This window comes from Streptomyces sp. NPDC012935, assembly GCF_042900345.1.
GTDB lineage: Bacteria > Actinomycetota > Actinomycetes > Streptomycetales > Streptomycetaceae > Streptomyces.
Window position 1 is genome coordinate 1 of the sequence record NZ_JBIBBC010000013.1, and the last position, 56479, is coordinate 56479.

A 56479-nucleotide genomic window follows, 5' to 3' on the forward strand; every position below is an offset into this window, starting at 1 on the left:
ACGCCCGGTTACATTCCGAACCCGGAAGCTAAGCCTTACAGCGCCGATGGTACTGCAGGGGGGACCCTGTGGGAGAGTAGGACGCCGCCGAACAATCTTTGGGAAGGACCCCTGGTCACCAGCGTTCAGCTGGGACCAGGGGTCCTTTCGTTTTTACAATGCTTGCGGTACCGAAGACAGGAGTCACCGATGTCCACCAACTCTCCCGACGACCGACCGGAGCGCGAACCGCGGCGACGGGACAGTGGTGACCGCGGCGACCGGGGTGATCGAGGCGGTTACCGGGGCGGCGACCGTAGCGGTCCCCGTCGCGACAACGACCGTGGTGGCTACGGGCGTCGTGACGATCGCCGTAGTGACGACCGGGGTGGCGACCGCGGTGGCTTCCGCCGCGATGACCGGCGTGACGACCGACGTGGCGATGACCGTCGTGACGACCGACGTGGCGATGACCGTGGTGGCTTCCGCCGGGACGACAACCGTGGCGGTGGCGGTTACGGCCGGCGCGATGACCGTGGCGGCGACCGGCGTGAGGGCGATCGGGGTCCCCGTCCGCCGTTCCGGAGGGACGACCGTTCCGGTGGGCCGCGTCGGGACGACCGTGACCGTGGCTTCCGTCGCGAGGGCGATCGTCCGTCGTTCCGTCGTGACGACCGGGGGGAGCGTCGCGACGACGAGCGAGGCGGGTTCGGCCGGCGCGATGACCGTCGTGGCGATGACCGTGGTGGCTTCCGCCGGGACGACAACCGGAGCGGTGGCGGTTACGGCCGTGGCGGCGACCGTCGTAGCGATGACCGTCGTGATGGTGACCGCGGCGGCTTCCGGCGCGATGACCGTGGCGGCGACCGTCGTGGCGATGACCGTCGTGATGGTGACCGCGGCGGCTTCCGGCGCGATGACAGGGACCGCGGGTTCCGTGGCGACGACCGGGACCGTGGCTTCCGGCGTGACGATCGCCGTGACGACCGTCGGGGTGACGACCGCGGTGGCGACCGACGCGATTTCAGGCGCGATGACCGCCGTGACGACCGACGTGGCGACGACCGCGGTGGGTTCCGCCGCGATGACCGCCGGGATGACCGGCGGGACGATCGTCGCGATGACCGGCGTGACGACCGTCGTGGTGATGATCGTGGCGGCTTCCGGCGGGACGACAGCCGGGGCGACCGTGGTGGGTTCCGTGGGCGTGACGACCGTGGCGGTCGTGGGCCCCGTCGGGACGACCGTGGTGGGCGTCCCGGAGGGTTCCGTGGGCGCGACGACCGGCGGGATGACAGGCGTGACGACCGGCGTGGCGGTGGCCGGTTCCGTGATGAGCGGGACCGGGACCGCGAGCCGATCAAGCGGCTGCCGATCCCGGAGGACGTCACGGGCGACGAGATCGACAAGGACGTACGGCAGGAGTTGCAGAGCCTGCCGAAGACGCTCGCGGAAGACGTCGCCAAGAACCTGGTGATGGTCGCGCGGCTCATCGACGAGGACCCCGAGGGCGCGTACGGCTACTCCAGGGTGGCCCTTCGGCTGGCGTCGCGGGTCGCGGCCGTGCGAGAGGCGGCCGGGTTCGCGGCGTACGCGAACCAGAAGTACGCCGAGGCGCTTGCCGAGTTCAGGGCTGCGCGGCGGATGACCGGTGGCGTGGAGCTGTGGCCGCTGATGGCCGACTGTGAGCGTGGGCTCGGGCGGCCGGAGAAGGCGCTGGACATGGCCGGGGCGTCCGAGGTGCACAAGCTGGACAAGGCCGGGCAGGTCGAGATGCGGCTCGTCGCGGCCGGCGCTCGGCGTGACATGGGGCAGCTGGACGCGGCCATCGTGACGCTGCAGAGCCCCGAGCTGGCCTCCAACGCCGTGCAGCCGTGGACCGCGCGGCTGCGGTACGCCTACGCGGACGCGCTGCTGGCGGCCGGGCGGCAGGGTGAGGCGCGTGAGTGGTTCGCCAAGGCCCTCGAGGCCGACAAGGAGGGCAGCACGGACGCCTCCGACCGGCTCGCCGAGTTGGACGGTGTCGAGTTCGTCGACGCCTTCGACGAGAGCGAGAGCGAGAGCGACGACAGTCGTGATGGGCAGGCTCAGGCCGATCCCGAAGAGGGCGGCAAGGAGTGAGCTGGGTGTGATGTGAAGGGCGGGATCCCGGGCTGGGGTCCCGCCCTTTTTGCGTTCACCCTTCCAGGGTGCGCAGCACCAGGCCCGATGCCGGCTTCGGGCCGAACGACGTGGACTTGCGGGGCATCGTGACGCCCTGGCGGGCCAGGTCGCGTACGACGTCCTCGCGGACCGGGTGCATCAGGACGGCCGTACCGCCGTCGCGTTCCGCCTTTTTGACGGTGGCGGTTGTGTCGTGGATGTAGGCGATGCGAGTGGGGTCGTCCTCCGGGATGTGCCAGACATGGGCGAGGAGTGTGGCGTGCAGGACGGTGGCGTCCAGGGTGCGCCAGGCTGCGGGGCGGTCGGTGGGGACCGTGCTGTCGAGGAGGGCCGGGTCCGGGTCGTCGACGAGGTGGAAGGCGCCGTCTCCGGCCAGGAGGTAGGCGTTGCCCGCGCAAGCCGCGTCGGCCAGTGCTTCGAGGGCCTCGGCAAGCGGGACTTCGAGGCGGCGTACGCGGAAGCGGCCGTCGAGGGCGGCCAGGGCGTCCGGCACCGGCAGGTCGTGCAGGAGGCGGTGGATGGCGCGGACGCGGAGGGGGTAGCGGGCCGTGTCGACGAGGAGGACCAGGCCGTAGTCCCAGGGGCTGGGCGAGCCGTGCTCCGCGCGTAGACGTCGATAGGTCGCCCAGCGGTGATGGCCGTCGGCGATCAGGGCCTGGCGGAGGGTCAGGTCGGACTGGACGCGGTTCAGGTCGGCCGGGTCGGTGATCGACCACAGGCGGTGGCTGAAGCCGTCCTCCGTGGTAGTCGCGAAGAGCGGCGGGCGTTCGACCGTACGCTCGATGACGGCGGTCGTGTCGGTCGCCGTGCCGTTGCCGCGGTAGGTCAGCAGCAGCGGTTCGAGGTTCGCGGAGGTGGCGCGCATCAGAGCCGCTCTGTCGGCTACCACGTGCGGCATGACGTCCTCGTGCGGCAGGACGAGGCCCTCCGAGGGTTCCGTCACGCGCAGGGCGCCGATGACGCCACGCTGCAGCATGCCCTCGCCGTCACGCTGTTCGTAGACGTAGAGGCCTGGCTCGGGGTCGGTGGTCAGTACGCCTTCGGACAACCAGCGGTGCAGGGTCGTCGCGGCCTGGTTGTTACGGGCGTCCGCGGTGTCGGCCTGAGGGAGGATCAGCCGCACGATGTTGTACGGGTCCGCGTCCTGGAGCTGGTGCAGGCCGTCGGGGCGGACGACGACGTCGTACGGAGGCGATGTCACGGCGGCCAGGCTGCCGACCCGGTCGGGGTCGTAGCGAAGCCCTCGGAACGGGGTGAGTTCGAGGCCTCGGCGCGCCGTTGCTTCCTGGTGACCTGCTGTGTTCATCCCGGCATCGTACGGGTGTCAGTGGCATGGGGGATGATCGGAGGAAAGCCGTCGAACGAGGAGCGATGTGGAATGAGCCAGAGCGTCAGGAGGAGGCCGGAGGGCAGTGGCCAGGCCCTGAGCGAGGCGTACGACACCGCGCTGCTCGACCTCGACGGTGTGGTGTACGCCGGGGGCAACGCGATCGTGCATGCCGTGGAGTCGCTGGCCACGGCCCGTGCGGGCGGGATGCATCTCGCGTACGTCACGAACAACGCTTTGCGGACTCCGGACGTGGTGGCCGCGCATCTGACCGCGCTGGGGACGCCCGCGGGGGCTGACGACGTCATCACCTCGGCGCAGGCGGTCGCGCGGCTGATCAGTGAGCAGGTGCCGGCGGGCGCCCGCGTGCTGGTGATCGGCGGGGAGGGGCTGAGGGTCGCGCTGCGCGAGCGCGGGCTGGAGCCGGTGGAGTCGGCGGACGACGATCCGGCGGCGGTCGTGCAGGGGTACGGCGGGCCGGAGCTGGCGTGGGGGCGGTTCGCGGAGGCGTGCTACGCCATCGCGCGCGGGGTGCCGTGGTTCGCGTCCAACACCGACCTGACGATTCCGAGCGCGCGCGGGATCGCGCCGGGCAACGGCGCGGCGGTGGAGGTCGTGCGCATAGCCACCGGCGCCGAGCCGCAGGTGGCGGGCAAGCCGTTGCCCCCCATGCACCGGGAGACGATCCTGCGCACCGGCGCCGAGCGGCCGCTGGTCGTCGGAGACCGGCTGGACACGGACATCGAGGGAGCGTTCTACGGGGACGTCGACTCGCTGCTCGTGCTGACCGGGGTGACCGATGGCGCACAGCTGCTTGCCGCGCCGCCGCAGCATCGGCCGACTTATGTCGACGCCGATCTGCGCGGGTTGCTCACCGGGCAGCCGGAGGTCGCCGAGGACGGAGACGGCTTCCGGTGCGGTGGCTGGACGGCGACCGCCCGGGTGGACCGGCTGGAACTCGTCGGTGACGGTGAGGCCTTGGACGGGTTGCGGGCGCTGTGTGCGGCGGCCTGGACCGCGGCCGGGGACGGCTCGTGCGCGCTGGACGCGGGCAAGGAGCTGGCGCGGCTGGGGTTGTGACCTCGTCGGGACAGCGTGGCCCGGATGTGATGCCGCTGGGAGGGATTGAGGCCGGGGTGGTGACGCCCGTACGGCGTCATCGTGACCTTGTACGGCGGGATCGTGGCCGAATGGGAGGGTAGGCTAACCTAACTGCGTGTTGGTCGACAGTCCTCCTGAACAGCGCGCGGAGTCCCAGTCCGCGCCCCCAACCCGACGGGCGATACGTGCCGTTGGGTTGCTCGTCTCTGTCCTGATTCTGGTGGTCGTCGTTCTGGCGAGCATCGCCATCGGGGCGAAACAGCTGTCCCTGGGGGAGGTCTGGCACGGACTGTTCGAGAGTTCCGGGACCTACGGCGACGTCGTGGTCGACGACCGGATCTCGCGCACCGTCCTCGGACTGCTGGCCGGCGCCGCGCTCGGTCTCGCCGGGGCGGTGCTGCAGGCCCTCACCCGCAATCCGCTCGCCGATCCCGGGCTGCTCGGAATCAACGCGGGCGCGTCCGCCGCTGTCGTCACCGCCATCACGTTCTTCGGTGTCACCAGCCTCAGTGGCTACGTCTGGTTCGCCTTCCTCGGCGCGGCCGCGGTCGGGGCGATGGTGTGGTTCCTCGGCGGCAGCCGGGGCGCCACCCCGGTACGGCTCGCGCTCGCCGGTACGGCGATCAGTGCCGCGCTCTACGGCTATCTCCAGGCCGTGATGATCACGGACGACGCGGCGCTGAACAAGATGCGCTTCTGGACGGTCGGTTCGCTCAGCTCGGCGACGGACTCGACCATCAGGCAGGTGCTGCCGTTCCTCGTCGTCGGTGTGGTCCTCGCGCTCGCCCTCGCCCGGCCGCTCAACGCCATGGAGATGGGCGACGACACCGCCAAGGCGCTCGGCGCCAACCTGAACCGGACCCGGGTGCTGTCGATGCTCGCCGCGACCGTGCTGTGCGGCGCCGCGACCGCGGCCTGCGGGCCGATCGTGTTCGTCGGCCTGATGGTGCCGCATGTCGTGCGGTCCTTCACCGGCCCCGACCTGCGCTGGATCCTGCCGTATGCGGCCGTCCTGTCGCCCGTGCTGCTGCTCGGCGCCGATGTGCTCGGCCGGACCGTCACCCGGCCCGCCGAGCTCCAGGTCGGTATCGTCACCGCGATCCTCGGCGGACCGGTCTTCATCTTTCTCGTACGACGGCGGAGGACGGCCCAGCTGTGAGGACCGCAGTGAAGAACGAAGCCAAGACCGCGGCGCCGGTGGCGAACACCCGCGCCACCCGCGCCACCCGGGCCGTGCGGACGCCGGGCGGGATCTCCGTCCGGCTGGACGTCCGGGCGCTGACCGCCGTCCTGCTGCTGCTGCTCGCCGCGCTCGCCGCGAGCGTCCTGCTGATCGGCACTGGCGACTTCCCGATCTCGGCGGGCGACGTGCTCAAGACGCTGGCCGGCAACGGCAACGCGGGTCAGGAGTTCATCGTCAACGATCTGCGGCTGCCGCGGGTCCTGGTCGCCCTACTGGTCGGTGCCGCGCTCGGTCTCGGCGGGGCGCTGTTCCAGGCGCTGTCCCGCAACCCGCTGGGCAGCCCGGACATCCTCGGTCTCGGGCAGGGGGCCACGGCCGGGGCGCTCGTGGTGATCGTGCTGTTCTCCGGGGACTCCACCCAGGTGACCGTCGGAGCGCTCGTGGGCGGACTCGCCACCGGGCTCGCCATCTATCTCCTCGCCTGGAAGCGGGGCGTGCACGGTTACCGACTTGTCCTGGTCGGTATCGGCATGTCCGCGATCATGACGGCGGTCAACGGCTATCTGCTGACCAAGGCCGACCTGGTCGACGCGACCCGCGCGGTCGTGTGGATGACCGGCTCCCTCAGCGGCCGTGACTGGGCCCAGGTCTGGCCGCTGCTCGCGCTGTGTGTCGCCCTCGTGCCGCTCGTCCTCGGCAACGCGCGCGGGCTGCGGATGATGGAGATGGGCGACGACGTCTCGTACGCCCTCGGAGTGCGTGTCGAACGCGTACGGCTGCTGCTGATGCTGTCCGCCGTGCTGCTCACCGCGGCTGCCACCGCCGCCGCGGGCCCCGTCAGCTTCGTGGCCCTGACCGCGCCGCAGCTCGCCCGGCGCCTGACCCGCTCGCCCGGGCCGAACCTGCTGCCCTCGCTGTGTATGGGTGCCGCCCTCCTCGTCACCGCCGACTGGACCTCCCAGCGGGTCTTCGGCGCCGACCAGATGCCCGTGGGCGTGGTCACGGGCGTACTCGGCGGCGTATACCTGCTCTGGCTGCTCGTCACCGAGCGCAAGGCGGGCCGGATATGAGCGCCGGCAGCAATGGCAACGAGAGCCTCGGCCACGAGAGCCTCGGCCACGAGAGCCTCAGCCACGAGAGCCTGAGCGACGACAGCCTCAGCAGCGGGTCGAACAACGGGCTGAACAACCGAAGGAGCACTGTGAACCGCCTGTCCGCCGACAACGTCACCCTCGCCTACGACCAGCGGGTCATCGCCGAGCAGCTGTCGGTGGAGATACCCGACAACTCCTTCACCGTGATCGTCGGCCCCAACGCGTGCGGCAAGTCCACGCTGCTGCGGGCGCTCTCGCGGATGCTCAAGCCCAGCCAGGGCCGGGTCCTGCTGGACGGGTCGGTCATCCAGTCGATGCCGGCGAAGAAGGTCGCGCGCACGCTGGGGCTGCTGCCGCAGTCGTCGATCGCACCGGACGGGATCACCGTCGCCGACCTGGTGGGCCGCGGCCGGTACCCGCACCAGGGCATCCTGCGCCAGTGGTCGACCGAGGACGAGCGGGTCGTGCAGGAGTCGATGGAGCAGACCGGGGTCGCCGAGCTCGCGGATCGCTATGTCGACGAACTGTCCGGCGGCCAGCGTCAGCGCGTGTGGATCGCCATGGCGCTCGCCCAGCAGACGCCGCTGCTGCTGCTCGACGAGCCGACGACCTACCTCGACATCCAGCACCAGATCGACGTCCTCGACCTGTGCGCCCAGCTGCACGAGGAGCAGGGGCGGACGCTGGTCGCCGTGCTGCACGACCTCAACCACGCCGCCCGGTACGCCACGCACCTCATCGCGCTGCGCGGCGGGGAGATCATCGCTCAGGGCGCGCCGAACGACATCGTGACGGCCGAACTGGTCGAGGACGTCTTCGGGCTGCGCTGCCAGGTCATCGACGACCCCGAGACGGGCACGCCGCTCGTGGTTCCGGCGGCGCGCAAGGCGCGGGCCGGGGGCAAGGCGGACGTCACGAAGGTGGCCGCCGCGGAAGCCTCCTGAGGTGCCCCGGAGAAGCCTCCTGAGGTGACGTAGACCTGAGGGGTTTCAAAGAAGCTTCCTGAGCAGCAGCAGGTCGCGCAGGCCCGCGTGCAGCTTCACGCGGCCCGAGCCCCACGCCTTGGCGAAGTGCAGGTCGCCGTCGACCATCGCGACCAGGTCGTCGCCGGTCATGCTCAGTCTGATCTGGGCCTTCTCGCGGGGCGGGCCCTGGAGGGTGTCGTGGACCTGGATGCGGCCGCCCGCCATGCGGCCGGCGAAGGTGACGTCCAGGTCGGTGATGTGGCAGCTCACCGAGCGGTCCAGGGCGGCGGCCGAGCGGACGTCCCCTTCGGCGCGCTGCATGTTGTCCGAGAGCTTTTCGAGTGCGGCGCGGCACTCCTCAGTCGTGGCCATCGCGATCGACCGTACCCCAGCGGTTCGGGGTAGCGTCTGGGCATGAGCGACACAGTTCCGCGGACGGAGGTCCCGGAGGCGACCGAGGCGGAGGCCGGGCAGGTGACCGACCCCGGGCCCGCGGCCGAACCCGAGTACGACCCCGCCGCCCCCGCCCCGCTGAACGTCCCCCGCACCCCCACCGGCCACGCCGACGTCGACGCGCAGCTGGAGCGGCTCGGCGATGCCGACCACCTCGCCACGGACGGGCACCTCGAGGTGTACGAGGATGTACACCGGGGGCTGCGCGACGCGCTCACCGCGCTCGACGCCCGCCCGGGACCTCCGGCGCCCCCGTCGACGTATGGGACTAGGAGCTGAACCGAACGTGGCAGGAGTCGCACGCCGCCGTCTTGACGCGGAGCTGGTCCGCCGGAAGCTCGCGCGCTCGCGCGAGCACGCCAGCCAGCTGATCGCCGCAGGGCGGGTCACCGTCGGCAAGACCGTCGCGACCAAGCCGGCCACGCAGGTGGAGACCGCGGCGGCGATCGTCGTCGTCGCCGACGGCAGCGATCCCGAGTACGTGTCCCGGGGAGGGCACAAGCTCGCGGGCGCTCTGGAGGTCTTCGTACCTCAGGGGCTGGCGGTCGAAGGGCGGCGGGCGCTCGATGCCGGGGCGTCCACCGGCGGGTTCACCGATGTGCTGCTGCGGGCCGGAGCCGCCCGTGTGGTCGCGGTCGACGTCGGGTACGGACAACTCGCCTGGACTCTCCGGAGTGATGAACGCGTGACCGTCAAAGACCGTACGAACGTACGCGAGTTGACGCTCGAAGCGATCGATGGGGAACCAGTGGATCTTGTCGTGGGGGATCTGTCCTTCATCCCGCTCGGACTGGTGCTGCCCGCCCTGGTGCGGTGCGTGAAGCCGGACGCCGATCTGGTGATGATGGTCAAGCCACAGTTCGAGGTGGGGAAGGAGCGGCTGGGCAGCGGCGGGGTCGTCCGCAGTCCCCAGCTGCGGGCCGAGGCCGTGCGCGGCGTGGCCGAGAAGGCGTGGGAACTCGGGCTCGGGGTGAAGGGGGTCACGGCGAGTCCGTTGCCCGGACCCTCCGGGAATGTCGAGTACTTTCTGTGGCTGCGTACCGGGGCGCCCGCCCTGGACCCGGCCGACGTTGACCGTGCAGTTGCGGAGGGGCCGCGTTGACACAGAACCGAGCTCGTACTGTTTTCCTGCTCGCCCACACGGGGCGTCCCGCGGCCATTCGCAGCGCCGAGCTGGTGGTCAAGGGGCTGTTGCGGGAGGGCATCGGGGTGCGCGTCCTGGAGTACGAGGCCGCCGACCTGCCGTTGCCGGACGAGGTGGAGCTCGTCAAGGAGGCGACTGCGCAGTGCCTCGACGGGTGCGAGCTGCTGATAGTGCTGGGCGGCGACGGGACGCTGCTGCGGGGCGCCGAGTTCGCCCGGGCGTCCGGGGTGCCGATGCTGGGTGTGAACCTCGGGCGGGTCGGGTTCCTCGCGGAGGCCGAGCGCGACGACCTCGACAAGGTCGTCGACCGGGTCGTGACCAAGGCGTACGAGGTCGAGGAGCGGATGACCGTCGACGTCGTCGTGCATCAGAACGGCGACATCGTGCACACGGACTGGGCGCTGAACGAGGCGGCCGTGCAGAAGGCCGGCGCCGAGAAGCTGCTCGAGGTCGTGCTGGAGATCGACGGGCGGCCGGTCACGGGGTTCGGGTGCGACGGGATCGTGCTGTCCACGCCGACCGGGTCCACGGCGTACGCCTTCTCGGCGGGCGGGCCTGTGGTGTGGCCCGAGGTCGAGGCGTTGCTGATGGTGCCGATCAGTGCGCATGCGTTGTTCGCGAAGCCATTGGTCACTTCGCCGGATTCCGTGTTGGCGGTGGAGGTTCTGCCTCATATTCCGCCCGGGGTGTTGTGGTGTGACGGGCGGCGGACTGTTGAGTTGCCGCCGGGGGCCAGGGTCGAGGTGCGGCGGGGGGCTGTGCCGGTGCGGTTGGCTCGGCTGCATCACGCGTCGTTCACGGATCGGCTTGTGGCGAAGTTCGCGTTGCCGGTTTCTGGATGGCGAGGGGCACCTCACTAGCGCTTTGCAGGGGGTGGTGGGGGACTCGTGGCGGCTGCGGGTTGTTCGTGGTTGCCCGCGCAGTTCCCCGCGCCCCTGGGCGGCGTTGCACTCGGCCGGGTGACTTGTGCGGTCGATGCACATTCGTCACCTGCACCTTCACATCATCGGGCCGGGGGCCGTCGCACTTCCCCGTGCTGACCTCGTAAGGTCGTGTCCGTGTTGGAGGAGATGCGGATACGGTCGCTCGGAGTCATCGACGACGCTGTCGTCGAGCTGTCGCCGGGGTTCACAGCCGTCACCGGTGAGACGGGTGCGGGCAAGACCATGGTGGTCACCAGCCTCGGGCTGCTGCTGGGTGGGCGTGCCGACCCGGCGCTCGTGCGGATCGGGGCCGACAAGGCGGTCGTGGAGGGGCGGATCACCGTCGCCGCGGGTGCGTCGGCCTTCGTACGGGCCGAGGAGGCCGGGGCCGAGCTCGACGACGGGGCTCTGCTGATCAGCCGTACCGTTTCCGCCGAGGGGCGGTCACGGGCGCATGTGGGCGGGCGCAGCGTGCCCGTGGGGCTGCTCGCCGACCTCGCCGACGACCTGGTGGCGGTGCACGGGCAGACGGACCAGCAGGGGTTGCTGAAGCTGACCCGGCAGCGGCAGGCGCTCGACCGCTACGCCGGTGATGCCGTCGCGGTGCCGCTCGCCAAGTACGGCGAGGCGTACCGGCGGCTGCGCGCGGTCTCCGTCGAGCTCGACGAGATCACCACGCGCGCGCGTGAGCGGGCCCAGGAAGCCGACATGCTGCGGTTCGGGCTCGACGAGATCGCCGGTGTCGAGCCGCGCGCCGGGGAGGACGTGGAGCTCGCGGAGGAGGCGGAGCGGCTCGGGCACGCGGAGGCGCTGTCGTCGGCCGCCACGGCCGGGCACGCCGCGCTCGCCGGCAACCCGGAGGACCCCGAGGGCATCGACGCCGCGACGCTCGTCGCGGGCGCGCAGCGGGCCCTGGACGCAGTGCGGTCGCACGATCCGGCGCTGGCCGCACTGGCCGACCGGATCGGCGAGATCGGGATCCTGCTGGGCGATGTCGCCGGGGAGTTGGCGGGGTACGCCGACGACCTGGACGCCGATCCCCTGAGGCTCGCGGCCGTCGAGGAACGGCGGGCCGCGCTGACCGCGCTCACGCGGAAGTACGGCGAGGACGTCGCCGCCGTGCTCACCTGGGCCGAGGAGAGCAGCCGGCGGCTCACCGAACTGGACAGCGACGACGAGCGCATCGACGAGCTGACGGCCGAGCGGGACGCGCTGCGGAGCGAGCTGGGCGGGCTGGCGCAGGCGTTGACAGATGCGCGGGCGGAGGCAGCCGAGCGGTTCGCCGCCGCCGTGACGGCGGAGCTGGCCTCGCTCGCGATGCCGCACGCGCGCGTGTCCTTCGACATCCGGCAGACCGACGATCCGCAGGGCGTGGAGGTCGGTGGACGCCCGGTCGCCTACGGGCCCTCGGGTGTGGATGAGGTCGAGCTGCTGCTCGCCCCGCACCCGGGAGCGCCGCCCCGGCCGATCGCCAAGGGCGCGTCCGGTGGTGAGTTGTCGCGCGTGATGCTCGCCGTCGAGGTCGTCTTCGCGGGGACCGATCCCGTGCCGACGTACCTGTTCGACGAGGTCGACGCCGGCGTCGGCGGCAAGGCGGCCGTGGAGATCGGCCGCCGGCTGGCCCGGCTGGCCAAGACCGCGCAGGTGGTCGTGGTGACCCACCTGCCGCAGGTCGCCGCCTTCGCCGACCGGCAGCTGCTCGTCGAGAAGACCAACGACGGGTCGGTCACCCGTTCCGGCGTGAAGGTCCTGGAGGGCGAGGAGCGCATCCGTGAACTGTCCCGGATGCTCGCCGGGCAGGAGGACTCGGAGACGGCTCGCGCGCACGCGGAGGAGCTGCTGGAGACGGCTCGGGCGGACGGGTAGCCGGACGGCGGCCCGTAGGGTGGCCGGATGATCAAGCAAGCCGTCTCCCTCGGCCTCTCCGCCGCCCTCACGCGCGCCGCCGTCGCCGCCCTGCGCGCCAAGGCCCCCGGCGGCCGTGAGCGCTGGGAGCGGAAGAACTACGCGGGCCGGACCGTGGAGTTGTACGCCGGGCCCGCCGTCGCCCTGGCGGCTGCGGTGGCCGTCGGGCGGGTGGCGCCGGCCGCCGGGGTCGCTGTGGCGGCTGCCGGAGCCTGCGGGGCGTATGACGACGTCGCGGGGGCCGGGGACCCCCGGCGTGGGTTCCGGGCGCATCTCTTCGCGCTCCGGGACGGCGAAGTGACCAGCGGGGCCGTGAAGTTGTTCGGCGTCTCCGCCGCCGGGCTCGTCGCGGGGGCGGTCCTCAAGGAGCGGCCCCTGGACAAGATGCTCGCGGGTGTCGTGATCGCCGGCGCCGCGCACTTCGTCAACCTCGTGGACGTGCGGCCGGGTCGAGCCGCTGCCGCGGTGCTCGCGCTCGGTGCGCCTGGGCTGCTGCGCCCGGGGCCCGGCGCGGAGTCGGCCGCCGGTGCCATGGGAGCCGCGGCGGCCGTACTGCCCGACGACCTCGGGGAGCGGGCGATGATCGGTGACACCGGAGCGCATGCGCTCGGCGCGGCCCTCGGCGCGGCGGTCGTGGCCGGGAACGGGCGCGCCGGGCTGATTGCCCACGCCGCCGCGGTCGTCGCCGCCGCGGTGTACGGCGACAAGGTGAGTGAGGTTGCCCGTAGGGCGGTCGGGTGACGCGTCGCAGGTCGTCGGGCCTGCCCAGCGCGCGCATGTTCGGCCACAACCTCCACCCCGCCTCACTCGTGCAGGTGACTCGGCGCGGCGCGTTGCCCCGCAGCTGAGCCGTCCACGCCCTGTCGCCGTTCCCGGAACGGCCGTACGTCCTGGCATCCTTGGCGTAAACACGTCGTACGCGTAGGGATTCTCGCGGTACACCCCCTCCGCCCGATCCTTCTGTACGTTCTTCGTGACCGCCCGACCCGAAGCAGGAGCCCCGGCCACGTGACCCCCGTGAGCAGCCACTCACCGCACGGCCAGTCGTCGCTGCGCACCGTGCAGGTGCTGGGCGGCGGCAACGCCGGCAGTAGCGCGCATGTGCGATCGCTGGCCTCGGGGCTGGTCGCACGGGGCGTGCGGGTCACCGTGTGCGCCCCTGTCGAGGCCGATCACCTCTACGACTTCACGGGGGCCGGCGCCCAACATGTGCATGTGCCGCGCAGCAGCGATCCGGCTTCCGTGGCCACGCTCAGGGCCGCCTGCGTGGACGCCGACCTGGTGCACGCGCACGGGCTGCACGCGTCCTTCCGTGCCGTGCTCGCGCTGAGCGGGCGGCGCACTCCGCTCGTCGTCACCTGGCACGACCGTGCGCACGCCGAGGGCGCCCGCGCCCACCTCCTGCGGCTGTTGGAGCGGCGGGTCGTCAAGGCCGCCTCCGTCGTCCTCGGGACCACCTCGGCGCTGGTGGACCGGGCCCGCCGGACCGGCGCCCGCGACGCGCGCCTCGCGGCCGTCGCGCTGCCCGCGCCGAGCCGCGCCGTCGAGCACGACGACCCCGACCGGCTGCGGCCCAAGGTCCGGGCCGAACTCGGCGCCACCGGACGCCCGTTGCTGATCGCCGTCGGCTCGCTGGAGCGGCATCGCGGCTACGACGTGCTGCTGGACGCCTCGCGCGCGTGGCTGCGGCTCGATGCCGTGCCGTTGGTCGTGATCGCGGGGGAGGGGGCGCTGCGGGCCGATCTGCAGCGCCGGATCGAGGACGAGGGGCTGCCCGTGCGGCTCATCGGGCGGCGTGACGACGTCTCCGAGCTGCTCGCGGCGGCCGACGTGGCGCTTCTGCCGAGCAGTTGGGAGTCACGGTCGGTCCTCGCCCAGGAGGCCCTCCACGCGCGCGTGCCGCTCGTCGCCACCGACGTCGGCGGTGTGCCGGAACTCGTCGGCGACGCGGCCGAACTCGTCCCGTACGGCGACCCGGAGGCCCTCGCCGACGCCGTCGTACGGCTGCTCGGCGATCCCGAGCGGCAGGAGTTCCTCAGGGAGCGGGGAGCACGGCAGGCGGCCACCTGGCCGACCGAGGACGAGACAGTCGCCCAAGTGCTCAGCGTGTACGACGAGTTGACGCAGCCTCGGCCCATGATCTAGACGCCGGAACGTCCGTGGCGCACGTGCCGTTCTATCCCGCATGCCTGCGTGCCCGAAGCGCCAGGCTCAACGCCAGCACCGTCTGCGGGTCGTCGAGGTCCGTGCCGAGCAACTCGCCGATACGGGCGAGGCGGTTGTAGAGCGTCTGCCGGTTGAGGTGCAGCTCGCGGGCCGTCTCCGCCTTGCGGCCCGCGTGCGCCAAGTACGTCTCCAGGGTGGGCAGCAGGGGCGGCTTGGAGCGGTTGTCGTGGTCGCGGAGCGGGCCGATCGCGCGGTCCACGAAGGCCGCGAGGTCCGGGTGGTCGCGCAGTCGCCACAGCAGCAGGTCGATGTCCAGGCGCCGGGCGTCGTACCAGGGGCGGTCGGACAGGCCCTGCGCCGCCGTCGCCGTCTCCGCCGCGTGCCTGAGGCCCGCCGAGGCCGCCGCCCAGCCGCCGGCCACGCCGACCACCACGACCGGTGGCGGCGCCCCGGGGCGCTGGACCCCGGCCCGCTCCACGCCCGCCCGCAGCGCCACCGCGACCCGGTCCGCGACGGCCGACCGCTCCGATTCCGAACGCAGGCCCAGCAGAAGCGGCACCCGCCCCTCCACGGGCCGTACGCCCAAGAGCACCGGCGCCCCCACCGAGGCCAGCTCCTCGCCGACCGCGCGCGCCAGCACCGCCCAGCCCCCGCCCGGCGACAACGCGTCGCCCAGTCGCATCACGACCGGCAGCAGCGGGCCGTCACCCGGCTTGAAGCCCAGCACGCGCGCCTGTGCCGGGGCGTCCTCGGCGGCGATACGGCCCTCCGCGAGGTCGGTCAGGAAGTCGCCGCGCCCGCGCGCCGCCAGCTCCTCCTCCTGGCGCGCCTGCATCAGCACCACGGCCAGGCTGCCCGCGGCCCGCTCGGCGGCGATGCGGTGCACGGGCGCGAGCGGGCCCCGTACGGGGAGCAGCACGAGGCGGGCCCGGACGGAGCCCGTCCCCGGGCCGCCACCCGGCACATCGACCAGCACCGACCCACCCGGCGGCGGCGCGTCCTTGTGCTGGCCCCGCAGTCCCTCCCACACCTGCAACGGATCCGCACCCTCGGGGCCCGCCCCTGCGGCGTACAGCAGTTGGCCGTCCGTCGTCTCCAGGAACACCGGGTTGCCGCTGAAGTCGGCCAGGATGCCCAGCACTTGGGGCACACCGCCGCCGCCGAGCAGCGCGTCCGTGCACCGCCGGTGCACCTCCTCGGCCCGTTGCAGCAGCGCGTAGTGGCCATTGACGATCTCGGTGTGGATCTCCTCGGTGACCGTCACGAAGGCCACCTCACGGTGCAGCTGGACGAGCGGCAGACCGGCCGTACGCGCCGTGTCGACGAGCGCGGCGGGCAGCCGCGTGAAGCGCGGGCCCAGCTCGACGACCAGGGCCGCGATGCCCCGCTCCGCCAGGGTGCGCACGAACGCGCGCTGGTCGGCCGGGCGGGTGCCGAGGCCGTAGCCCGTGGTCAGCAGCAGTTCCCCGCCCTTCAGCAGCGAGGCGATGTTGGGTACCTCGCCGGCGTGCACCCAGCGCACGGTCCGTCCCAGCCGGTCGCCGCCCGCGAGGACCTCCGGCAGACCACTGCGCAGCCCGGGCAGCTCCAGCGCCCGCCGCACGGTGATCCCGGCGCTGTGGGTCCCGTAGCCGCTGTCCGTACCGCCCGTGCCGCTGTCCATGTGCCGGACGCTACCCGTGCGCGGGCTCCCCTGACATCTCCGGAGCCGATCATGCGTTGCGGTGCGTGAGCGGGGTAGCCGCGTCGGCATGGACTTCAGCGTGGTTGCCGTGGCCCGGGAGGACGAGAGTCCGGTCGAGGAGCCGCTGCGGGTGGCCGTGGCCGCCGACCGGCTCGGGTACCGCGAGGTGTGGGCGGGGGAGGGGCCGACCTGGGACTCCTTCGTCCTCGCCACGGCCATCGGGCGGGCCACCGAGCGGGTCGCGCTGACGGCCGGTCCCGTGGCGGTGTCGGTGCGCGAGCCGTTCGGGATCGCGCGGGGCGCCGCCTCGGTCGCCGCCGTCACCGGGCGGCCGGTCGGGGTGGCCCTGGGGACGTCCAGCAAGCGGGTGGTCGAGGGCGTGCACGGGGTGCCGCGGGTACGGCCCGCCGCCGCGATGGAGGCCTCGGCGGCGGCCCTGCGCGTCTTCCTGCACGGCAGGCCCGGGGAACCGGTCGTCCCCGGCAGCGCCTTCCCGCGACGCCTCCAGCCGCCCGGCGGCCCGCTCACCGTGGCGGCGTTCGGGGACCGCGCGATCGCCACGGCGGCGGTGCACGCCGACCGGATGCTGCTCGACCTCGTCTCGCCCGAACAGGTGCGGACGCTGCGGGGGAAGCTGGAAGCGGCAGCCACGCGCGCGGGCCGTACGTCGCCGCCCACCCTGGCCGCCTGGCTGCCCGCCGCCGTAGAGCCGGACCCGGACTCCCTCGCGCAGGTCCTGCGGAGCATCGCCGGGTATCTGACGGTGCCGGGCTACAGCGACACGTTCGAGGCGGCCGGCTTCGGTGAGGCGGTCGAGCTGGCCCGTACCGGTGCCGATCCCGGCACGCTGGTCCAAGCGCTGCCTGCCGCGGCGGCGGGCATGGTCGGCCTGGTGGGTGACCTGGACGCCGTACGCGCGCGCGTCGAGGCGTACGCCGAGGCCGGACTGGACGAGATCGCCCTCGTGCCGGCGACGGCGGGCGACCCGGGCGGGGAGCGGACGCTGACGGCGTTCAAGCAAGTCGGCTGACGGCGTCCGAGCAACTCGGCTGACGGCGTTCAATCAAGCCGACCCTTCCGGCGCTCGGGCGGACCGTGCCCGGGTCGGCTCACCGCTCAGGCCGGCCTGATGTTGTGGTTGAACCGGAAGACGTTGTCCGGGTCGTAGCGCCGCTTCAGCTCGGCCAGCCGCCGCGTGTTCTCGGGGCCCACTCCGGCCACGACCCGCTCGGCACCCTCGTCCCCGATGAAGTTGAGGTAGACCGCGCCGGTGCTCCACGGCCGCGCGTCGGCGCGGACGTCCCGGACCCACTGGACGCACCGCTCGTCGTCCGCGGGGTCCTCCCAGATCGCGAAGGGGTGGACGGCCCAGGGCGCGTCACGGTAGGGCACTGGATACTCGGGCGGGCCCGCGGCGATCGCCCCGCCCAGCGGGAACAGCACATGGATGGTCCCGGTCGCGGGCATGGCCTCGCCCCGGGCGCAGAAGGCGTCGAGGTAGGTGTCGGGCGCACTCGCCAGGTACTCCGCCGACCAGTAATTCCGCATCCCCGGCGGATCGTCGAGCATGCACTGGACATCGGCGTACGGCATCGCCCCGACGATCTCCGACTCGTGCGGCAGCGCCAGCAGGGGTTCGGCCAGCTTGCGCATGTCCTCCTCGGGCCCCGCGTACGTCAGCAGCGCACCGCACAGGATCTTGCCGACCAGGTGCGGCGGTACGAACCCCTCGGGCGGGCCGGTGAGATACAGCACACCGCCGCTCGCCTCGTCCGGGGCCAGGGTGATCAGCTCGCGGTAGGTGCGGACGACCTCGGGGCCCGACTCCGGCAGGTACAGGACCAGCGCGATGGAGAACTCGGGCAGCTCATGGAGCCCCAGGGTGAGCGCGGTCGCGACTCCGAAGTTGCCGCCACCGCCGTGCAGGCCCCAGAACAGCTCGGGGTTCTCGTCGGCGTTCGCGTGGACCCGTTCGCCGTCCGCGGTGACGAGCTCGACACCGAGCAGATTGTCGACGGCCAGTCCGCACCAGCGGTCCAGCCAGCCGGAGCCGCCGCCGAGGACGAAACCGCCGACACCGGTCGTGGAGGCCCGGCCACCGGTCGTGGCGAGCCCGTGCGGCTGGCAGGCGCGGTCCAGGTCGCTCATCGTCGCCCCGCCCGCGATCCGTACCGCCTCGGCCGCCGGGTCGACGGTGACCCCACGCATATGGCGCAGGTCGATCACCAGGCCGTTGTCGTTGACCGCCATGCCCGCGACGCTGTGCCCGCCGCCGCGCACCGCGATGTTGAGGTCCAGGTCCCGTGCGAACCGCACGGCCCGCACGACGTCGTCCTCGTCCACGCACTGCGCGATCACCGCGGGCCGCCGGTCGATCATGGCGTTGAAGACGACCCGCGCGTCGTCGTAACCGAAGTCCCCCGGCGCGAACACATCACCGGCGAGATCCTCGCGCAGCGCGGTGAGGGCCGCGCCCGCCTTCGAGAGGGAAGCCATGGCTGCCCCCTTCCGTTGCCGGGGCAGTCGCTGCTTCCCAGCCTAGGCGGGCGCGTTGCGGCAGTCCTGTTCAGCCGCCGTACGCTCCGGACGCCGTCAGCCGCAGCGCCGTGTCGATCAGCGGGACGTGGCTGAAGGCCTGCGGGAAGTTGCCGACCTGACGCTGCAGGTGCGGGTCCCACTCCTCGGCCAGCAGACCGAGGTCGTTGCGCAGCGACAGCAGCTTCTCGAACAGCTTGCGAGCCTCGTCGACGCGGCCGATCATCGCCAGGTCGTCCGCCATCCAGAACGAGCAGGCGAGGAAGGCGCCCTCGTCACCGGGGAGGCCGTCGACGCCCTCGTGCTTGCCCTGCGTCGGGTAGCGCAGGATGAAGCCGTCCGACGTGGACAGCTCGCGCTGGATCGCCTCGATGGTGCCGATGACGCGCTTGTCGTCCGGCGGCAGGAAGCCCATCTGCGGGATCAGCAGCAGGGAGGCGTCCAGCTCCTTGGATCCGTACGACTGCGTGAAGGTGTTGCGTTCCTTGTCGTAACCCTTCTCACAGACGTCCCGGTGGATGTCGTCGCGCAGCTCGCGCCAGCGCTCCAGCGGGCCGTCGGCGTCGCCGGACTCGATGAGCTTGATGGTGCGGTCGACGGCGACCCAGGCCATCACCTTGGAGTGCACGAAGTGGCGCCGCGGACCGCGCACCTCCCAGATGCCCTCGTCCGGCTCGTCCCAGTGGTCCTCCAGGTAGCGGATCAGCTTCAGCTGGAGCAGCGAGGCGTAGTCGTTGCGGGCCAGGCCCGTCATGTGGGCCAGGTGCAGGGCCTCTGTGACCTCGCCGTACACGTCCAGCTGGAGCTGGTGCGCGGCGCCGTTGCCGACCCGGACCGGCGCGGAGTGCTCGTAGCCGGGCAGCCAGTCCAGCTCGGCCTCGCCGAGCTCGCGCTCGCCGGCGATGCCGTACATGATCTGCAGGTTCTCCGGGTCGCCCGCGACCGCCCGCAGCAGCCACTCCCGCCAGGCGCGGGCCTCCTCGCGGTAGCCGGTGCGCAGCAGCGAGGACAGGGTGATCGCCGCGTCGCGCAGCCAGGTGTAGCGGTAGTCCCAGTTGCGGACGCCGCCGATGTCCTCGGGCAGGGAGGTCGTCGGGGCGGCGACGATGCCGCCTGTCGGGGCGTAGGTCAGCGCCTTCAGCGTGATCAGCGAACGGACCACCGCCTCGCGGTACGGGCCGTGGTACGTGCAGTGCTCGACCCACTCCCGCCAGAAGTCCTCGGTCGCCTCCAGCGCCTGCTCGGGCTCCGGCAGGGCCGGCGGCTGCTTGTGCGAGGGCTCCCAGGAGATGGTGAACGCGATCCGCTCACCCGGGGCGACCGTGAAGTCCGAGTACGTCGTCAGCGACTTGCCGTACGTCTCGGCCTCCGTGTCGAACCACACAGAGTCCGGGCCGGCGACGGCCACCGTACGGCCCTCGTGCTTGTGCACCCAGGGCACGACCCGGCCGTACGAGAAACGCATCCGCAGCGCCGAGCGCATCGGCACCCGGCCCGAGACGCCCTCCACGATCCGGATCAGCTGGGGCGCCCCGTCACGCGGGGGCATGAAATCGATCACCCTGACCGTGCCGCGTGGCGTGTCCCACTCGGACTCCAGGATCAGCGAGTCGCCGCGGTAGCTGCGCCGGGCCGCGGTGGGCGGCTCGGCGTCGGACGCGTGTGCCGGACCGAGCCGCCAGAAACCGTGTTCCTCGGTGCCCAGCAGGCCGGCGAAGATGGCATGCGAGTCGAAGCGGGGCAGGCACAGCCAGTCGACTGTGCCGTCCCGGCAGACCAGTGCCGCGGTCTGCATGTCTCCGATGAGTGCGTAGTCTTCGATGCGCCCGGCCACGTGCAACTCCAGTCGAACGGCCACGTCACCCCCTTCTCTGCCAAGGGGGCTTTCGCTTAGTGCGGTCAAGGGGTGGTTGTAATGCGTCGAGCGGTGAAGCAAAGCAGTCGTCTCCGCCGTGAGGCAAAACGACGTTCGCTTCTCGACAATCTCTGCTCAACGAACTGACGAGCTCTCGTTGTTCCGGTGGTTACGGGCGAGGGGTGGTGCCGTATTGCCGGCCGGGCTCGGCAGCGAATGTCCGAGCAGGATACGACGCACGTAGATGATCTGCGTGCCGCTCCGGGCAACCCGGGTCGGCCGAACGGGTGACCAACGGGTGAGAAACCGCGATACCTGTGCAGGTTCGTGGTGGCTCGTGTGCGGAGCGTGGCCGGAAGCCTTCGGTCTCGGTCGCTGATACCCTGGTAGCCCGTGGACCGGTGGGCGTCAGAGACCCCCGAACCGCACTTCAAGATCGCGACCACGGGAGCCCCCTCTTGGCCATGCCGCCCGCTGCTTTTCGACACCACGCAGCCACGACGACCAAGCACATCTTCGTCACCGGGGGTGTCGCCTCCTCGCTCGGCAAGGGCCTGACGGCCTCCAGCCTCGGCATGCTGCTCAAGGCACGGGGCCTGCGGGTGGTCATGCAGAAGCTGGACCCGTACCTCAATGTCGACCCTGGCACGATGAACCCCTTCCAGCACGGCGAGGTGTTCGTCACCAACGACGGCGCCGAGACCGACCTGGACATCGGCCACTACGAGCGGTTCCTCGACCGTGACCTGGACGGTTCCGCGAACGTCACCACCGGCCAGGTGTACTCGACCGTGATCGCCAAGGAGCGGCGCGGCGAGTACCTCGGCGACACCGTGCAGGTCATCCCGCACATCACCAACGAGATCAAGCACCGCATCCGCCGCATGGCGACGGACGAGGTCGACGTCGTGATCACGGAGGTCGGCGGCACGGTCGGCGACATCGAGTCGCTGCCGTTCCTGGAGACCGTCCGCCAGGTCCGTCACGAGGTCGGTCGTGACAACGTCTTCGTCGTCCACATCTCGCTCCTGCCGTACATCGGCCCCTCGGGAGAGCTGAAGACGAAGCCGACCCAGCACTCGGTTGCGGCTCTGCGGAACATCGGTATTCAGCCGGATGCGATCGTGTTGCGCTGCGACCGTGAGGTGCCGACCGCGATCAAGCGCAAGATCTCGCTGATGTGCGACGTCGACGAGGCGGCCGTGGTCGCCTGCCCCGACGCCCGCTCCATCTACGACATCCCCAAGACCGTGCACGGCGAGGGCCTGGACGCCTATGTCGTCCGAAAGCTGGACCTGCCGTTCCGTGACGTGGACTGGACGACCTGGGACGACCTGCTCGACCGCGTGCACAACCCCGACCACGAGATCACCCTCGCGCTGGTCGGCAAGTACATCGACCTGCCCGACGCCTACCTGTCGGTGACCGAGGCGCTGCGGGCCGGCGGCTTCGCCAACAAGGCCCGCGTGAAGATCAAGTGGGTCACTTCCGACGACTGCAAGACCCCGGCCGGCGCCAAGCAGCAGCTCGCCGACGTCGACGGCATCTGCATCCCCGGCGGCTTCGGCGACCGCGGTGTGCTCGGCAAGGTCGGCGCGATCAAGTACGCCCGCGAGAACAAGATCCCGCTGCTCGGCCTGTGCCTGGGTCTGCAGTGCATCGTGGTCGAGGCGGCCCGCAACCTCGCCGACATCGGCGACGCCAACTCCACCGAGTTCGACCCGGCCACCTCCCACCCCGTCATCTCGACGATGGCCGAGCAGCTCGACATCGTCGCCGGTGAGGGTGACATGGGCGGCACCATGCGCCTCGGCATGTACCCGGCGAAGCTGGCCGAGGGCTCGATCGTGCGCGAGGTGTACGACGGCAAGGAGTACGTCGAGGAGCGCCACCGTCACCGGTACGAGGTGAACAACGCCTACCGGGCGGAGCTGGAGAAGAAGGCGGGCATCCTGTTCTCCGGCACGTCGCCGGACGGCAAGCTCGTCGAGTACGTGGAGTACCCGCGCGAGGTCCACCCCTACCTGGTGGCCACGCAGGCCCACCCGGAGCTGCGCTCGCGCCCGACGCGACCGCACCCGCTGTTCGCCGGGCTCGTCAAGGCCGCTGTCGAGCGTAAGAATTCGAAGTAACACGAGAGTTGTACGGTGGCCGGGGTGCAAACCTTCAAAGGTGGGCACCCCGGTTTTCTTTGCCGGGTTCTTTTTTGAAGCGTGTGGAAGGTCAGGGCATGACGATCAAGGACACCCCGCAGGAGTGGGAGATCCGGGCGACGGACACCCCCTTCGTGGGCAACAAGACCTCCGTCCGCACGGACGACGTGGTCATGCCCGACGGCTCGGTCGTCCGCCGCGACTACCAGGTCCACCCGGGCTCCGTGGCCGTGCTCGCCCTGGACCCCGAGGACCGTGTCCTGCTCATCAAGCAGTACCGCCACCCGGTACGGCAGAAGCTGTGGGAGATCCCGGCCGGCCTGCTCGACATCCCCGGTGAGAACCCGCTGCACGCCGCCCAGCGCGAGCTGTACGAGGAGGCCCACGTCAAGGCCGGGGACTGGCGGGTGCTGACCGACGTCTACACCACCCCCGGCGGCTGCGACGAGGCCGTACGCATCTTCCTCGCCCGTGATCTGTCCGAGGCCGACGGCGATCGCTTCGAGGTGGAGGACGAGGAGGCCGACATGGAGCACGCGCGCGTGCCGGTCGACGAACTGGTCCGGGGTGTGCTCGCGGGCTACGTGCACAACAACTGCCTCGTCGTGGGTGTGCTGTCGCTGGTCGCCGCGCGCAACGGCGACGGGCTCGACGCGCTGCGCACGGCGGAGGCGCCCTGGCCGGCGCGACCCTTCGAGGCCTGAACGAAGACCGCGCGTCCCGAACGAAACCGACCCGCCTTCGGTGTGAAGATCGGCTGATCCGATCGAGGGACGTCCTCGCCGTGCCCGCCACGCTCCGCCCGGAACGTAGCAGAGCGTGAACTAGGCTCTGATTACGCCCGAACCGGAGTCCCGGCGGGCTTGCGTGTGCGTGGGACGGGAGTGTGGCCCGTGACGGATCAGGTCGTGGACACAGGCGGCGTGCAGGCGTCGCGGCAGGCCCCCGCAGGGCGCCAATTCCTGGGCCGTACACGCGAGTTGAAGGAACTCCTCGCCGACATCGAGCGTGCGGGCCTGGACACCCTCTCCGGCCGCAAGGCGCCACGCGCGCGCGTACTGCTCATCGCGGGCCGCCCCGGCTCGGGGCGCACGGCGCTCGCCGGGGAACTCGTACGGCAGGTGGCGGACCGTTACGGCGACGGAGTCCTGCGGGCCCGCCTCAGCGACCCCGACGGCACTCCCGTCCCCGTCGAGCGCACCGCCCGCGAGCTGCTCACCGCCCTGGACCGGCCGGCACCGGCCGGCGCCGCCGCGGACGACCTCACGGCGGTGCTCCGCGAGACCCTGGCCGACCGCCGGGTCCTGCTTCTGCTCGACGACGCGGCCCGCGCCGAGCAGGTCGACGCGCTGCTGCCGGACACTCCGGAGTGCCTGGCCGTCGCCGTCTCCAGCGGCCCGCTCACCGGGATCTCGGACGTGCGGCCCTGCACGCTCGGCGGCCTCGACACCAAGTCGGCCGTGGAGCTGCTGTCCCGGCACGCCGGCTCGGTGCGTATCACCGTCGACCCACGGGCCGCCGAGGACCTCGTGGAGGTGTGCCAGGGCCAGCCGGCCGCGCTGATGCTGGCCGGCGGCTGGCTCGCGGCCCGGCCCAAGGCGGCCGTCGCCGACCTCGCCAAGCAGCTGCACGCCGAGGGCGAGGACGGCACACCGCTCGGCAGGGTCTTCCGACTCGCCTACGCGGGCCTGCCGACCCCGGCCGCCCGGATGCTGCGGCTGCTCTCGCTGGCCCCCGGCGGCCTCGTCGACCCGCACACCGCCTCAGCGCTCGCCGGCTCCTCGGTGGACGGGGCCCACGCCATCCTGGACGACCTCGTCGCCCTCGGCCTGCTGCAGGTCGTCGACTCGCCGCTGCCGCAGTACGAGGTGCCGGCCTGTCTGCACCGGCTTCTGAGGGCCCTCACCGAGACCCAGGACCGGCCCGCCGAGCTTCAGCTCGCCCGCGCCCGGATGCTGGAGCGGACCGTACGGCTGCTGCAGTCCTGCCGCGCGATCACCGAGACCGACAACCCCGAGACCCGGCAGAAGCTCCTCGGCACGCCCCGCGCCCTGCGCTTCCCCAACCCCCGGGCAGCCGCCGAGTGGCTCAGTATCCGCAGGCCCGCCCTGCTGGCCTCGGCACGGGCCGCGGTCGCCGACGGGGAGCTGGACACGCTCGCCAGGCGCCTGATGTCCCAGCTGGTCAGGGCGATGGCCGCGCACTTCGGCACCCAGGCGGCCGCCGGTGACCTGTACGACATCCACGGACTGGTCCTCGACGTGGCCGAGCGCCGGCAGCTGCCCCGCGAGAAGGCCGCGGCCCTGCTGAACCTCGGCGATCTCGACGCCCGGACGGGACGTACCCGCAAGGCGCTGGTGCGGTTCCGGGCCGCGCTGGACGCCGGGTGGGAAGCAAATGACCCGTATGCGACCGGCCGCGCGATGGAATCCGTAGGCGGCGCCCACCTGGAGCTCGGGGACTACGACAGGGCCGCCGACTGGTTCGGCCGCGCGCTGGCCGAGCGGCTGGCCCGGGGCGAGCGGGCCGACGCCGCCCGGCTGTACGGCCGCATCGCCGAGGCGCACACCTATGCGGGCCGGTACGGCGACGCGCTGCGCAACTGGCGGTCCGCGGTCACCGGGCACCGCAAGAACGGCGATGTCGCCGGTCACGCCCGGGCGTTGAGCGAGCTGGCGCGGGTGCAGGAGTACGCCGGCCGTCCCGAGGAATCACTGCGCACCTGCCAGGAGGCGGTGGAGTGGGCGCGGCGCGCCGAGGACGTACGGCTGCAGGGTGCGCTGCACCTGCGGCTCGCCGACACGCTGGAGCACCTCGGCGATCCCACGGCGGCGCAGCTGCACCGAGGCGCCGCCGAGCGGATGCTGGGAGAGCAGCCCGAGGACTGCGATGCGGCCGAGTCTGAGCCCGGACAAGAGGGTTTCGAGCCGGAACAGGACACCAATGCCTGCGAAATCCGTAGTGCATCCGCAGAAGATTGATGCAATGAAAGGCTAGACAGGGAGAACGCCTTCATTAGACTGGCTCTGCCGCGCCTTCGCTGCGGTGTCTCCCGGTGTGCCCCCGCATGCCTGGGTATGTCTTGTAATGCCCCACACCCTCTGAGCCAAGGACCGTGATCGACGTGAAGGTCGGCATCCCCCGCGAGGTCAAGAACAACGAGTTCCGGGTGGCCATCACCCCCGCAGGCGTGCACGAGCTGGTGCGCCACGGCCACCAGGTCGTCATCGAGCAGGGCGCCGGTGTCGGCTCGTCGATCCCGGACAGCGAGTACGTCTCCGCAGGCGCCCAGATCCTTCCGACCGCCGACGAGGTGTGGGCCGCCGCCGACCTGCTGCTGAAGGTCAAGGAGCCCATCGCCGAGGAGTACCACCGCCTCCGCAAGGACCAGACGCTCTTCACCTACCTGCACCTGGCCGCCTCCAAGGAGTGCACGGACGCGCTCATCGAGTCCGGCACCACCGCGATCGCCTACGAGACGGTCGAGCTGCCCACCCGGGCCCTGCCGCTGCTCGCGCCCATGTCCGAGGTCGCGGGCCGCCTCGCCCCGCAGGTCGGCGCCTACCACCTGATGGCCGCGAACGGCGGCCGGGGTGTTCTGCCCGGCGGTGTCCCCGGCGTGCTGGCCGGCAAGGCCGTCGTCATCGGCGGCGGTGTCTCCGGCTGGAACGCCGCGCAGATCGCCATCGGCATGGGCTTCCACGTGACCCTGCTCGACAGGGACATCAACAAGCTCAAGGAGGCGGACAAGGTCTTCGGTACGAAGATCCAGACCGTCGTCTCCAACGCCTTCGAGCTGGAGAAGGCCTGCCTCGAGGCCGACCTCGTCATCGGTGCCGTCCTCATCCCGGGCGCCAAGGCCCCGAAGCTGGTCACAAATGAGCTGGTCTCCCGGATGAAGCCGGGAAGTGTTCTTGTCGACATCGCGATCGACCAGGGCGGCTGCTTCGAGGACTCGCGTCCCACCACGCACGCCGAGCCGACCTTCCCGGTCCACAACTCGGTCTTCTACTGCGTCGCCAACATGCCCGGCGCGGTGCCCAACACGTCCACCTACGCGCTGACCAACGCCACGCTGCCGTACATCATCGAACTGGCCAACCACGGCTGGGTCGAGGCGCTGCGCCGTGACCCCGCGCTGGCCAGGGGCCTCAACACGCATGACGGCAAGGTGGTTTACCGGCAGGTCGCGGAGGCGCACGGCCTGGAGCACGTGGAGCTCGCCTCGCTGCTCGGCTGAGCCGATCGGCTAAGTCACTTTCTGGTAAAGGCGATACGTCAACATCTGTCGTCAACCGCACGCACCCGGCCGGACCTTGCCCGAAAAGGTCCGGCCGGATGTGTGTATGGTCACTTTGCGACTCTCGGTCAACTCGCCTCGAACGCAACCCTTCGACCGATTCGCACACCGGTGAAACCTGCTGTGCGACGGCCGTACGCCCTTGACAGCGAGATGTTTCATTGTCGACACATCTGCTCGGTACGGCGGATTGTGTTGCTGCGGACCACCGACACGCCATAGAGTCGCCGACTGTCAGCATGGTGCAACGCTGACCTGTCTAGAAGTTTCCTGGTCACCAAGGAGGTAAGACGACTTGTGAATGAGTCGACATTTTCTCCCGGGGGTGGTCAACCAGGAATGCCGGTACGGGGCCAGGGTCCCGCGGGATTCGAGGCTGTCGGCTCCGTTGCGGTGCGCACCTTCGCAGCCCATCAGGGTCACCGGAGCACAGGGGTGACTCAGACAGCACACCAGAGCATGGATGGCCATCACGTGAACGCCATGGCCGGCGACGGAAGTGGCGCGCCCCACAACCAACTCGCCGCCTACGACGAACTGCCCGACGGGCACTTCTACGACCCCGACGCGGAGTACGAGCCCGACCCCGAGTACGCGGCCACGCTCGCGCCCGACGCTGCCCGCCAGCGCCGTGAGCGCGTCGGCCCGACCGGGCGTCCGCTGCCGTACTTCCCGATCCCGGGTCCGCTGACCGACCACGGCCCCGCGAAGATCATCGCGATGTGCAACCAGAAGGGCGGCGTCGGCAAGACGACGTCGACCATCAACCTGGGTGCCGCGCTCGCGGAATACGGACGCCGGGTCCTGCTCGTCGACTTCGACCCTCAGGGCGCGCTCTCGGTCGGCCTCGGCGTCAATCCGATGGAGCTCGACCTCACGGTCTACAACCTGCTCATGGAGCGGGGGATGTCGGCCGACGAGGTGCTCCTGAAGACAGCGGTCCCGAACATGGACCTGCTCCCGAGCAACATCGACCTGTCGGCCGCCGAGGTCCAGCTGGTGAGCGAGGTCGCGCGCGAGTCGACACTGCAGCGCGCCCTGAAGCCACTGCTGCCGGACTACGACTTCATCGTGATCGACTGCCAGCCCTCGCTGGGCCTGCTCACGGTGAACGCGCTGACGGCCGCTCACAAGGTGATCGTGCCCCTGGAGTGCGAGTTCTTCGCCCTGCGCGGTGTCGCACTGCTGACGGAGACCATCGAGAAGGTCCAGGAGCGGCTCAACCCCGAGCTGGAGCTCGACGGGATCCTCGCCACGATGTACGACTCGCGCACGGTGCACAGCCGCGAGGTCCTGGCCCGAGTGGTCGAGGCGTTCGACGATCACGTCTACCACACGGTCATCGGGCGCACGGTCCGCTTCCCGGAGACCACGGTCGCCGGTGAACCGATCACCACGTACGCCTCCAACTCCGTCGGCGCCGCCGCCTATCGTCAGCTCGCCAGGGAGGTGCTCGCCCGGTGTCACGCCGAGTGAGTCTGCCGGGGGCCGACGAACTGTTCCGCACGACAGGGGGTATGGCGCTCCAGCCGTCCACTCCCCGGCGCCCGGCCAACGGCGAGGCCCGGGTGCCGGCCCCCGCGGGGGAGAGCGACAACGCCGCCGCCGAGGACGCGCCGCAGTCGGTGCCCGCGCAGGGCGGAGACGGTGACGGCGCGGAGCATGTGGCGGCCGATGCCGAGTCCGTCGACGCCGGTGAGTCGCGCAGCCGGGCCGCCGCCGCGGAGCGCTCGGCTCGGCAGCAGGGGGCGCAGGAAGGTTCTGCCGGGGCGTCCGCGAATGCCGGCGGCGGTACTGCCCCGTCCGGTGCGGCTGCTTCTGCCGCCGCCTCCGCCGCGCCGCGCAAGCGCGGACGGCAGGCCTCGCGCCGGCCCAGTGGTCGCGAGCGGCACGACGAGAAGATCACCGTGTACGTCTCCGCCGAGGAGCTCATGGACCTGGAGCACGCGCGTCTGGTGCTCCGCGGTGAGCACGGGCTGGCCGTGGACCGCGGGCGGATCGTCCGCGAGGCGGTGGCCGTGGTGCTCGCGGATCTGGAGAGCCGGGGAGACGCCAGCATCCTGGTACGACGGCTTCGCGGGCGGTAGCGGTAGCCTGCGAGGGCTATGACCTCGAACGACGTTCCCGCCGCCAGTGCCGGTGCATCCGGTGGTCGTCGTCGTGCGCTGGGGCGGGGGCCGGGCGCTCCGCGGGTCGAGCCGGTCCTGTCGCCTCCTGCGGAGGCGGTGCCTGCTCCGCCTGCGGCGGAGAGCGAGTCTTCGGCTGAGGCCGAGTCCTGGGCTCCGGCCGGTGGGCACAACGGGGGCGGTGACGGCGGCGCGCCGCCTGCTACCGAACCCGCGGAAGCAGCCCCCGAGCGCCCGGAGCCCGAGCGCCCGGAGCCCGAGCGCCCGGAGCCCGAGCGCCAAGAGCCCGAGCGCCAAGAACCCGACCGCCAAGAACCCGACGACGGCGTCTTCAAGGTCCGTCTCTCCAACTTCGAGGGCCCGTTCGACCTCCTCCTCCAGCTGATCTCCAAGCACAAGCTCGATGTCACCGAAGTGGCGCTGTCCAAGGTGACCGACGAGTTCATGGGGCACATCAAGGCGATGGGGCCGGACTGGGACCTCGACGAGACGACCGAGTTCCTTGTCGTCGCGGCGACTTTGCTCGACCTCAAGGCCGCGCGGCTGCTGCCCGCCGCCGAGGTGGAGGACGAGGCCGATCTCGCGTTGCTGGAGGCGAGGGATCTGCTGTTCGCGCGGCTGCTGCAGTACCGGGCGTACAAGCAGATCGCCGACATCTTCAACCGGCGGCTGGACGACGAGGCCCGGCGCTATCCGCGGACCGTCGGGCTGGAGCCGCAGCACGCCGAGCTGTTGCCCGAGGTCGTCATCAGCATCGGGGCGGAAGGTTTCGCCAGGCTCGCGGTCAAGGCGATGCAGCCCAAGCCCAAGCCGCAGGTGTACGTCGATCACATCCACGCGCCGCTCGTCAGCGTGCAGGAGCAGGCGGGGATCGTCGTCGCGCGGCTGAAGGAGCTCGGCGAGGCCAGCTTCCGTTCCCTGGTCGAGGACACCGACGACACCCTCACCGTGGTGGCGCGGTTCCTGGCTCTGCTGGAGCTCTACCGCGAGAAGGCGGTAGCCCTGGACCAGGAGATCGCTCTCGGCGAGCTCATCGTGCGCTGGACCGGTGGGGAAGGGGACGAGGCGCCCCTGGTGACCGACGAGTTCGACCGGCCGCCCGAGCCGCCCAAGGAGGAGAAGAAGGCGTGAGTGAGGAGACCACCGAGCTTCCGGCCGGCCTGCGCGGCGTCGCGGACCTCGACCTGAAGCCCGCCCTGGAGGCGATGCTCATGGTCGTGGACGAGCCCGCGACCGAGGAGCGCCTGGCGAAGCTCCTGGAGCGGCCCCGCCGGCAGATCGCGGATGCCCTGCGGGAGCTGGCCGACGAGTACGCCGTGCAGGGGCGAGGCTTCGAGCTGCGGTTCGTGGCCGGCGGCTGGCGTTTCTACACCCGCGCCGAGTACGCGGCCGCCGTTGAACGGCTGGTGCTCGACGGCCAGACGGCCCGGCTCACGCAGGCCGCCCTGGAGACGCTCGCGGTGGTCGCGTACCGCCAGCCGGTCAGCCGTAGCCGGGTCTCGGCCGTGCGCGGAGTGAACTGTGACGGTGTGATGCGCACCCTCCTGCAGCGCGGGCTGGTCGAGGAGGCGGGCACGGAACCCGAAACAGGTGCGATCCTGTACAGGACGACGAACTACTTCCTGGAGCGGATGGGCCTGCGCGGTCTGGACGAGCTCCCGGAGCTCGCGCCCTTCCTCCCGGAGGCGGAGGCGATCGAGGCCGAGACCCAGGAAGGTGTTCCGTCGTTCGACCCGGACGCTCCCGATGACGGTCCGGGGGTCCCGGCACCCCGGGGCACCGACGACGTAGACGACCAGACGGAATTTTGATGCGAAGCAGCAGCGGCAGGAACAGCAGCGGAAACAACGGCGGGAGCCGTGGTGGCAACAGCGGCGGCCGCGGCGGAAGCAGCGGTGGCCGCGGTAACCCCCGTGGCGCCGGTGGCAACCGCGACGACAAGCAGGGCGGCCGGCCGAAGAGGCCGCGCCCCGAGGAGCGGCGCTACGACGTGGGCCCCGGCGCCACCCAGGACGGCCCGAAGTCGGGGCGTGGCCCCGCGGCGCGCGGCGGCGCCAAGGGCGGCCCCAAGCAGGCCCAGGGCACCGGCCGGGGCCGTTCGGTTCCGGCGACGTCCCGCGAGTACGACGCGCGGGCCGAGGAGCGCAACCGCGAGCGCTACGCCGGCAAGAAGGACGTCAAGCTGCCCAAGACCTTCCCGGGCGCCGAGCAGGAGGGCGAGCGGTTGCAGAAGGTCCTCGCGCGCGCGGGTTACGGCTCGCGGCGGGCCTGCGAGGAGCTGATCGAGCAGGCCCGGGTCGAGGTCAACGGCGAGATCGTCCTCGAGCAGGGCAAGCGCGTCGACACGGAGAAGGACGAGGTCAAGGTCGACGGCCTGACGGTCGCGACGCAGTCGTACCAGTTCTTCTCGCTGAACAAGCCTGCCGGTGTCGTCTCGACGATGGAGGACAACGAGGGCCGGCAGTGCCTCGGTGACTACGTCACCAACCGGGAGACGCGGCTCTTCCACGTCGGGCGGCTCGACACCGAGACCGAGGGCGTCATCCTGCTCACCAACCACGGCGAGCTGGCGCACCGGCTGACCCACCCCCGGTACGGCGTGAAGAAGGTCTACCTCGCGCACATCGTGGGCCCGATCCCGCGCGACCTGGGCAAGCAGCTCAAGGACGGCATCCAGCTGGAGGACGGGTACGCACGCGCCGACCACTTCCGGGTCGTCGAGCAGACCGGCAAGAACTACCTGGTCGAGGTCACCCTGCACGAGGGCCGCAAGCACATCGTGCGCCGCATGCTGGCGGAGGCGGGCTTCCCGGTCGACAAGCTGGTGCGCGTCGCATTCGGGCCGATCACGCTGGGCGACCAGAAGTCGGGCTGGCTGCGGCGGCTGTCGAACACCGAGGTCGGCATGCTGATGAAGGAAGTCGATCTGTAGGCCGGGCCTCGGTCCCATGCGCGCGAATCGGCCGGTTCCGGATGTGCTCCGGGGCCGGCCGATTCGTTTTCGCCGCTCCACCGGTCTGTATCGGTGACGGAGGGAGCGGGGATGAGTACGACCACTGCGGACCGTGACGAGTTCGTCCGGCTGACCGACCCGTACCGGCGGGAGCTGCTCGCACACTGCTACCGCATGCTGGGGTCGGTCGACGAGGCCGAGGACCTGGTGCAGGAGACGTATCTGCGGGCCTGGCGGTCCTACGACGGCTTCGAGGGCCGGGCGTCCCTGCGGACGTGGCTGCACCGGATCGCCACCAACACGTGCCTGACGGCGCTGGAGGGCCGTGCGCGCCGTCCGCTGCCCTCGGGGCTCGGCGGGCCCGCCGAGGCGCCTGAGGAGCCGCTGAGGGCCCCTGTGACGGACGTTCCGTGGCTCCAGCCGCTGCCTGACGCGCTGGTCGACCCGGCGGGCGTCGTCGCCGCGCGGGGAAGTCTGCGCCTCGCTCTGGTCGCGGCCCTTCAGCAGCTGCCCGCGCGGCAGCGGGCCGTCCTCATCCTGCGGGACGTGCTGGCCTGGCGGGCGCCCGAGGTGGCCGCCCTGCTCGGCACTTCGACGGCGGCGGTGAAGAGCAGCCTCCAGCGCGCGCGTGCCCGTCTCGACGAGGTGGCTCCCGACGAGGACCTCGTCCAGGAACCACAGGGCGCCGCCGACCGCGAGGTTCTCGACCGGTACGTGGCCGCCTTCGAGAACGCCGACCTGGGCACCCTGATCGAGCTCCTTCAGGACGGCGTCGAGCTGGAGATGCCGCCCTTCCTGGAGTGGTACAGCGGCAAGGAGGACGTGCTGCGGTTCCTGCACGCCCGTGTCCACGAGAAGGGCACCCTGCGGATGCTGCGCACGCGCGCGAACGGGCAGCCGGCGGTGGCGATGTACGTCCGCGGGGAGGACGACGTCCTGCGAGCGCACTCCCTGCAGGTGCTCACGGTGCGGGAAGGGCTCCTCGCCCGGATCACGGCCTTCCTCGAGCCGGCGGACCTGCTCGACCGGTTCGGGATGCCCAAGGAGCTGTCATGAACTCCGGGGAACTGCTGGAGCGTTCGCTCGCCTACGCACTGGGCAGCGTCGCCGGGTCCGGGTCCGCGAGCCTGACGCGCGGGACTCCCTGCGCCGAGTGGGACCTCGGGGAGCTGCTCGGGCATCTCGACGACTCGTTGGACGCGCTGTACGAGGGCCTGACCGGCGGGCGGATCGGGCTGCTCCCGCGCGCCGACCGGGCCTGCGGCTTCCGTACGCGCGCGTGCGCGGTGCTCGGCGCCTGGTCGGCCGGACCCGCCGAGGAACGTGTCCTGGTCGGTGAACGGCCGCTGGACGTACGCGTGATGGCCGCCGTGGGCGCCGTCGAGATCGCCGTGCACGGGTGGGACGTGGCGCAGGCCTGCGGTCGGCCCCATCCCATCCCGCTCCCGCTCGCGGCCGAGCTGCTGAGCATCGCCCGCTGCGTGGTCGCCGAGGAGGACCGGGGCGTGCGGTTCGGCCCGCGGGTCGAGGTGCCGCCACGCGCGCGTGCCGACGTCCGGCTGCTGGCCTTCCTGGGCCGCCGCGATTCCTTTCCGCAGTGAGCCCGGTCTGCCTTCCGTGAGTGACCCCTCGTGATCTCACGGAAGGCATCGTCATGACCGAGACGCTGAAAGCCCCTCTCCTGCCGGCATCCGCCGTACCGGCGCCCACGCGCCGCGGGTGGACGGTCGCCCTCGCCGGGCTCGGCGCGTTGCTGTGCTCCCTCGACGTCGTGGTCGTCGCCACCGCGCTGCCCGCGCTGCGGGCCGACTTCGGGGCGAGCCTGTCCGAGCTGGAGTGGACGATCAACGCCTACAACCTCGTCTTCGCCTGCCTGACTCTGACCGGTGCCGCGCTGGGCGACCGGTTCGGGCGGCGGCGGATGTATGTCGTGGGCCTCGCCGTCTTCACGCTCGCCTCGGCCGCGGCGGCCCTCGCCACGGGCCCGGGTCAGCTCATCGGTGCGCGCCTGCTGCAGGGCGCAGGAGCCGCCGTGCTGCTGCCGCTCACGCTGACCCTGATCAGCGAGGCGTTCCCGGCCGAGAAGCGGGGCGTCGCCATCGGCCTGTGGGGCGGCGTGACCGGACTCGGGGTGGCCGCCGGGCCGGTGCTGGGCGGGGCCGTCACCGAGGGCCTGTCCTGGCAGTGGATCTTCTGGCTGAACGTGCCCATCGGGCTGGCCATGATCCCCCTCGCCGCCCGCAGGCTGCGCGAGAGCCACGGCACCCGCCCCCAGCTCGACCTCGTCGGGCTGGTGCTGGCGGCCGTGGGCCTGACGGGCCTGGCCTGGGCGCCGGTGCGGGCGCCCGAGGCGGGCTGGGGGAGCGCGGAGGTACTGACCGCGCTGGCCGCCGGGATCGTGTTCGCTGCGGCCTTCCTGGGCTGGGAGAAGAACGGGGCCCGCTATCCGATGCTGCCGTTGTCCCATTTCCGGCGGCGCGGCTTCTCGACCGCCAACGCCTGCGCGTTCCTCCTCTTCGCCTCGCTGCTCGGCGCCCTGTTCATGATCACGCAGCTCTTCCAGCTCGGCCTCGGCTACTCCCCGCTGGAGGCGGGCGTGCGGATTCTGGTCTGGAACGCCACGCCCCTGCTGATCGCGCCGGTCGCCGGAGCGCTCGCCGACCGGTTCGGGACCCGGCCGTTCATGTTCGGCGGCCTGGTGCTCCAGGCGACGGGCCTCGCGCTGCTGGCCTGGCTGGTCGAACCCGGCGTGGGATACGGCAGCCTCGTCGTCCCGCTGATCGTCGCGGGCGTCGGCATCTCCATGGTGTTCCCGAGCGTGGCCAACGCCGTGACCTCGTCCGTCCCGCTGGGCGACGCGGGCGTCGCGGCCGGCGTCAACAACGCGCTGCGCGAGCTGGGCGGCGTCTTCGGGATCGCCGTCGCCGCGGCCGTGTTCACCACGTACGGCGGCTACGGCTCGCCGGAGGCGTTCATCGACGGAGCCGGGGCGGCGCTGTGGGTGACGGCGTCCGCGGCGGCCGTGGGAGCGGGGGTGGCGGCGTTCGCGCCCTCCCGCGCGCGGGCCTAGTCGTCACCGGGCCGGGGCTTGCGGCACCACCCCACCCCCCTTTATAGTCGTACTGACTATAAAGGGGGGTGGGTTCGCATGGACTACGACAAGTACGCCCACGAACCTTTCGCCGTCACCGCCGACCTCGCCGTCCTCACCATCCGCGACGGCGTCCTGCACGTCCTGCTCGTCGAGCGCGGGCAGGAGCCGTACCAGGGCCACTGGGCGCTCCCCGGCGGGTTCGTGCAGCCGGACGAGTCGGCGGAGACCGCCGCCCGGCGTGAACTCGCCGAGGAGACCGGACTGTCGGACGTCTCCGGACTGCACCTGGAGCAGCTGCGGACCTACAGCGAACCCGACCGCGACCCCCGCATGCGGGTGGTGACGGTCGCCTTCACCGCCCTGCTGCCCCACCCGCCCGAACCGCACGGCGGCAGCGACGCGGCACAGGCACGCTGGGTGCCGTACGACACGGCACGTCCGCTCGCCTTCGACCACGACCGGATCCTGGCCGACGCCCATGAACGCGTCGGCGGCAAACTCGAGTACTCCAGCCTCGCCACCGCCTTCTGCCCGCCCGAGTTCACGCTCGGCGAGCTGCAACAGGTCTACGAGACGGTGTGGGGCACCGCCCTCGACCGGCCCAACTTCCGCCGCAAGGTGCTCGCCACGCCGGGCTTCGTCGAACCCGTGCCCGGCGCGGCCCGGCTCACCGGCGGCCGCGGCAAACCGGCCGCGCTGTACCGCGCCGGTACCGCCGCCACGCTCCACCCGCCCCTGCTGCGGCCCACCCCGGAAGGACGCCCCGCATGACCACGACCACCGTCCGCAAGCGCGCCGCCACGGGCTCCCTGCTCGGCCTCGCCCTCGGGGACGCCCTCGGCTTCCCGACCGAGTTCAACGACGTCCCGTCGATCCTCGCCAAGTGCGGGCCGTGGCGCGAGATGGAGCTGCCGACGCCAGCGATCGTCACCGACGACACGCAGATGACGCTGGCGTTGGGGAAGGGGCTGCGGACGGCGATGGACCGCGGGGTGCTCGGGCCGAAGCGGCTGGAGCGGCCGGTGCGCGAGGAGTTCGTGGACTGGTACCAGTCACCGGAGAACAACCGCGCGCCCGGCCGCACCTGCCTGGTCGCCTGCGATCTGCTGAAGGACGAGAGCAGGCCCTGGCAGGACGCCAGTCAGATCGGTTCCAAGGGCTGCGGCGCCAACATGCGTGTCGCGCCGGTCGGGCTCGTCCCCGGCCTGAGCGACGAACAACGCGCGGGCGCCGCCCAGTTGCAGTGCGCGCTCACCCACGGGCACCCGACAGCCCTCGCCGCCTCCGACCTGACCGCGCACGCGGTACGACTGCTCGCCCAGGGCGCCGAGCCGACCGGACTGGTGGGGCTGCTGCGTTCGTACGCCTACGAGAACCGCACCCGCTACCACGAGCGCTGGCTCGGCGACCTGTGGACCCGCAGCCAGGACCCCACCCCGGAGCACTTCATCACGCGAGGCTGGGACGAGTGCCTGGGGATCCTGGACCGCGTCCAGGACGCCGTACGGACCGTGTCGCCCGAGACCGATCCTTGCCTGGCCACCGGCGAGGGCTGGATCGCCGAAGAGGCCATGGCCTGCGGCCTGTTGTGCTTCCTGTGGTTCGTCGACGAGCCGCTGGCGGCGCTGCGCCGGGCCGCCTGTACGTCGGGCGACTCGGACTCGATCGCCTGCCTGACGGGGGCCTTCGCGGGCGCGTATCTGGGCGCCGACGCCTGGCCGACCCGGTGGGCGGACCGGATCGAGTACCGGGGCGATCTGCTGACTCTCGGAGCGCTCTGGGACGCTTGACGGATGATCGACGCCCTGGACATCGACCTCGCGCCCGTCGTCGCCGAGCAGCCCGACCCGGTGCTGTTCGCGACCGTCTCCGGCGCGCATCTGTACGGCTTTCCGTCGCGCGACTCGGACGTGGACCTGCGGGGCGTGCACCTGCTGCCGGTGGCCGACCTCGTCGGGCTGCGGGAGCCGGACGAGACGCGGTCACGGATGTGGGTCCGGGACGGCGTCGAGATGGACCTGGTCACGCACGACCTGCGCAAGTTCGTACGGCTGATGCTGCGCCGCAACGGCTACGTGCTGGAGCAACTGCTCTCACCGCTCGTCGTGCACACCACGGACGCCCACCGGGAGCTGGTCGCCCTCGCGCCCGGGGTGCTGACCAGCCATCACGCGCATCACTACCGGGGATTCGCGGGCACCCAGTGGCGGCTGTTCGAGAAGACCGGCGAGCTCAAGCCGCTGCTCTACACCTTCCGGGCGCTGCTCACGGGCGTGCATCTGATGCGCAGCGGTGAGGTGCAGGCGCATCTGCCCACGCTGACCGGTGAGGTCGACGCACCCGGCTATCTGCCGGAACTGATCGCGGCCAAGGCGGCGCTGGAGCACGGGGCCGCCGACGTCGACCAGGCGCGCGTGGCGGCCGACGTGGAGCGGCTGCACGGTGTGCTGGACGAGGCGCAGGCGGCCTCAGCGCTGCCCGACGCTCCCGGCGTCCACGACGCCCTGCACGCCTTCGTCGTACGGACCCGGCTGGAGAGCTGACGCGCGGCGGACGCGGATCAGGAAGTCCTCGACCCGGCGGCGGTCCGGCTCGGCCGGGAGCGGGCTGTGCTGCGCGGCTTCCTCCGCCTCCCTCGCCAGGCGGCTCATCCTGCACTCGACCTCCGGCCAGGGGACCTCGCCGCGCTTGACCTCCAGCAGCGGCTCGCGCTCGTCACCGACGTCGATCGTCAGACGGCCGGTGCTCAGCAGGTCGCGGGCGCTCGTCAGGAGGCGGAGGAGGTGCATCGCGTGCTTCCAGCGCGGGGCGCCGTGGGAGCGGACGTCCGCCTCCAGCTTCTTGCGCTGGCCCAGTGCGTAGCGCGTGAACGTCTCGAGGGCCCGGCGGGACAGGAACGCCTCGCGCAGGTCGAGCAGCTCGCGGCCCGTGTCGTCGACGTGTTCCACGAGCGGGGAGTGCAGACACTCCAGGATGTTCGGGTTGGCGCGCAGGGCGAGCTCGCAGAAGCGCTCCAGTTCCCAGCTGAACTGCTCCTCCAGCGGGCCGTCGATGTGCGTCGGCGGCTTGTCGAAGCGCCAGAAGAGCGGCGTGGGGGCGAGGAACACACCCCTGCGGTCGGTGTCGCTGCCGTCCGTCGCCAGACCGAAGGCGCGCGAGCCCATCACACAGGCGTAGATCGTGTGGTCGCGGACCAGGGACTCGGGGTGCATGCCCCGGAGCGTACGGGGAGGATCACACCAGCCGGATCGAATTTCCCTCCACGACGATGCTCTTCGCCGGGAGCGGCCTCGTGGCCGGAGGGTTGGCCACCGCGCCGTCCGTGATCTTGAACTTGCTGCCGTGGCAAGGGCAGTTGATCGTCCCGTCCGAGACGCTGCCGACCAGGCACTGCTGGTGGGTGCAGATGGCGGAGAAGGCCTTGAACTCGCCCTGCTGGGGCTGGGTCACCACGACCTTCTCGTCCTTGAAGATCGTGCCGCCGCCCACCGGGATGTCGGATGTGCTGGCCAGCTCGTCGCCGTCCTGGCCGGGGGAGACGGTGGTCGAGGTCGGCGTCGTGTCGCCGTTGCCGTCGGAATCGCCGCAGCCGGAGACGAGCGCCGTCGCACCCGTCACGCCGGTCGCGATGAGGATCGTGCGCCGCGTCGGACGGTAGGTCATGTCGTCACTCCGAAAGTGCGGAAGAACCAGAGGGCGGAAGCGCTTCGAGCGGATCAACAGCATCTTTGCACTGAAATCCTCCAAGAAGAAGCAACACGGGACGGAGTGGCAGAGAAGGTGCATTTGGTATGCCTGGTAGCTCACGGATGACAGGGGCCCAGATCGACTCCGGTGCCCTTCGGTGTCTCAGCCGGCGGGCGACATGCCTGGGCCGCACCCGGGCTGACTAGGCTGGACAGCCGAAGAGTCGATCCGTACGTCAGCAAGGAGCAGCGCCGTGGCGGTACGAGCGGTCCGGGGGGCCGTCCAACTGGAGCGGGACGAGGCCGGCCACATGGACGAGCAGGTCGGGGCCCTGCTCACCGCGATCCTGGAGCGGAACGACCTCACCGCGGACGATCTGATCAGCATCTGGTTCACGGCCACGCCCGACCTGCACAGCGACTTCCCGGCAGCCGCCGCCCGCAAGCTCGGCAACGGCTTCGCCGACGTACCGCTGATCTGCGCACAGGAACTGGACATCGACGGCGCCATGCCCCGGGTCGTACGGGTCCTCGCGCACATCGAGTCCGACAAGCCCCGCGCCGGCATCGCGCACGTCTACCTCGGTGCCGCGGCCGCCCTGCGCAAGGACATCGCCCAGTGAGAACCGCACTCGTCATCGGCACCGGCCTCATCGGCACGTCCGCCGCCCTCGCGCTGGCGGCCCGGGGCGTCGTCGTCCACCTCGCCGACCACGACCCCGAGCAGGCCCGTACGGCGGCCGCGCTCGGCGCCGGCACGGACGAGACGCCCGAGGGCCCCGTCGACCTCGCGATCATCGCCGCCCCGCCCGCGCACGTGGCCGGAGTGCTCGCCGACGCCATGCGCCGGGGCGTGGCCCGCGGCTACCTCGACGTGGCCAGCGTCAAGGGTGGGCCACGCCGTGAGCTGGAGGCGCTCGGGCTCGACCTGTCGTCGTACATCGGTACGCATCCCATGTCGGGGCGTGAGAAGTCCGGCCCCCTGGCCGCGAGCGCCGACCTCTTCGAGGGCCGCCCCTGGGTGCTGACTCCGACCCGCGACACCGACACCGAGGTGCTGAACCTCGCTTTGGAGCTGGTCTCGCACTGCCGGGCCGTGCCGGTGGTGATGGACGCCGACGCCCACGACCGTGCGGTGGCCCTCGTGTCCCACATGCCGCACCTGATGTCCAGCATGGTCGCCGCACGTCTGGAGAACGCCGAGGAGACGGCCGTACGGCTGTGCGGTCAGGGCATCCGTGACGTGACGCGGATCGCGGCCTCCGATCCCGGGATGTGGATCGACATCCTGTCCGCGAACCCGGGGCCCGTCGCCGACCTGCTCACCGATGTCGCGACCGACCTGGAGGAGACGGTGCGGGCCCTGCGGGCGCTGCAGTCGTCCGACGAGGACAAGCGGCTGGAGGGCACGTCCGGAATCGAGGGCGTGCTGCGGCGGGGGAACGCCGGGCAGGTGCGCGTACCCGGCAAGCACGGGGCCGCTCCCCGGACCTACGAGGTCGTCGCCGTGCTCATCGACGACCAGCCGGGACAGCTGGCGCGGATCTTCGCGGACGCGGGGCTGGCCGGGGTCAACATCGAGGACGTACGGATCGAGCATGCGACCGGGCAGCAGGCGGGTCTGGTCCAGCTGATGGTGGAGCCGAAGGCGGCGCCGGTGCTGTCGGCGGCGTTGCGGGAGCGGGGCTGGGCGATCCGTCAGTAGGGGTCCCGCCCGCACCGCCGTGCCCCGTGGCCGTCCGGACGAGCCACGGGCGGCCGGACGAGTGACGCGCACCCAGTATCCTTGTGCGGGGCGCCCTCGCGTCCCCACACTCCCGTCACACCGCATCTGGAAGGTGTCCTCCCGTGGAAAACGGTGCCGCCAAGCCCGTGATTGTCGCCATCGACGGCCCCTCCGGCACGGGCAAGTCGAGCACGTCGAAGGCCGTTGCCGCGCAGCTCGGGCTGAGCTACCTCGACACCGGCGCCCAGTACCGGGCGATCACCTGGTGGATGGTGGCCAACGGGATCGACATCGAGGACCCGACCGCGATCGCCGCCGTGGCCGGCAAGCCGGAGATCGTCTCCGGCACCGAGCCGGGCAACCCGACGATCACCGTGGACGGCACCGACGTGTCCGGCCCGATCCGCACCCAGGAGGTCACCTCCAAGGTCAGCGCCGTCAGCGCGGTGCCGGACGTGCGGGCCCGGATCACTGAGCTGCAGCGCTCCCTGGCGACCTCCGCGGAGGGCGGCATCGTCGTCGAGGGCCGTGACATCGGTACGACCGTGCTGCCCGACGCCGACCTGAAGATCTTCCTCACCGCGTCCCCGGAGGCCCGCGCGGCCCGCCGCAGCGGTGAGCTGAAGGGTGCCGACGTCAACGCCACCCGTGAGGCGCTGGTCAAGCGTGACGCGGCGGACTCCAGCCGCAAGACCTCGCCGCTCGCCAAGGCGGACGACGCGGTCGAGGTGGACACCACCGAGCTGACGCTGCAGCAGGTCATCGAGTGCGTCGTCACGCTCGTCGAGGAGAAGCGGGCCGGAAAGTGATCCCACCTTCCGAGAGAGGTGCCGACGTCGGGCGGCGCATCGGCGTCGGCCTGATGTACGGGCTGTGGCGGCCCCGGGTCCTGGGTGCCTGGAAGGTGCCGCCGACCGGGCCGGTGATCTTCGCGGTCAACCACAGCCACAACATCGACGGGCCGATGGTGATGGGCGTGTCGCCCCGGCCCGTGCACTTCCTGATCAAGAAGGAAGCCTTTATCGGCCCGCTCGACCCCTTCCTGACCGGCATCGGTCAGCTGAAGGTGGACCGCCACTCCGCCGACCGCACGGCGATAACGCAGGCCCTCGACGTGCTGTCCAACGGCGGCGTCCTCGGCATCTTCCCCGAGGGCACCCGCGGTGAGGGCGACTTCGCCTCGCTGCGTGCCGGGCTCGCCTACTTCGCCGTGCGCGCCGGGGCACCCGTCGTCCCGGTCGCCGTGCTGGGAAGTTCCGAGAAGCGGGGACGGTTGATAAAGGGGCTGCCGCCGCTGCGCCACCGCGTCGACGTCGTGTACGGCGACCCCTTCGAGGCGGGCGACGGCAGCGGACGGCGTACGCGCAAGGCGCTCGACGAGGCGACCGAGCGCATCCAGAAGCAGCTCACCGCGCACCTGGAAAACGCAAGGCGACTGACCGGTCGCTAGGCGACACTGAGTAGTGGATCAGCAGGCGACAGCCGCGCGGTCCACCGATCACCACGATGAACGACGAGGTACGGACTTCATGAACGACCACATCCACTCCGAGGGCTCGCCCGACGGGCACGACCACGGAGAGCTTGGCGACGCCGAGTACGCGGAGTTCATGGAGCTCGCCGCGGAAGAGGGCTTCGACCTCGAGGACGTCGAGGGTGCCATCGAGGCGGCCGGTCACGGACCGCTGCCCGTCCTCGCCGTCGTCGGCCGGCCGAATGTCGGCAAGTCGACTCTCGTCAACCGCATCATCGGCCGTCGCGAGGCCGTCGTCGAGGACAAGCCCGGCGTCACCCGCGACCGCGTGACCTACGAGGCCGAGTGGGCCGGCCGCCGCTTCAAGGTCGTCGACACCGGCGGCTGGGAGCAGGACGTCCTCGGCATCGACGCCTCCGTGGCCGCCCAGGCCGAGTACGCGATCGAGGCCGCCGACGCCGTCGTCTTCGTCGTCGACGCCAAGGTGGGCGCCACCGACACCGACGAAGCCGTCGTACGACTGCTGCGCAAGGCCGGCAAGCCCGTGGTGCTCTGCGCCAACAAGGTGGACGGCCCCAGCGGTGAGGCCGACGCGACCTACCTGTGGTCCCTGGGCCTCGGCGAGCCGCACCCCGTCTCCGCACTGCACGGCCGCGGCACCGGTGACATGCTGGACTCCGTCCTGGAGGCCCTGCCGGACGCGCCCGAGCAGACCTTCGGCGGCGCCGGGATCGGCGGCCCCCGCCGTATCGCGCTCATCGGCCGCCCGAACGTCGGCAAGTCCTCCCTGCTGAACAAGGTGGCGGGCGAGGAGCGCGTCGTCGTCAACGAGCTGGCCGGCACCACCCGCGACCCGGTCGACGAGCTCATCGAACTCGGTGGCATCACCTGGAAGTTCGTCGACACGGCGGGCATCCGCAAGCGAGTCCACCTCCAGCAGGGCGCCGACTACTACGCCTCGCTGCGCACCGCTGCCGCCGTCGAGAAGGCCGAGGTGGCGGTCATCCTGATCGACGCCTCCGAGTCCATCTCGGTCCAGGACCAGCGCATCGTGACGATGGCCGTCGAGGCGGGCCGCGCGATGGTCATCGCCTACAACAAGTGGGACACCCTCGACGAGGAGCGCCGCTACTACCTGGAGCGGGAGATCGAGACCGAGTTCGGCCAGGTCGCCTGGGCGCCCCGGGTCAACGTCTCCGCGTCCACCGGCCGCCACATGGACAAGCTGGTCCCTGCGATCGAGACGGCCCTCGCGGGCTGGGAGACGCGGGTCCCCACCGGGCGGCTCAACGCCTTCCTCGGCGAGCTCGTCGCCGCCCACCCCCACCCGATCCGCGGCGGCAAGCAGCCCCGCATCCTGTTCGGCACGCAGGCCGGCACCAAGCCCCCGCGGTTCGTGCTCTTCGCCTCCGGCTTCATCGAGGCGGGCTATCGCCGCTTCATCGAGCGCCGGCTGCGCGAGGAGTTCGGCTTCGAGGGCACGCCGATCCACATCTCGGTGCGGGTGCGCGAGAAGCGCGGCAAGAAGAAGTAGCGGCAAGAGGTAAGCGAGCACACGTCAAAGGGGCGGCCCGTGAGGGCCGCCCCTTTGACGTGTGCTCAGCCTCTGCGCGCCGGCGGCAGCGCGGCCGGCACGTGATGCATCCCCGCGCCCTGCGGGCCGATGTGCCCGACCCGCTGCCACTGCGGCTGCTGGCCGTTGCTGCCGTGCCGGGCGCTGTGGGCCCCCGCGCTGTAGGCGCTGTACGAGCTGCTGAACGACCCCGGGCGGTGGCCGCCGTACGAGCCACTGCCGCGCTGCATGTTCCCGAACGCGACGAACCCCATGTCCTCCTCCCCGCTGCGATCACCCGGCAGCGAACGGAAGGACTTGACGTACTCGGCGTACAGCGCGTCGTAGATCGGCGTGGGCGATGAGCCGCCCTGGAGGCGGGGAACGTCGTATGCATGCACGTATGTCCAAACGACCCCGCGCTCGAAGGGATGCGGCCGGTGTGAAGGGTCGCGTGCTCATCGAAGGCGCGGGCGGCGCACTACCCGTACAGCCCGCTGCCGTCCGGCGTTCTCAGGTCCCGGCCAGCGGCAGGGCGGCCCCGACCAACTTCCCGTTGGCCGCCGCCTTGTCCAGCGCCCCCCGAAGCAGGTCCTCCCGAGGCTGGCGTCCGATGGAACCCACCGGCGCCGCGAACATCAGCACCTGCTGATGCTTGTTCGCCGCGGCCCGCCAACCGTCGGTCACCTGAAGAGGCTGATGCGCCTGCCACCACGCGACCGGCTGCCCGCCGGTCGGCCCCGGCTGCAGAACCGCGTGCAGCTGCCCCATGGCCAGCAGTACGGACCACCCGTGCAGCACCGGCGGCACATCGGCCAGCTCCGCCAGCGGCATGAACCCCTGCTCGATGAGCAGCGGCAGGAAGTCGTCGCCGGTGTCGAGCGCCCCGGGCCGCACGATGGGCCCGGTCGGCTCCACCACCAGGGCGGGGTGCAACTCCCCGGCGATCAGCACCAGTCCGCTGGTGACCCCGAGCACGGCCTGCTCCGGCACGATCGACTCCGGCTCCAGGTCGACCCGGTCGCCGGTGATGGACTTCACGGCGCCCTGCAACTGCTCCTCGGTGACCTGGACGACCTGGGAGGGCAGACAGGTGGCGTGGGCGAAGGCGAGGACGGCGGTCTCGTCCCCGATGAACAGGACGGTGCTGGTGCGCTCCTGTTCGGAGTCGCCCGGGGTGCGGCAGGAGGTGCAGTCGTAACTGCCCGGGGCGTTCTCTCCGGCGAGCAGCCGGTCGGCCTCTTCGTCGCCGATCTCGGCACGTACCTCGTCGCTGACGTCGAGCATGCGCGGCACGGGTGGCTCCCTCGGGATGTGGTGCGTGGCGGGGCCGGGTGGCTCCCGGCCCGTGAACCGGGCGGGTCCCGGGCTCATGAAGAAGACAACGGACGATCTGTGGCGGGAGTCACGCACAAGGGCGAACGGAATCGAACCATCCATCGCGCACCGTCACCCCCGGTGCGGAATTGCGCACTCACGGTCAACTGGAGGGAAATGCACAGTAGTTGGTTGCGTGGGGTGCGTCACAGATCGCAGGGGTGGTTGGTCGACAAATCCTGAAATCAGCGAATGAAGTGGGTGGCTGAAATTCGCCGATACCGGGGGTAACTGCGAACTGGCCTGGAGTGACGAGGAGTTGGTTGATGCCGACTGCTCGCTGTCCATAGATTCCTCGGCCGTGTGCAACGAGCACCGCTCGGGTACGTCCGCCGACCGCACCAACCAGCTTTGCAGCACCATCCTCGGGCGGACGGGGCGAGCGCTACTCACACGCCCGGTGGCGTGGGGAGTGGCGCACCGCCTTGAGGGGCCCCGGGTCCTTGGAGAGGGAACTACATGTCCGAATGTGCCGATACCACGCACGACAACGCTCGTAAGGCGCCGAAGGCTCCGAACGGGAGCCGGACTCGTACGACGGCGGTCCTCGCCGGGGCGGCACTGCTCGCCCCGCTCGGACTGCTGGCCGCGACCGGCAACGCCGCAGCGGCGGACAGTGGAGTGTGGGACCGCATCGCCCAGTGCGAGAGCGGCGGCAACTGGCACATCAACACCGGCAACGGCTACTACGGCGGACTGCAGTTCGCCGCCTCCACCTGGCGCGCCTACGGCGGTACGGCCTACGCGCCCACGGCCGACCAGGCGAGCAGGGACCAGCAGATCGCGGTGGCCACCAAGGTCCAGCGCGCGCAGGGCTGGGGCGCGTGGCCGACCTGTTCGGCGCGGGCCGGAGCATCCGGCAGCGCACCCGCGGCTTCCGCAGCCGGCTCGGGCGCCCCCGCCGCCAAGGCGGCCCCGTCGACTCCGGCGCAGACGTCGGAGGGTTCGGAAAGTTCGGAGCGTTCACCGGGACACACGAACCGCGACTCGTCCCGCGGTGACTACACCGTTCGTGAGGGCGACACGCTCAGCGGCATCGCCGCCCGGCACGGGACCACCTGGCGGCAGCTCCACGAGGCCAACAAGTCCGTCATCGGCGCCGATCCCAACCTCATCGTGCCCGGGCAGCGCATCGAACTCTGAGCGGCGCTCCCTGCCCACGCTCCGGTGCCCCGCCCGGTCCGCCGACCGGGTGGGGCACCGGTGTTCGTCGGACGCGCCGCGCGGGATGGCCGCAATCGGCTGCCTAGCGTGCTCATATGAAATGCACACCGCTCACGATCGTCCTGGCCGCCACGCTGTTCACAGCCGTCGCCCCGGGACCGACGCACGCAGCACAGGCAACACACGCAACGCGTCACATCCATACGGCGCCGCCCCGACCGGCCCCCGGACCGCCCCCCAAACCCGCGGCGCTCGCATGCGCCAAGGACCAGTGGCCGTGGGGCTGTGTCGCCAAGTGCGAGAGTGGCGGGAATTGGCACATCAACACCGGCAACGGCCACTACGGGGGGCTTCAGTTCTCGCAGAGCACCTGGGAGGGCTTCGGCGGGTCGAAGTACGCCCCGCGCGCGGATCTCGCCAGCCGCAAGGAGCAGATCGCCATCGCCCGGAAGGTCGTGGCTACTCAGGGGTGGGGAGCCTGGCCGCACTGCTCGAGACGGTACGGGCTCAAGGGCCGTATGGAGTTGCGCCGGCCCAGCGTCACGGACCGGCTGACCTCGAAGACATCCCAGCTCCTCAGGAAGGGGTCGACCCGGTTCGGTGCGCTGCACGGCGCTCCAGTTCGCCCGACTCGCCGCTGAACACGACCGCGCCGCGGCGCAGTTCGTAGACGAGGGCCGCCCGGTCGTGCAGTGCGGGCGGCACCCGTTGCTCGGCGACGACCACGCAGGCGTCGAGTTCGCTCAGGAGCTCGTACGTACGGGCCGCGACCGTGGGCGACATGCCCTGCGCGGGTTCGTCAACGAGCACGACACGCGCGTGTGCCAGCAGGGCGCGGGACAGGGCGAGCATGCGCTGCTCGCCGCCCGAGAGGGTGCCGGCGCGGCGTGCGAGGAGCGGTTCGAGCCGGGGGTAGGCGTCGAGGGCGACGTCGTACGACCGGGCTGCGAGTTCGAGGTTCTCGCGCACGGTGAGGGAGCCGAACACCGCCTGCCGCTCGGGGACCAGGCACAGTCCGCGGCGGGCCCTCTCGTACGCGGGCATCCGGGTCACGTCGGCGCCGTCCCACACCACTGCACCACCGGACAGGGGCACGGTTCCGGCCAGGGCGCGCAGCGCTGTCGTACGGCCGGATCCGTTCCGGCCCAGCAGGACGGTGAGGCCGGGGCCGGGGGCGGCGAGGGTGATGCCGTGCAGGGCCTCCAAGGGGCCGTAGCGCACGCGCGCGTGACGCAGGGAGATCGTCGTCATGCGGGGGCCTCCTGGGAGCCTGCCGCGTCGAGTACGCGGTGGGGAGGGCCGGAGGCGACGACGCGGCCCGCCGCCATGACGTGCACGGTGTCGGCGAGGCCGGCGACCAGGTCGAGGTCGTGCTCGACGACGAGCAGGGCGGTGCCGTCGGCGGCGAGTGCCTTCAGGACGCGGGCCAGTGCGGTGACCTCGGCGGTGTCGAGGCCGGCGGCGGGTTCGTCGAGCAGCAGCACGCGCGGGCTGCCCGCGAGGGCCCTGGCCAGTTCCACGCGTCTGAGTGTGCCGGTGGGGAGGTCTGCGGCCGGCAGGGCCCTGACCGGGCCGTCGAGGCCCAGGAGTCTGAGGGCCCGCTCCACGGCCGACGGGTCCCGGATCCGTCCCTGCTCCGCGCCTACGCGGACGTTCTCGGCCACGGTCAAGGAGGGGAAGACGGCCAGCTGCTGGAAGGTGCGGGCGATGCCGAGGCGGGTGCGGGCGTGGGCGGGGAGACCTGTGATGTCGCGGGTCCCGAGCAGGACTTGGCCGTGGGTGGGGCGGTGGGTGCCGGCCAGGCAGTGGAAAAGGGTGCTTTTTCCTGCTCCGTTGGGACCGACGATGGCGGTGACCTGGCCTGGGTGGACGGTGAGGGTGATGTCGTCCAGGGCGGTGAAGTTGTCGTAGCGGGCCTGGAGGTGGTGGGTGGTGAGTGCCGGTGCTTGGGCCGGTGCCGGCTGCGCCCGGTCCCTGTCCCGTGGGGTCTCCGTGGCCGCCGCATGCTCGTCCCGGCGTGTCGTTCCCACGACGCCTGACGCGGTCAGGCCCGTCAACGTCGGCCGAGATGGAGCGCCTTGCCCCACCGGACGCAATCGCCCGCGCACTGCCAGCCCCACCGCCGTCAGCCTCGCCCCGCGTCGCAGGCGCAGTTTTTCCGCCGTCGTCCGCAGTGCCTCGTACGGCCCCCCGGGGAAGCGGCCCACCAGTACCGCCAGGATGCCGATCAGGGCCGCCGCCACACCGCCGCGGGCCCCCGCGTCGAGGCCGACCAGGAGGGCTGCGGCGGCCAGCGCGCCGAGGGTGCTGTCGGCGCCCAGGACCATCACCGCGGCGAACCAGAGGAGGCCGCGGACGGGGTCGTAGGCGGCCGGGTCGAAGGCGCGCAGGCCCATGCCGAGCATTCCGCCGCCGAGGGCCGCCAGGGCGGCGCCCGAGACGAAGGCCAGGAGCTTGAGGGAGGGCACCTGGACGCCTGCCGCCGACGCCCCGGACTCGTGGTCCCGCATCGCCGCGAGGGCCCGGCCGGTGCGGCCGCGGCGCAGCAGCCAGGTCGTCAGCAGGGCCGCTGCGAGGAGGGCCAGTTCCAGGACGTAGTAGGCGCGGTCGCCCTCGAAGCCCGCCGGACGGCCGAGGGACAGACCCGAGATCGCGTACGGCTGGGCGAAGACGAAGCGGCTCACGCCGACGCCGCCCGCGAACGTCGCCAGCGCAAGCGCCAGTCCCCGGCGACTGATCGCCGGCCAGCCGGTGAGGAGGCCGAGAGGCGCCACCAGGACGACCGCCAGCGCGAGGGCCGCGAGTTCCGGCAGCTGGGGGAGGCCCGGGAAGCGGCCCGCCGCCAGCAGGGCCGTGAACAGCGCGCCGAGGCCCGCGTACGCCGCCTGCCCCAGGGAGATCTGGCCGCCGCGGCCCGTGACGACGACCAGGGAGAGCAGCACCACGCCCAGCGCCGGGACCTGCACCGACGTATGCAGGTCCGAGCCCGCGAAGCCCAGGGGGAGCAGGAAGAGGACCATCGCCACGATCCAGGCGCCCGGCGGGGTCGGCACGCGCGCGGTGGCGGAGCGGGGGAGCGCGTCGCGGGTGCCGACACGGGGGAGGGCCAGGGCCGCGATCAGCAGGGCGACGACGAAGAGGTTGGTGCTGACGGCCTGGAGGAGCGGGGCGCCCCAGCCCGTCGGGTGCAGCCGCGTCAGCTGGCTCTGCGCCACCCCGATCGCCAGCGCCGTCAGCACGGCGACCGGCAGGCTGCGCATCCGCGCGGCCACCGCGACCGCGACCACCTCCATGACCAGCAGCGGCAGGCCGTACGGGTCCAGGCGCACGTACGGGGCCAGCAGCACGCCCGTCAGGCCCGCCGTGAACGAGCCGAACGCCCAGCCCGCCGCCGCCACCCGGTCCGCGTCGATACCGCCGAGGACCGCCAGTTGACGGTCGTCGACCACGGCACGCAGTTCCCGGCCGAAGCGTGTCCAGCGGATCACCGCACCGACCCCGGCCGCCAGCAGCAGCGCCACCGTCAGCTGGCCCCAGGGCTCCGCCGACATCAGCTCCGGCGCGTCGTCCCGCGCCCCCTGGCCCCACAGCAGTACCGCCCCGCCCACCAGCAGTACGAAGACGCCGATGGACGCGACCAGGGTCTGCGCCGGGTTGCTGCCCAGGACCGCCAGCGGTCGGAAGACGAACCGTTCCAGCGCCATCCCGATGCCGGGCGCGAGCACCAGCAGCGTCACCGTCGCGCCCGCCCACAGCGGCCAGCCCCACTCCACCACGCACTGCCGCAGCGCATACGCGCACACCATCGCGATCGCCCCGTGCGCGAAGTTCAGCACGCCGGTCGCCCGGTACGTCACGACCAGGCCGATCCCGCTGAGCGCGGCGGCGCTGCCGACCGCCAGACCGGCCAGCGTGAGGTCGTACGTCAGGGAGGACATCGGGGGCGGACCTCAGCCGTCCGCTTCGGCGGGCTCACAGATCGGGCACGGACCCAGTTCGCCACCGCGCACCAGCTTCGCGTCGACCGGTACGGCCTCCGCCTTCCCGGCGACCAGCGGACAGTCCGCGCGATGCCAGAGGGTGCCGCCCGGCACCATCAGCAGGTCCCCGCTGACCGCTGCCGGTGCCGCGGCCGCGTGCCCGGACTCATCGGCGTCGGCCGGCTCCACGGCCACCAGAAGGCCGTACAGCTCCTCCACGCGCGCGGCGGCGAGCGCGCCCCGGCCGTGGGTCAGCAGCAGCGACCCGGCGATGATCAGCGCGGCGCCGGGGACCGTGCAGGACGCGAGATACGGCAGCTGCCGCTCGGCGAATCGCTCGCCGGAGACGCCGTACCAGCCGATGACGCACAGCACCGCGCCGGCCGCGAGCGCGGCCCAGCCGGCCCACAGGACGGGGTGCACGGTCCGCAGTCGGGCTGTCCGCATCGCTGGCTCCCACGCGTCGGGTTCGGGGGCACGCACACCGGGTTTCGGCGCATGTGCCTGTCCATGTCAGCCAATGGCTTGCACTATGCCTCCTGCAAGCTGACCCTGAAAGCACCGGGCGCACACGGCCCGGATCGACACCCGGCGGTGAGCCAGATGGTTCTCGGGAGCGACCTCAGGCGGAGCAACGCGGACAGGCGGCACGGCCAACGGGCGACGGGACGGGGGACCGCGGTAGCGGCGGCCCTGCTCCTTTTCCTCGCCCCGGCCCTGGCGGCCTGCAGCGACGACGAGGGAGGCGGCGGCAACGAGACGCCGCCGACGCCCACCGTCGAGCAGACCGAGCCGGCCGAGCAGTCGCCGGCCGCGACGGCGCCCGCCGACGTGGGGGCGGCGGAGACGGAGATCAAGCAGAACTGGCAGAAGTTCTTCGATCCGGCGACGCCCATGGAGGAAAAGCAGGCCGTCCTGGAGAACGGCGACCGGCTGGGTCCGGTCCTGCCGGCGTTCAGCGGTGACGAGCGCGGCGGGCAGGTCGAGGCGAAGGTCTCCAAGGTCGAGTTCACCTCGCCGACCGACGCGAACGTGACGTACGACCTGACGCTGAAGGGCGCGACCGCCCTGCCGGGCGCCTCCGGCACCGCCGTCGAACAGGACGGCACCTGGAAGGTGTCCGCGAAGACACTGTGCGCGCTGGTCCAGCTGAGCGGCAATGGCTCGCCGATCCCGGGGTGCTGAGGCGGCGATCGCCGTGCTGGTGCTGGCTCTGAGTACGGCGTGCGGCAGCAGACTGCCGGAGAGCGACTTCGAGCACCGCGACCGGGGCGGCCCCACCACGCCCGCGGGCGACCGCACGCCGATCCGCGTCGGCATCATCGCCAGCGCCACCAGCCCGGTCGGCGGCAACGCCTTCACCGGCCCGCGTGACGGCGCCAAGGCGTACTTCGACCGCCTCAACGCACGCGGCGGCATCGACGGCCACCGCGTCGAGGTGCGCGAATGCGACGACGGCGGCAGCGGCGTCGGCAACAACGAGTGCGTGCACAAGCTCATCGACGAGGAGAAGGTCGTCGCCCTGGTCGCCACCACCGCCCTGGACTACGCGGGCGCCTCCCGCGTCTCACGCGCACGCGTGCCCGACATCGGCGGCCAGCCCATCGGAGCCGCCTACGACACCTACCCGCACCTGTACGGCATCTACGGCAGCCTCGCGCCCCGCGACGGCACCACCGGCTGGGACGGCAAGCAGTACGGCGGCACCGAGGTCTACCGCTACTTCAAGCGCGAGCACGGCGCCCGCACGGCCGCCGTCGTCTCGTACAACCAGTCCGCGTCCGCCGCCTACGCCCGGCTCGTCGAGCGAGGGCTGAAGGCCGAGGGCTACAAGGTCGTGACCGAGCAGGTCGACTTCGCGCTGCCCAACTTCCGCGCGGTGGCGGCCGATCTGAAGGAGCAGGGCGCCGACCTCGTCTTCGACGCCATCGACACCCACGGCAACGCCCAGTTGTGCAAGGCGATGGACGACGTCGGCGCCGTGGTCACCGCCAAGGTCACGAACGTCCAGAACTGGACGTCCACCGTCGCCGAGGACCACAAGGACTCCCCGCGCTGCCGCAACGCCCTGTGGGCCACCGGATCGTCCCGCAATCACGAGGACACCGACCAGGCTGCCGTACGGGAGTTCATGGACGCCACCAAGGCGTTCAAGACGCACTCCCAGTGGCAGCTGGAAGGCTGGGCGGCAGCCATGTGGTTCACGGACGCGGCGAAGTCGTGCGCCGGAGAGGGCGTCACGCGCGCGTGCGTCGACGACTTCATGAACCGCAGCCAGGGCTACACCGCCGACGGCCTGCTGGTCCCGGTCCGGTTCGAGCGCCTGGCCGAGCCGCCGAAGACCCGCCGCACGTGTCTGTCCGTGGCCCGCTGGGAGGACGGCCGGGGCTGGGTCTCCCAAGGAGACATGAACAACACGTGCTTCGACGTCCCGCAGCTGTCGTACCAGCCGTGACGGGCAACCAAAAGGCGGTGTCGCCGGTCCAACCGACAGAGCCGAGAGCCGAGGGAGGAACCGCAGCGCATGACGCCCGTGTCGCAGGCAGTACCTCTGCGCGCCGACTGCATCGCGGATTCGGCGGGCGGGCTGACCTTTGACGTCACCGCGGTCGTGGCCACCGAGGCGGCCCACCTCGTGCTGCGCCACCGCGAGGGCGACGAGGAGGTCACCCTGCCCCTGACCCCGGCCACGACGGGCCGGCTGCGCGCCGCGCTCCCCAGCAGCGTGGCCCTGCCCGAGGGCCACTGGGACGCGTACGCCAGTGTGACGGAGGAGGAGTCGGACCATCGACTGGCGCCGGGTGACATGGACGTGCATCCCTCCGCCTCCCGGGTCCCGTACGAAACCCGGCAAGGCAACCTGAGCGTCGAATCCCGGGTGCCGGCAACGCTGTTAGGGGCACTCCCGAGCCCCTGAGCGAGGCAGAATCGGATCATGTTGGAGACCTCGGCAAGACTCCTGCGGCTGCTCTCCCTGCTTCAGGCCCACCGCGAGTGGTCCGGCGCCGACCTGGCCGACCGTCTCGGCGTCACCCCGCGCACGATCCGCCGGGACGTCGAGCGGCTGCGTGAGCTGGGCTACCCGGTCAACGCCAGCCCCGGCACCGGCGGCGGCTACCAGCTCGGTGCCGGTGCCGAGCTGCCGCCCCTGCTGCTGGACGACGACGAGGCGGTAGCCGTGGCCGTAGGGCTGCGCACGGCAGCGGGCCAGGGCATCGAGGGCATCGGTGAGACCTCGGTGCGGGCCCTGGCCAAGCTGGAGCAGGTCCTGCCGAACCGGCTGCGCCGCCGCGTGGGCGCCCTGAACGCGTTCACCGTGCCGATGCTGCGCGGCCCCCAGCCCTCCGCCGTCGACCCGGCCGTCCTGACCGAGCTCGCCAACCTCTGCCGGGACGCCGAACGCCTGCGCTTCGAGTACCGCGATCACGACGGCGCCCCCACCCGCCGTACCGTCGAGCCGCACCGCCTGGTGTGCAGCGAACGGCGCTGGTACCTGGTCGCCTGGGACCTCGACCGCGAGGACTGGCGTACGTTCCGCGTCGACCGCATCACCCCGAGGCCACCGCACGGCCCGCGCTTCACCCCGCGCACCCCGCCCGCGGAGGACCTCGCCGCCTACGTGTCCCAGGGCGTCTCCACGCGCGCGTACGCCTCGCACGCCGTCGTCCGGCTGCTGGTGCCCCTGGAGGAGGCCGCCGCGAGCATCTCGCCCACCACGGGGCAGCTGGAGGCGGACGGTCCCGACAGCTGCCTCCTGCGCACCGGCGCCGGGAGCCTGGACGTGATGGTGATCCACGTGATGCTGCTGGGCTTCGAGTTCGAGGTCGTGGAGCCGGACGAACTGGTCGAGGCGATCAGGACCGCTCAGAGTCGGCTTGCTCGCTCTTTGGCTCGGGCTGCGGAGCCTCCAACGCGTGCTCCGGGTGGTGCAGGTCGAACGCCGGGGACTCGGAGCGGATCTTCGGCAGCGCGTTGAAGTTGTGCCGCGGGGGTGGGCAGGAGGTGGCCCACTCCAGGGAGCGGCCGTAGCCCCAGGGGTCGTCGACCTCGACCTTCTTGCCGTACTTCGCGGTCTTCCAGACGTTGTAGAGGAACGGCAGCGTCGACATGCCGAGCAGGAAGGCACCGATCGTCGAGACCGTGTTCAGCGCCGTGAAGCCGTCGGCGGCGAGATAGTCGGCGTAGCGGCGCGGCATGCCCTCCGCGCCCAGCCAGTGCTGCACCAGGAAGGTGGTGTGGAAGCCGACGAAAAGCGTCCAGAAGTGGATCTTGCCCAGCCGCTCGTCGAGCATTTTCCCGGTGAACTTGGGCCACCAGAAGTGGAACCCGGCGAAGATCGCGAAGACGACGGTGCCGAAGACGACGTAGTGGAAGTGGGCCACGACGAAGTACGAGTCGGAGACGTGGAAGTCCATCGGCGGCGACGCCAGGATCACCCCGGTCAGCCCGCCGAACAGGAAGGTCACCAGGAAGCCGATGGACCACAGCATCGGCGTCTCGAAGGACAGCGAGCCCTTGATCATGGTCCCGGTCCAGTTGAAGAACTTCACACCGGTCGGCACCGCGATCAGGAAGCTCATGAAAGAGAAGAACGGCAGCAGTACCGCGCCCGTGACGAACATGTGGTGCGCCCACACCACGATCGACAGACCTGTGATCGCCATCGTCGCCCCGACCAGCGTCAGATAGCCGAACAACGGTTTGCGCGAGAAGACCGGGATGATCTCGCTGATGATGCCGAAGAACGGCAGCGCGATGATGTAGACCTCGGGATGCCCGAAGAACCAGAACAGGTGCTGCCACAGCAGCGCCCCGCCGCTGCCCGCCTCGAACACCACCGAGCCGAACCGCCGGTCCGCCTCCAGGACCAGCAGCGCGGCCGCGAGCACCGGGAACGCCATCAGGATCAGGATCGACGTGAACAGCGTGTTCCACACGAAGATCGGCATCCGGAACATCGTCATGCCGGGGGCGCGCATCCCGATGATCGTGGTGATGAAGTTGACCGCGCCGAGGATGGTGCCGAAGCCCGCCAGCGCGAGGCCCATGATCCACAGGTCGGGGCCGATGCCGGGTGAGCGCTCCAGACTGTTGAGCGGCGCGTAGGCGAACCAGCCGAACGAGGCGGGCCCGTCCGGCACGATCAGCGAGCCCATCACGATCAGGCCGCCGAACAGGAACAGCCAGTACGAGAACATGTTCAGCCGTGGGAAGGCCACGTCCGGGGCGCCGATCTGCAACGGCATCAGCTCGTTGGCGAAGCCCGCGAAGGTCGGGGTCGCGAAGAGCAGCAGCATGATCGTGCCGTGCATGGTGAACAGCTGGTTGAACTGCTCGTTGCTCAGGATCTGCATCCCGGGCCGGGCCAGTTCGGCCCGCATCAGCAGGGCCATGACACCGCCGGCCAGGAAGAACCCGAACGACGTGATCAGGTAGAGGTGCCCGATCTTCTTGTGGTCCGTGGTGGTCAGCCAGTCGACGACCACCCGGCCGCCCGGCTGTTTGCTCCGCATGGGCTGTGCGGTCGCCTGTGCGGTGTGCGTCCCCATCGCTCGCTCGCCCCTTCGCTCGTCGCGCCCCGGGCCCTCTGAAGCCCGCGCCGCACGCGCCGACGCGAGCTCACGCCATGATGCTCGCGTCAGCGGGGCTCCGACAGAGGGCGTACGGGGGTCCTGTGTCGGAACCATGTACTTTCTGTGCGGCACAGGCTCTGGCGGCCCGCGCTCCCGCTGCGGCAGCAGCCAATGCCGCTGCGGCGGGAATTGGAGTCCGCGGCAGTTCCCCGGGAACTTTTCCTCCGGGCTATTGGCCATGGCTTCGCGACACGCGGGAATTACGATCGAATGCCTGCGGAAGGCCTACGGAACCGCTCATCCGTGTGACACGGAGTGTCCGAAACGCTTGTCGTGGTTCTGTGACAAAAGCGTGACCCGAGAGGGACGTGTGACCTGGATGGCAACTGCAAAGGCCCCCGGTCCGCCCTGGCCCGATCCCGCGCGAAGGCTCTAGCGTGGCGGCATGGCACCCATTCCGAAACCCCCTGCCGAACCACAGGACAGCCCGGACACATATGTGGGCCTCGACGCCGACAGGGCCGAGCGACTGGCCCGTGACCGTGGGTGGTCGACGGTGCGTTCGCTGCCGCCCGGGGCGATCATCACCATGGAGTACCGCAGCGGCCGGATGAACTTCGAGGTGAAGGACGGCCAGGTGGCGCGGGCCTGGAAGGGCTGACGAACGTCGACGGCCCCGGTTCCTCACAGGAACCGGGGCCGTCGACGTGCGGGGGTGGTTGTGCGTACCGAACCCCGCTGTCCTGGGCCCGTCAGCCGCCTGTCAGGGGGCGGGCCGGCTGGGCCGGGCCGCGGGTGTTGCGCTCCGTGTGCGGCGGGCGGCGGCTGCCGGCCGGGGTGACGG

52 protein-coding genes, 1 rRNA gene and 1 pseudogene (1 of these 54 cut by a window edge) are annotated in these 56479 nt (G+C 71.5%); 40 read left to right on the forward strand and 14 right to left on the reverse strand.

What is annotated here, in order from left to right:
* Positions 1 to 93: ribosomal RNA gene (gene rrf, locus ACFY5C_RS27615) — 5S ribosomal RNA — on the forward strand; the annotation flags it as partial.
* 1254 nt (positions 94 to 1347) lie between these two features.
* Positions 1348 to 2100 carry a hypothetical protein gene (locus ACFY5C_RS27620; RefSeq protein WP_389449185.1) on the forward strand — a complete coding sequence of 251 codons (753 nt, stop codon included), beginning with the start codon at positions 1348 to 1350 and terminating at the stop codon, positions 2098 to 2100.
* Between the two features lie 55 nt (positions 2101 to 2155).
* Here ACFY5C_RS27620 and ACFY5C_RS27625 read toward each other — a convergent pair whose 3' ends face one another.
* On the reverse strand, positions 2156 to 3448 hold the full coding sequence (locus ACFY5C_RS27625) for a DUF1015 domain-containing protein (RefSeq protein ID WP_389448640.1): 1293 nt from the start codon (positions 3446 to 3448) through the stop codon (positions 2156 to 2158).
* A 72-nt stretch (positions 3449 to 3520) separates the two neighbouring features.
* Here ACFY5C_RS27625 and ACFY5C_RS27630 point away from each other — a divergent pair, with 72 nt between their 5' ends.
* The 4 genes from ACFY5C_RS27630 (at position 3521) to ACFY5C_RS27645 (ending at position 7791) form a co-directional block, all read left to right on the forward strand.
* Positions 3521 to 4549 carry an HAD hydrolase-like protein gene (locus ACFY5C_RS27630; protein WP_389448643.1) on the forward strand — a complete coding sequence of 343 codons (1029 nt, stop codon included), beginning with the start codon at positions 3521 to 3523 and terminating at the stop codon, positions 4547 to 4549.
* 136 nt (positions 4550 to 4685) lie between these two features.
* Positions 4686 to 5729, forward strand: a complete 1044-nt coding sequence (locus ACFY5C_RS27635) for a FecCD family ABC transporter permease (RefSeq protein WP_389448646.1) — start codon at positions 4686 to 4688, stop codon at positions 5727 to 5729.
* A gap of 38 nt (positions 5730 to 5767) precedes the next feature.
* Complete coding sequence (locus ACFY5C_RS27640) at positions 5768 to 6823, forward strand: FecCD family ABC transporter permease (RefSeq protein ID WP_389449188.1); 1056 nt, start codon at positions 5768 to 5770, stop codon at positions 6821 to 6823.
* A gap of 131 nt (positions 6824 to 6954) precedes the next feature.
* The gene (locus ACFY5C_RS27645; RefSeq protein WP_389449191.1) at positions 6955 to 7791 is read left to right on the forward strand and encodes an ABC transporter ATP-binding protein; all 837 of its coding nucleotides are present in this window, start codon (positions 6955 to 6957) and stop codon (positions 7789 to 7791) included.
* Positions 7792 to 7836: 45 nt separating this feature from the next.
* Here the strand turns inward: ACFY5C_RS27645 and ACFY5C_RS27650 are convergent, their stop codons facing one another.
* Positions 7837 to 8184, reverse strand: a complete 348-nt coding sequence (locus tag ACFY5C_RS27650) for a sterol-binding protein (RefSeq protein ID WP_389448649.1) — start codon at positions 8182 to 8184, stop codon at positions 7837 to 7839.
* Between the two features lie 42 nt (positions 8185 to 8226).
* Here ACFY5C_RS27650 and ACFY5C_RS27655 point away from each other — a divergent pair, with 42 nt between their 5' ends.
* The 6 genes from ACFY5C_RS27655 to ACFY5C_RS27680 all read left to right on the forward strand — a co-directional run bounded on the left by ACFY5C_RS27655 (position 8227) and on the right by ACFY5C_RS27680 (position 14382).
* Positions 8227 to 8544: a hypothetical protein gene (locus ACFY5C_RS27655; protein WP_389448651.1), complete on the forward strand. Its 318-nt coding sequence runs from the start codon at positions 8227 to 8229 to the stop codon at positions 8542 to 8544.
* Between the two features lie 7 nt (positions 8545 to 8551).
* Positions 8552 to 9367: a TlyA family RNA methyltransferase gene (locus tag ACFY5C_RS27660; protein WP_389448654.1), complete on the forward strand. Its 816-nt coding sequence runs from the start codon at positions 8552 to 8554 to the stop codon at positions 9365 to 9367.
* Positions 9364 to 10269, forward strand: coding sequence for an NAD kinase (locus ACFY5C_RS27665; protein WP_328428696.1), 906 nt, complete (start codon positions 9364 to 9366; stop codon positions 10267 to 10269). Before ACFY5C_RS27660 ends, ACFY5C_RS27665 begins: the two co-directional genes overlap by 4 nt.
* A 210-nt stretch (positions 10270 to 10479) precedes the next feature.
* Positions 10480 to 12198 (forward strand): DNA repair protein RecN, encoded by a 1719-nt coding sequence (gene recN, locus ACFY5C_RS27670; protein ID WP_389449194.1) that lies wholly within the window; start codon positions 10480 to 10482, stop codon positions 12196 to 12198.
* A 27-nt stretch (positions 12199 to 12225) separates the two neighbouring features.
* On the forward strand, positions 12226 to 12978 hold the full coding sequence (locus ACFY5C_RS27675; RefSeq protein WP_389448657.1) for a hypothetical protein: 753 nt from the start codon (positions 12226 to 12228) through the stop codon (positions 12976 to 12978).
* 267 nt (positions 12979 to 13245) lie between these two features.
* Entirely contained in the window at positions 13246 to 14382 is a 1137-nt protein-coding gene (locus ACFY5C_RS27680) for a glycosyltransferase family 4 protein (protein WP_389448660.1), read from the forward strand.
* A gap of 31 nt (positions 14383 to 14413) precedes the next feature.
* Here ACFY5C_RS27680 and ACFY5C_RS27685 read toward each other — a convergent pair whose 3' ends face one another.
* Positions 14414 to 16066, reverse strand: a complete 1653-nt coding sequence (locus tag ACFY5C_RS27685) for a PucR family transcriptional regulator (RefSeq protein ID WP_389448663.1) — start codon at positions 16064 to 16066, stop codon at positions 14414 to 14416.
* 88 nt (positions 16067 to 16154) lie between these two features.
* On the opposite strand from ACFY5C_RS27685, the gene ACFY5C_RS27690 reads away from it, so the two are divergent.
* The gene (locus ACFY5C_RS27690) at positions 16155 to 17117 is read left to right on the forward strand and encodes an LLM class F420-dependent oxidoreductase (protein WP_389448666.1); all 963 of its coding nucleotides are present in this window, start codon (positions 16155 to 16157) and stop codon (positions 17115 to 17117) included.
* Between the two features lie 86 nt (positions 17118 to 17203).
* Here the strand turns inward: ACFY5C_RS27690 and ACFY5C_RS27695 are convergent, their stop codons facing one another.
* Complete coding sequence (locus ACFY5C_RS27695) at positions 17204 to 18583, reverse strand: FAD-binding protein (RefSeq protein WP_389448669.1); 1380 nt, start codon at positions 18581 to 18583, stop codon at positions 17204 to 17206.
* Positions 18584 to 18653: 70 nt separating this feature from the next.
* Positions 18654 to 20456 carry a glycoside hydrolase family 15 protein gene (locus tag ACFY5C_RS27700; RefSeq protein ID WP_389449196.1) on the reverse strand — a complete coding sequence of 601 codons (1803 nt, stop codon included), beginning with the start codon at positions 20454 to 20456 and terminating at the stop codon, positions 18654 to 18656.
* A 485-nt stretch (positions 20457 to 20941) separates the two neighbouring features.
* On the opposite strand from ACFY5C_RS27700, the gene ACFY5C_RS27705 reads away from it, so the two are divergent.
* From ACFY5C_RS27705 to ACFY5C_RS27775, 15 genes are all read left to right on the forward strand, one after another.
* Entirely contained in the window at positions 20942 to 22609 is a 1668-nt protein-coding gene (locus ACFY5C_RS27705; protein ID WP_328428702.1) for a CTP synthase, read from the forward strand.
* Positions 22610 to 22707: 98 nt separating this feature from the next.
* Positions 22708 to 23334 (forward strand): NUDIX domain-containing protein, encoded by a 627-nt coding sequence (locus ACFY5C_RS27710; protein WP_389448672.1) that lies wholly within the window; start codon positions 22708 to 22710, stop codon positions 23332 to 23334.
* 189 nt (positions 23335 to 23523) lie between these two features.
* Positions 23524 to 25611, forward strand: a complete 2088-nt coding sequence (locus ACFY5C_RS27715) for a tetratricopeptide repeat protein (RefSeq protein WP_389448675.1) — start codon at positions 23524 to 23526, stop codon at positions 25609 to 25611.
* A 134-nt stretch (positions 25612 to 25745) separates the two neighbouring features.
* The gene (ald, locus tag ACFY5C_RS27720; protein ID WP_389448678.1) at positions 25746 to 26870 is read left to right on the forward strand and encodes an alanine dehydrogenase; all 1125 of its coding nucleotides are present in this window, start codon (positions 25746 to 25748) and stop codon (positions 26868 to 26870) included.
* A gap of 399 nt (positions 26871 to 27269) precedes the next feature.
* Entirely contained in the window at positions 27270 to 28406 is a 1137-nt protein-coding gene (locus tag ACFY5C_RS27725) for a ParA family protein (protein ID WP_369270129.1), read from the forward strand.
* A complete protein-coding gene (locus tag ACFY5C_RS27730; RefSeq protein WP_389448681.1) occupies positions 28391 to 29017 on the forward strand; it encodes a hypothetical protein in 627 nt (208 codons plus the stop codon). Before ACFY5C_RS27725 ends, ACFY5C_RS27730 begins: the two co-directional genes overlap by 16 nt.
* An 18-nt stretch (positions 29018 to 29035) precedes the next feature.
* The gene (locus ACFY5C_RS27735) at positions 29036 to 30187 is read left to right on the forward strand and encodes a segregation and condensation protein A (RefSeq protein ID WP_389448684.1); all 1152 of its coding nucleotides are present in this window, start codon (positions 29036 to 29038) and stop codon (positions 30185 to 30187) included.
* Positions 30184 to 30867, forward strand: coding sequence for an SMC-Scp complex subunit ScpB (scpB, locus tag ACFY5C_RS27740; RefSeq protein ID WP_389448687.1), 684 nt, complete (start codon positions 30184 to 30186; stop codon positions 30865 to 30867). Before ACFY5C_RS27735 ends, scpB begins: the two co-directional genes overlap by 4 nt.
* A complete protein-coding gene (locus ACFY5C_RS27745; RefSeq protein ID WP_389448689.1) occupies positions 30867 to 31988 on the forward strand; it encodes a pseudouridine synthase in 1122 nt (373 codons plus the stop codon). The genes scpB and ACFY5C_RS27745 overlap by 1 nt, the downstream gene beginning before the upstream one ends.
* A 111-nt stretch (positions 31989 to 32099) precedes the next feature.
* Positions 32100 to 33065, forward strand: a complete 966-nt coding sequence (locus ACFY5C_RS27750) for a sigma-70 family RNA polymerase sigma factor (RefSeq protein ID WP_389448692.1) — start codon at positions 32100 to 32102, stop codon at positions 33063 to 33065.
* Complete coding sequence (locus ACFY5C_RS27755) at positions 33062 to 33610, forward strand: TIGR03086 family metal-binding protein (protein WP_389448695.1); 549 nt, start codon at positions 33062 to 33064, stop codon at positions 33608 to 33610. The genes ACFY5C_RS27750 and ACFY5C_RS27755 overlap by 4 nt, the downstream gene beginning before the upstream one ends.
* Before the next feature lie 53 nt (positions 33611 to 33663).
* Entirely contained in the window at positions 33664 to 35079 is a 1416-nt protein-coding gene (locus tag ACFY5C_RS27760; RefSeq protein ID WP_389448698.1) for an MFS transporter, read from the forward strand.
* Positions 35080 to 35157: 78 nt separating this feature from the next.
* The gene (locus tag ACFY5C_RS27765) at positions 35158 to 35874 is read left to right on the forward strand and encodes an NUDIX domain-containing protein (protein WP_389448701.1); all 717 of its coding nucleotides are present in this window, start codon (positions 35158 to 35160) and stop codon (positions 35872 to 35874) included.
* Positions 35871 to 36893: an ADP-ribosylglycohydrolase family protein gene (locus ACFY5C_RS27770; protein ID WP_389448704.1), complete on the forward strand. Its 1023-nt coding sequence runs from the start codon at positions 35871 to 35873 to the stop codon at positions 36891 to 36893. The genes ACFY5C_RS27765 and ACFY5C_RS27770 overlap by 4 nt, the downstream gene beginning before the upstream one ends.
* A gap of 3 nt (positions 36894 to 36896) precedes the next feature.
* Entirely contained in the window at positions 36897 to 37646 is a 750-nt protein-coding gene (locus ACFY5C_RS27775) for a DNA polymerase beta superfamily protein (protein WP_389448707.1), read from the forward strand.
* Here the strand turns inward: ACFY5C_RS27775 and ACFY5C_RS27780 are convergent.
* Together ACFY5C_RS27780 and ACFY5C_RS27785 are read right to left on the reverse strand one after the other, a co-directional pair.
* Complete coding sequence (locus tag ACFY5C_RS27780) at positions 37572 to 38315, reverse strand: DNA polymerase beta superfamily protein (RefSeq protein WP_389448710.1); 744 nt, start codon at positions 38313 to 38315, stop codon at positions 37572 to 37574. The two genes, ACFY5C_RS27775 and ACFY5C_RS27780, sit on opposite strands and share 75 nt — an antisense overlap.
* 22 nt (positions 38316 to 38337) lie before the next feature.
* Positions 38338 to 38910, reverse strand: coding sequence for a Rieske 2Fe-2S domain-containing protein (locus ACFY5C_RS27785; RefSeq protein ID WP_389448713.1), 573 nt, complete (start codon positions 38908 to 38910; stop codon positions 38338 to 38340).
* A 133-nt stretch (positions 38911 to 39043) separates the two neighbouring features.
* Between ACFY5C_RS27785 and aroH the strand changes: the two genes are divergently transcribed.
* The 5 genes from aroH to der all read left to right on the forward strand — a co-directional run bounded on the left by aroH (position 39044) and on the right by der (position 43523).
* The gene (gene aroH / locus ACFY5C_RS27790) at positions 39044 to 39412 is read left to right on the forward strand and encodes a chorismate mutase (RefSeq protein WP_389448716.1); all 369 of its coding nucleotides are present in this window, start codon (positions 39044 to 39046) and stop codon (positions 39410 to 39412) included.
* On the forward strand, positions 39409 to 40494 hold the full coding sequence (locus ACFY5C_RS27795; protein ID WP_389448719.1) for a prephenate dehydrogenase: 1086 nt from the start codon (positions 39409 to 39411) through the stop codon (positions 40492 to 40494). The genes aroH and ACFY5C_RS27795 overlap by 4 nt, the downstream gene beginning before the upstream one ends.
* A gap of 143 nt (positions 40495 to 40637) precedes the next feature.
* Entirely contained in the window at positions 40638 to 41324 is a 687-nt protein-coding gene (gene cmk / locus ACFY5C_RS27800) for a (d)CMP kinase (protein WP_363042329.1), read from the forward strand.
* On the forward strand, positions 41282 to 41965 hold the full coding sequence (locus tag ACFY5C_RS27805) for a lysophospholipid acyltransferase family protein (protein WP_389448721.1): 684 nt from the start codon (positions 41282 to 41284) through the stop codon (positions 41963 to 41965). The genes cmk and ACFY5C_RS27805 overlap by 43 nt, the downstream gene beginning before the upstream one ends.
* A 79-nt stretch (positions 41966 to 42044) precedes the next feature.
* Complete coding sequence (gene der / locus ACFY5C_RS27810) at positions 42045 to 43523, forward strand: ribosome biogenesis GTPase Der (RefSeq protein WP_389448723.1); 1479 nt, start codon at positions 42045 to 42047, stop codon at positions 43521 to 43523.
* Positions 43524 to 43588: 65 nt separating this feature from the next.
* Here der and ACFY5C_RS27815 read toward each other — a convergent pair whose 3' ends face one another.
* Both ACFY5C_RS27815 and ACFY5C_RS27820 read right to left on the reverse strand, forming a co-directional pair.
* Complete coding sequence (locus ACFY5C_RS27815; RefSeq protein ID WP_389448725.1) at positions 43589 to 43942, reverse strand: hypothetical protein; 354 nt, start codon at positions 43940 to 43942, stop codon at positions 43589 to 43591.
* 112 nt (positions 43943 to 44054) lie between these two features.
* Positions 44055 to 44837 (reverse strand): hypothetical protein, encoded by a 783-nt coding sequence (locus tag ACFY5C_RS27820; RefSeq protein ID WP_389448727.1) that lies wholly within the window; start codon positions 44835 to 44837, stop codon positions 44055 to 44057.
* Between the two features lie 540 nt (positions 44838 to 45377).
* Between ACFY5C_RS27820 and ACFY5C_RS27825 the strand changes: the two genes are divergently transcribed.
* Both ACFY5C_RS27825 and ACFY5C_RS27830 read left to right on the forward strand, forming a co-directional pair.
* A complete protein-coding gene (locus ACFY5C_RS27825; protein WP_389448730.1) occupies positions 45378 to 46061 on the forward strand; it encodes a transglycosylase family protein in 684 nt (227 codons plus the stop codon).
* A 116-nt stretch (positions 46062 to 46177) separates the two neighbouring features.
* A complete protein-coding gene (locus ACFY5C_RS27830) occupies positions 46178 to 46723 on the forward strand; it encodes a transglycosylase family protein (RefSeq protein ID WP_389448733.1) in 546 nt (181 codons plus the stop codon).
* Here ACFY5C_RS27830 and ACFY5C_RS27835 read toward each other — a convergent pair.
* The 3 genes from ACFY5C_RS27835 to ACFY5C_RS27845 are packed head-to-tail and all read right to left on the reverse strand — an operon-like array spanning position 46659 to position 50509.
* Positions 46659 to 47333, reverse strand: coding sequence for an ABC transporter ATP-binding protein (locus ACFY5C_RS27835; RefSeq protein ID WP_389448736.1), 675 nt, complete (start codon positions 47331 to 47333; stop codon positions 46659 to 46661). The two genes, ACFY5C_RS27830 and ACFY5C_RS27835, sit on opposite strands and share 65 nt — an antisense overlap.
* Positions 47330 to 50020, reverse strand: coding sequence for an ATP-binding cassette domain-containing protein (locus ACFY5C_RS27840; RefSeq protein ID WP_389448738.1), 2691 nt, complete (start codon positions 50018 to 50020; stop codon positions 47330 to 47332). The genes ACFY5C_RS27835 and ACFY5C_RS27840 overlap by 4 nt, the downstream gene beginning before the upstream one ends.
* 12 nt (positions 50021 to 50032) lie before the next feature.
* Positions 50033 to 50509 (reverse strand): hypothetical protein, encoded by a 477-nt coding sequence (locus ACFY5C_RS27845; protein WP_389448741.1) that lies wholly within the window; start codon positions 50507 to 50509, stop codon positions 50033 to 50035.
* Positions 50510 to 50665: 156 nt separating this feature from the next.
* Between ACFY5C_RS27845 and ACFY5C_RS27850 the strand changes: the two genes are divergently transcribed.
* From ACFY5C_RS27850 to ACFY5C_RS27865, 4 genes are all read left to right on the forward strand, one after another.
* Positions 50666 to 51247 carry a hypothetical protein gene (locus ACFY5C_RS27850; RefSeq protein WP_389448744.1) on the forward strand — a complete coding sequence of 194 codons (582 nt, stop codon included), beginning with the start codon at positions 50666 to 50668 and terminating at the stop codon, positions 51245 to 51247.
* Complete coding sequence (locus tag ACFY5C_RS27855) at positions 51222 to 52517, forward strand: ABC transporter substrate-binding protein (protein WP_389448747.1); 1296 nt, start codon at positions 51222 to 51224, stop codon at positions 52515 to 52517. The genes ACFY5C_RS27850 and ACFY5C_RS27855 overlap by 26 nt, the downstream gene beginning before the upstream one ends.
* Before the next feature lie 69 nt (positions 52518 to 52586).
* The gene (locus ACFY5C_RS27860) at positions 52587 to 52979 is read left to right on the forward strand and encodes a hypothetical protein (protein WP_369270105.1); all 393 of its coding nucleotides are present in this window, start codon (positions 52587 to 52589) and stop codon (positions 52977 to 52979) included.
* Positions 52980 to 52997: 18 nt separating this feature from the next.
* Positions 52998 to 54038 carry a helix-turn-helix transcriptional regulator gene (locus ACFY5C_RS27865; protein WP_389448750.1) on the forward strand — a complete coding sequence of 347 codons (1041 nt, stop codon included), beginning with the start codon at positions 52998 to 53000 and terminating at the stop codon, positions 54036 to 54038.
* A 40-nt stretch (positions 54039 to 54078) separates the two neighbouring features.
* Here the strand turns inward: ACFY5C_RS27865 and ctaD are convergent.
* Positions 54079 to 55875, reverse strand: a pseudogene (ctaD, locus tag ACFY5C_RS27870) (cytochrome c oxidase subunit I); the annotation flags it as partial.
* A 205-nt stretch (positions 55876 to 56080) separates the two neighbouring features.
* Between ctaD and ACFY5C_RS27875 the strand changes: the two are divergent.
* A complete protein-coding gene (locus tag ACFY5C_RS27875) occupies positions 56081 to 56296 on the forward strand; it encodes an I78 family peptidase inhibitor (protein WP_362380911.1) in 216 nt (71 codons plus the stop codon).
* A gap of 91 nt (positions 56297 to 56387) precedes the next feature.
* Here the strand turns inward: ACFY5C_RS27875 and ACFY5C_RS27880 are convergent, their stop codons facing one another.
* A protein-coding gene (locus ACFY5C_RS27880; protein WP_389448753.1) for a phosphatase PAP2 family protein crosses the window boundary here: on the reverse strand, positions 56388 to 56479 show its 3' portion. It continues 946 nt past the right edge of the window; the window shows 92 of its 1038 coding nt (coding positions 947-1038); its start codon lies off the right edge, out of view — the gene reads right to left on this strand; its stop codon occupies positions 56388 to 56390.

What these genes read in the sequence shown, in the direction of transcription:
- ACFY5C_RS27625 (WP_389448640.1), bottom strand. Translation starts at nt 3,448, where the DNA reads ATGAACACAGCAGGTCACCAGGAAGCAACGGCGCGCCGAGGCCTCGAA.
- ACFY5C_RS27630 (WP_389448643.1), top strand. Translation starts at nt 3,521, where the DNA reads ATGAGCCAGAGCGTCAGGAGGAGGCCGGAGGGCAGTGGCCAGGCCCTG.
- ACFY5C_RS27650 (WP_389448649.1), bottom strand. Translation starts at nt 8,184, where the DNA reads ATGGCCACGACTGAGGAGTGCCGCGCCGCACTCGAAAAGCTCTCGGAC.
- ACFY5C_RS27655 (WP_389448651.1), top strand. Translation starts at nt 8,227, where the DNA reads ATGAGCGACACAGTTCCGCGGACGGAGGTCCCGGAGGCGACCGAGGCG.
- recN (WP_389449194.1), top strand. Translation starts at nt 10,480, where the DNA reads ATGCGGATACGGTCGCTCGGAGTCATCGACGACGCTGTCGTCGAGCTG.
- ACFY5C_RS27675 (WP_389448657.1), top strand. Translation starts at nt 12,226, where the DNA reads ATGATCAAGCAAGCCGTCTCCCTCGGCCTCTCCGCCGCCCTCACGCGC.
- ACFY5C_RS27685 (WP_389448663.1), bottom strand. Translation starts at nt 16,066, where the DNA reads ATGGACAGCGGCACGGGCGGTACGGACAGCGGCTACGGGACCCACAGC.
- ACFY5C_RS27690 (WP_389448666.1), top strand. Translation starts at nt 16,155, where the DNA reads ATGGACTTCAGCGTGGTTGCCGTGGCCCGGGAGGACGAGAGTCCGGTC.
- ACFY5C_RS27695 (WP_389448669.1), bottom strand. Translation starts at nt 18,583, where the DNA reads ATGGCTTCCCTCTCGAAGGCGGGCGCGGCCCTCACCGCGCTGCGCGAG.
- ACFY5C_RS27705 (WP_328428702.1), top strand. Translation starts at nt 20,942, where the DNA reads ATGCCGCCCGCTGCTTTTCGACACCACGCAGCCACGACGACCAAGCAC.
- ACFY5C_RS27710 (WP_389448672.1), top strand. Translation starts at nt 22,708, where the DNA reads ATGACGATCAAGGACACCCCGCAGGAGTGGGAGATCCGGGCGACGGAC.
- ACFY5C_RS27725 (WP_369270129.1), top strand. Translation starts at nt 27,270, where the DNA reads ATGCCGGTACGGGGCCAGGGTCCCGCGGGATTCGAGGCTGTCGGCTCC.
- ACFY5C_RS27735 (WP_389448684.1), top strand. Translation starts at nt 29,036, where the DNA reads ATGACCTCGAACGACGTTCCCGCCGCCAGTGCCGGTGCATCCGGTGGT.
- ACFY5C_RS27745 (WP_389448689.1), top strand. Translation starts at nt 30,867, where the DNA reads ATGCGAAGCAGCAGCGGCAGGAACAGCAGCGGAAACAACGGCGGGAGC.
- ACFY5C_RS27750 (WP_389448692.1), top strand. Translation starts at nt 32,100, where the DNA reads ATGAGTACGACCACTGCGGACCGTGACGAGTTCGTCCGGCTGACCGAC.
- ACFY5C_RS27755 (WP_389448695.1), top strand. Translation starts at nt 33,062, where the DNA reads ATGAACTCCGGGGAACTGCTGGAGCGTTCGCTCGCCTACGCACTGGGC.
- ACFY5C_RS27760 (WP_389448698.1), top strand. Translation starts at nt 33,664, where the DNA reads ATGACCGAGACGCTGAAAGCCCCTCTCCTGCCGGCATCCGCCGTACCG.
- ACFY5C_RS27765 (WP_389448701.1), top strand. Translation starts at nt 35,158, where the DNA reads ATGGACTACGACAAGTACGCCCACGAACCTTTCGCCGTCACCGCCGAC.
- ACFY5C_RS27770 (WP_389448704.1), top strand. Translation starts at nt 35,871, where the DNA reads ATGACCACGACCACCGTCCGCAAGCGCGCCGCCACGGGCTCCCTGCTC.
- ACFY5C_RS27775 (WP_389448707.1), top strand. Translation starts at nt 36,897, where the DNA reads ATGATCGACGCCCTGGACATCGACCTCGCGCCCGTCGTCGCCGAGCAG.
- ACFY5C_RS27780 (WP_389448710.1), bottom strand. Translation starts at nt 38,315, where the DNA reads ATGCACCCCGAGTCCCTGGTCCGCGACCACACGATCTACGCCTGTGTG.
- der (WP_389448723.1), top strand. Translation starts at nt 42,045, where the DNA reads ATGAACGACCACATCCACTCCGAGGGCTCGCCCGACGGGCACGACCAC.
- ACFY5C_RS27825 (WP_389448730.1), top strand. Translation starts at nt 45,378, where the DNA reads ATGTCCGAATGTGCCGATACCACGCACGACAACGCTCGTAAGGCGCCG.
- ACFY5C_RS27830 (WP_389448733.1), top strand. Translation starts at nt 46,178, where the DNA reads ATGAAATGCACACCGCTCACGATCGTCCTGGCCGCCACGCTGTTCACA.
- ACFY5C_RS27835 (WP_389448736.1), bottom strand. Translation starts at nt 47,333, where the DNA reads ATGACGACGATCTCCCTGCGTCACGCGCGCGTGCGCTACGGCCCCTTG.
- ACFY5C_RS27840 (WP_389448738.1), bottom strand. Translation starts at nt 50,020, where the DNA reads ATGTCCTCCCTGACGTACGACCTCACGCTGGCCGGTCTGGCGGTCGGC.
- ACFY5C_RS27845 (WP_389448741.1), bottom strand. Translation starts at nt 50,509, where the DNA reads ATGCGGACAGCCCGACTGCGGACCGTGCACCCCGTCCTGTGGGCCGGC.
- ACFY5C_RS27850 (WP_389448744.1), top strand. Translation starts at nt 50,666, where the DNA reads ATGGTTCTCGGGAGCGACCTCAGGCGGAGCAACGCGGACAGGCGGCAC.
- ACFY5C_RS27855 (WP_389448747.1), top strand. Translation starts at nt 51,222, where the DNA reads ATGGCTCGCCGATCCCGGGGTGCTGAGGCGGCGATCGCCGTGCTGGTG.
- ACFY5C_RS27860 (WP_369270105.1), top strand. Translation starts at nt 52,587, where the DNA reads ATGACGCCCGTGTCGCAGGCAGTACCTCTGCGCGCCGACTGCATCGCG.
- ACFY5C_RS27865 (WP_389448750.1), top strand. Translation starts at nt 52,998, where the DNA reads ATGTTGGAGACCTCGGCAAGACTCCTGCGGCTGCTCTCCCTGCTTCAG.
- ACFY5C_RS27875 (WP_362380911.1), top strand. Translation starts at nt 56,081, where the DNA reads ATGGCACCCATTCCGAAACCCCCTGCCGAACCACAGGACAGCCCGGAC.